Source organism: Methyloglobulus morosus KoM1 (genome assembly GCF_000496735.2).
Classification (GTDB): Bacteria; Pseudomonadota; Gammaproteobacteria; order Methylococcales; family Methylomonadaceae; genus Methyloglobulus; species Methyloglobulus morosus.
This window is the reverse complement of the sequence record NZ_AYLO01000074.1, coordinates 1-56,794: the sequence shown is the minus strand read 5'-3', so window position 1 is coordinate 56,794 and position 56,794 is coordinate 1. Positions and strand designations below refer to the sequence as shown.

Annotated in this window: 52 protein-coding genes and 1 pseudogene; 20 read left to right on the top strand and 33 right to left on the bottom strand. The window is 47.0% G+C overall.

Annotation, left to right across the window (positions count from 1 at the left end):
* From MGMO_RS20585 to MGMO_RS10170, 3 genes are all read left to right on the top strand, one after another.
* Positions 1 to 198 (top strand): hypothetical protein (locus tag MGMO_RS20585; protein WP_036307426.1); only part of this gene is annotated, 198 nt, incomplete at its 5' end.
* Positions 199 to 301: 103 nt separating this feature from the next.
* The gene (locus tag MGMO_RS19015) at positions 302 to 520 is read left to right on the top strand and encodes a hypothetical protein (RefSeq protein WP_082458342.1); all 219 of its coding nucleotides are present in this window, start codon (positions 302 to 304) and stop codon (positions 518 to 520) included.
* Positions 521 to 800: 280 nt separating this feature from the next.
* Positions 801 to 1,334 (top strand): copper resistance protein NlpE, encoded by a 534-nt coding sequence (locus tag MGMO_RS10170; protein WP_023494968.1) that lies wholly within the window; start codon positions 801 to 803, stop codon positions 1,332 to 1,334.
* Between the two features lie 28 nt (positions 1,335 to 1,362).
* Here MGMO_RS10170 and MGMO_RS10165 read toward each other — a convergent pair whose 3' ends face one another.
* The 3 genes from MGMO_RS10165 to MGMO_RS10155 form a co-directional block, all read right to left on the bottom strand.
* A complete protein-coding gene (locus tag MGMO_RS10165; RefSeq protein ID WP_023494967.1) occupies positions 1,363 to 2,490 on the bottom strand; it encodes a sodium ion-translocating decarboxylase subunit beta in 1,128 nt (375 codons plus the stop codon).
* 6 nt (positions 2,491 to 2,496) lie between these two features.
* The gene (oadA, locus tag MGMO_RS10160) at positions 2,497 to 4,284 is read right to left on the bottom strand and encodes a sodium-extruding oxaloacetate decarboxylase subunit alpha (RefSeq protein ID WP_023494966.1); all 1,788 of its coding nucleotides are present in this window, start codon (positions 4,282 to 4,284) and stop codon (positions 2,497 to 2,499) included.
* 96 nt (positions 4,285 to 4,380) lie between these two features.
* Positions 4,381 to 4,608 carry an OadG family protein gene (locus MGMO_RS10155; protein ID WP_023494965.1) on the bottom strand — a complete coding sequence of 76 codons (228 nt, stop codon included), beginning with the start codon at positions 4,606 to 4,608 and terminating at the stop codon, positions 4,381 to 4,383.
* A gap of 226 nt (positions 4,609 to 4,834) precedes the next feature.
* Between MGMO_RS10155 and MGMO_RS10150 the strand changes: the two genes are divergently transcribed.
* Positions 4,835 to 5,719, top strand: coding sequence for a carbon-nitrogen hydrolase (locus MGMO_RS10150; RefSeq protein WP_023494964.1), 885 nt, complete (start codon positions 4,835 to 4,837; stop codon positions 5,717 to 5,719).
* A 142-nt stretch (positions 5,720 to 5,861) separates the two neighbouring features.
* Here the strand turns inward: MGMO_RS10150 and MGMO_RS10145 are convergent, their stop codons facing one another.
* Complete coding sequence (locus MGMO_RS10145) at positions 5,862 to 6,176, bottom strand: H-NS histone family protein (protein ID WP_023494963.1); 315 nt, start codon at positions 6,174 to 6,176, stop codon at positions 5,862 to 5,864.
* A 74-nt stretch (positions 6,177 to 6,250) separates the two neighbouring features.
* Positions 6,251 to 6,880 carry a DUF2914 domain-containing protein gene (locus MGMO_RS10140; protein WP_023494962.1) on the bottom strand — a complete coding sequence of 210 codons (630 nt, stop codon included), beginning with the start codon at positions 6,878 to 6,880 and terminating at the stop codon, positions 6,251 to 6,253.
* A 284-nt stretch (positions 6,881 to 7,164) separates the two neighbouring features.
* On the opposite strand from MGMO_RS10140, the gene MGMO_RS10135 reads away from it, so the two are divergent.
* The 3 genes from MGMO_RS10135 to MGMO_RS10125 are packed head-to-tail and all read left to right on the top strand — an operon-like array spanning position 7,165 to position 12,652.
* Positions 7,165 to 9,993 (top strand): 2-oxoglutarate dehydrogenase E1 component, encoded by a 2,829-nt coding sequence (locus MGMO_RS10135; protein ID WP_036307445.1) that lies wholly within the window; start codon positions 7,165 to 7,167, stop codon positions 9,991 to 9,993.
* Between the two features lies 1 nt (position 9,994).
* The gene (odhB, locus tag MGMO_RS10130) at positions 9,995 to 11,224 is read left to right on the top strand and encodes a 2-oxoglutarate dehydrogenase complex dihydrolipoyllysine-residue succinyltransferase (RefSeq protein ID WP_023494960.1); all 1,230 of its coding nucleotides are present in this window, start codon (positions 9,995 to 9,997) and stop codon (positions 11,222 to 11,224) included.
* A gap of 3 nt (positions 11,225 to 11,227) precedes the next feature.
* Positions 11,228 to 12,652, top strand: coding sequence for an FAD-dependent oxidoreductase (locus MGMO_RS10125; RefSeq protein WP_023494959.1), 1,425 nt, complete (start codon positions 11,228 to 11,230; stop codon positions 12,650 to 12,652).
* 164 nt (positions 12,653 to 12,816) lie between these two features.
* On the opposite strand, the gene amoB is transcribed toward MGMO_RS10125, so the two are convergent.
* The 3 genes from amoB to amoC all read right to left on the bottom strand — a co-directional run bounded on the left by amoB (position 12,817) and on the right by amoC (position 15,789).
* A complete protein-coding gene (amoB, locus tag MGMO_RS10120; RefSeq protein WP_023494958.1) occupies positions 12,817 to 14,061 on the bottom strand; it encodes a bacterial ammonia monooxygenase, subunit AmoB in 1,245 nt (414 codons plus the stop codon).
* 108 nt (positions 14,062 to 14,169) lie between these two features.
* Complete coding sequence (gene amoA / locus MGMO_RS10115) at positions 14,170 to 14,913, bottom strand: bacterial ammonia monooxygenase, subunit AmoA (RefSeq protein ID WP_023494957.1); 744 nt, start codon at positions 14,911 to 14,913, stop codon at positions 14,170 to 14,172.
* Positions 14,914 to 15,036: 123 nt separating this feature from the next.
* Entirely contained in the window at positions 15,037 to 15,789 is a 753-nt protein-coding gene (amoC, locus tag MGMO_RS10110) for a bacterial ammonia monooxygenase, subunit AmoC (protein ID WP_023494956.1), read from the bottom strand.
* 314 nt (positions 15,790 to 16,103) lie between these two features.
* Here amoC and MGMO_RS10105 point away from each other — a divergent pair, with 314 nt between their 5' ends.
* Positions 16,104 to 16,538 carry a hypothetical protein gene (locus MGMO_RS10105; RefSeq protein ID WP_023494955.1) on the top strand — a complete coding sequence of 145 codons (435 nt, stop codon included), beginning with the start codon at positions 16,104 to 16,106 and terminating at the stop codon, positions 16,536 to 16,538.
* Between the two features lie 620 nt (positions 16,539 to 17,158).
* Here MGMO_RS10105 and secA read toward each other — a convergent pair.
* Positions 17,159 to 19,876: a preprotein translocase subunit SecA gene (secA, locus tag MGMO_RS10100; protein ID WP_023494954.1), complete on the bottom strand. Its 2,718-nt coding sequence runs from the start codon at positions 19,874 to 19,876 to the stop codon at positions 17,159 to 17,161.
* Positions 19,877 to 20,005: 129 nt separating this feature from the next.
* Between secA and MGMO_RS10095 the strand changes: the two genes are divergently transcribed.
* Positions 20,006 to 20,527 (top strand): DUF3465 domain-containing protein, encoded by a 522-nt coding sequence (locus MGMO_RS10095; RefSeq protein WP_023494953.1) that lies wholly within the window; start codon positions 20,006 to 20,008, stop codon positions 20,525 to 20,527.
* 81 nt (positions 20,528 to 20,608) lie between these two features.
* On the opposite strand, the gene MGMO_RS10090 is transcribed toward MGMO_RS10095, so the two are convergent.
* Complete coding sequence (locus MGMO_RS10090) at positions 20,609 to 20,809, bottom strand: cold-shock protein (protein WP_023494952.1); 201 nt, start codon at positions 20,807 to 20,809, stop codon at positions 20,609 to 20,611.
* Positions 20,810 to 21,126: 317 nt separating this feature from the next.
* Between MGMO_RS10090 and MGMO_RS10085 the strand changes: the two genes are divergently transcribed.
* On the top strand, positions 21,127 to 21,600 hold the full coding sequence (locus MGMO_RS10085) for a DciA family protein (protein ID WP_023494951.1): 474 nt from the start codon (positions 21,127 to 21,129) through the stop codon (positions 21,598 to 21,600).
* 12 nt (positions 21,601 to 21,612) lie between these two features.
* Here the strand turns inward: MGMO_RS10085 and lpxC are convergent, their stop codons facing one another.
* The 18 genes from lpxC to MGMO_RS09995 form a co-directional block, all read right to left on the bottom strand.
* Positions 21,613 to 22,536, bottom strand: a complete 924-nt coding sequence (gene lpxC, locus MGMO_RS10080; protein ID WP_036307424.1) for a UDP-3-O-acyl-N-acetylglucosamine deacetylase — start codon at positions 22,534 to 22,536, stop codon at positions 21,613 to 21,615.
* An 83-nt stretch (positions 22,537 to 22,619) separates the two neighbouring features.
* Positions 22,620 to 23,780: a cell division protein FtsZ gene (ftsZ, locus tag MGMO_RS10075; protein ID WP_023494949.1), complete on the bottom strand. Its 1,161-nt coding sequence runs from the start codon at positions 23,778 to 23,780 to the stop codon at positions 22,620 to 22,622.
* A 33-nt stretch (positions 23,781 to 23,813) separates the two neighbouring features.
* A complete protein-coding gene (ftsA, locus tag MGMO_RS10070) occupies positions 23,814 to 25,040 on the bottom strand; it encodes a cell division protein FtsA (protein ID WP_023494948.1) in 1,227 nt (408 codons plus the stop codon).
* 34 nt (positions 25,041 to 25,074) lie between these two features.
* The gene (locus MGMO_RS10065; RefSeq protein ID WP_023494947.1) at positions 25,075 to 25,815 is read right to left on the bottom strand and encodes a cell division protein FtsQ/DivIB; all 741 of its coding nucleotides are present in this window, start codon (positions 25,813 to 25,815) and stop codon (positions 25,075 to 25,077) included.
* Positions 25,816 to 25,821: 6 nt separating this feature from the next.
* On the bottom strand, positions 25,822 to 26,742 hold the full coding sequence (locus MGMO_RS10060) for a D-alanine--D-alanine ligase (RefSeq protein WP_023494946.1): 921 nt from the start codon (positions 26,740 to 26,742) through the stop codon (positions 25,822 to 25,824).
* A complete protein-coding gene (gene murB / locus MGMO_RS10055) occupies positions 26,739 to 27,629 on the bottom strand; it encodes a UDP-N-acetylmuramate dehydrogenase (protein WP_152976337.1) in 891 nt (296 codons plus the stop codon). The genes MGMO_RS10060 and murB overlap by 4 nt, the downstream gene beginning before the upstream one ends.
* On the bottom strand, positions 27,616 to 29,073 hold the full coding sequence (gene murC, locus MGMO_RS10050; RefSeq protein WP_023494944.1) for a UDP-N-acetylmuramate--L-alanine ligase: 1,458 nt from the start codon (positions 29,071 to 29,073) through the stop codon (positions 27,616 to 27,618). Before murC ends, murB begins: the two co-directional genes overlap by 14 nt.
* Positions 29,070 to 30,125 carry an undecaprenyldiphospho-muramoylpentapeptide beta-N-acetylglucosaminyltransferase gene (gene murG, locus MGMO_RS10045; protein ID WP_023494943.1) on the bottom strand — a complete coding sequence of 352 codons (1,056 nt, stop codon included), beginning with the start codon at positions 30,123 to 30,125 and terminating at the stop codon, positions 29,070 to 29,072. Before murG ends, murC begins: the two co-directional genes overlap by 4 nt.
* On the bottom strand, positions 30,110 to 31,285 hold the full coding sequence (ftsW, locus tag MGMO_RS10040) for a putative lipid II flippase FtsW (RefSeq protein ID WP_023494942.1): 1,176 nt from the start codon (positions 31,283 to 31,285) through the stop codon (positions 30,110 to 30,112). Before ftsW ends, murG begins: the two co-directional genes overlap by 16 nt.
* Positions 31,282 to 32,709, bottom strand: coding sequence for a UDP-N-acetylmuramoyl-L-alanine--D-glutamate ligase (gene murD / locus MGMO_RS10035; protein ID WP_023494941.1), 1,428 nt, complete (start codon positions 32,707 to 32,709; stop codon positions 31,282 to 31,284). The genes ftsW and murD overlap by 4 nt, the downstream gene beginning before the upstream one ends.
* Complete coding sequence (mraY, locus tag MGMO_RS10030; RefSeq protein ID WP_023494940.1) at positions 32,706 to 33,788, bottom strand: phospho-N-acetylmuramoyl-pentapeptide-transferase; 1,083 nt, start codon at positions 33,786 to 33,788, stop codon at positions 32,706 to 32,708. Before mraY ends, murD begins: the two co-directional genes overlap by 4 nt.
* A 3-nt stretch (positions 33,789 to 33,791) precedes the next feature.
* Entirely contained in the window at positions 33,792 to 35,153 is a 1,362-nt protein-coding gene (locus tag MGMO_RS10025) for a UDP-N-acetylmuramoyl-tripeptide--D-alanyl-D-alanine ligase (protein WP_023494939.1), read from the bottom strand.
* Entirely contained in the window at positions 35,153 to 36,643 is a 1,491-nt protein-coding gene (locus MGMO_RS10020; protein ID WP_321163122.1) for a UDP-N-acetylmuramoyl-L-alanyl-D-glutamate--2,6-diaminopimelate ligase, read from the bottom strand. The genes MGMO_RS10025 and MGMO_RS10020 overlap by 1 nt, the downstream gene beginning before the upstream one ends.
* A 13-nt stretch (positions 36,644 to 36,656) precedes the next feature.
* Positions 36,657 to 38,402 carry a peptidoglycan D,D-transpeptidase FtsI family protein gene (locus MGMO_RS10015; protein ID WP_235557263.1) on the bottom strand — a complete coding sequence of 582 codons (1,746 nt, stop codon included), beginning with the start codon at positions 38,400 to 38,402 and terminating at the stop codon, positions 36,657 to 36,659.
* An 81-nt stretch (positions 38,403 to 38,483) separates the two neighbouring features.
* Positions 38,484 to 38,756, bottom strand: a complete 273-nt coding sequence (gene ftsL, locus MGMO_RS10010) for a cell division protein FtsL (protein WP_268768306.1) — start codon at positions 38,754 to 38,756, stop codon at positions 38,484 to 38,486.
* 20 nt (positions 38,757 to 38,776) lie between these two features.
* Positions 38,777 to 39,703, bottom strand: a complete 927-nt coding sequence (gene rsmH / locus MGMO_RS10005; RefSeq protein WP_082458343.1) for a 16S rRNA (cytosine(1402)-N(4))-methyltransferase RsmH — start codon at positions 39,701 to 39,703, stop codon at positions 38,777 to 38,779.
* 16 nt (positions 39,704 to 39,719) lie between these two features.
* Positions 39,720 to 40,253: a division/cell wall cluster transcriptional repressor MraZ gene (gene mraZ, locus MGMO_RS10000; RefSeq protein WP_023494934.1), complete on the bottom strand. Its 534-nt coding sequence runs from the start codon at positions 40,251 to 40,253 to the stop codon at positions 39,720 to 39,722.
* 354 nt (positions 40,254 to 40,607) lie between these two features.
* Positions 40,608 to 41,399 (bottom strand): sulfite exporter TauE/SafE family protein, encoded by a 792-nt coding sequence (locus MGMO_RS09995; protein ID WP_235557262.1) that lies wholly within the window; start codon positions 41,397 to 41,399, stop codon positions 40,608 to 40,610.
* 110 nt (positions 41,400 to 41,509) lie between these two features.
* Here MGMO_RS09995 and MGMO_RS09990 point away from each other — a divergent pair, with 110 nt between their 5' ends.
* The 5 genes from MGMO_RS09990 (at position 41,510) to MGMO_RS09970 (ending at position 46,415) form a co-directional block, all read left to right on the top strand.
* Positions 41,510 to 42,745: a multifunctional CCA addition/repair protein gene (locus MGMO_RS09990; RefSeq protein ID WP_023494931.1), complete on the top strand. Its 1,236-nt coding sequence runs from the start codon at positions 41,510 to 41,512 to the stop codon at positions 42,743 to 42,745.
* 159 nt (positions 42,746 to 42,904) lie between these two features.
* Complete coding sequence (locus MGMO_RS09985; protein ID WP_023494930.1) at positions 42,905 to 43,387, top strand: YajQ family cyclic di-GMP-binding protein; 483 nt, start codon at positions 42,905 to 42,907, stop codon at positions 43,385 to 43,387.
* Between the two features lie 55 nt (positions 43,388 to 43,442).
* Positions 43,443 to 45,566 carry a molybdopterin-containing oxidoreductase family protein gene (locus MGMO_RS09980; RefSeq protein ID WP_023494929.1) on the top strand — a complete coding sequence of 708 codons (2,124 nt, stop codon included), beginning with the start codon at positions 43,443 to 43,445 and terminating at the stop codon, positions 45,564 to 45,566.
* A gap of 220 nt (positions 45,567 to 45,786) precedes the next feature.
* Positions 45,787 to 46,032 carry a hypothetical protein gene (locus MGMO_RS20325; protein ID WP_023494928.1) on the top strand — a complete coding sequence of 82 codons (246 nt, stop codon included), beginning with the start codon at positions 45,787 to 45,789 and terminating at the stop codon, positions 46,030 to 46,032.
* Complete coding sequence (locus MGMO_RS09970) at positions 46,032 to 46,415, top strand: type II toxin-antitoxin system VapC family toxin (RefSeq protein ID WP_023494927.1); 384 nt, start codon at positions 46,032 to 46,034, stop codon at positions 46,413 to 46,415. The genes MGMO_RS20325 and MGMO_RS09970 overlap by 1 nt, the downstream gene beginning before the upstream one ends.
* 44 nt (positions 46,416 to 46,459) lie before the next feature.
* Here the strand turns inward: MGMO_RS09970 and MGMO_RS09965 are convergent, their stop codons facing one another.
* The 5 genes and pseudogenes from MGMO_RS09965 to rpsT form a co-directional block, all read right to left on the bottom strand.
* Positions 46,460 to 47,080, bottom strand: a complete 621-nt coding sequence (locus tag MGMO_RS09965; RefSeq protein ID WP_023494926.1) for an SPOR domain-containing protein — start codon at positions 47,078 to 47,080, stop codon at positions 46,460 to 46,462.
* Positions 47,080 to 48,840, bottom strand: coding sequence for an arginine--tRNA ligase (gene argS, locus MGMO_RS09960; RefSeq protein ID WP_023494925.1), 1,761 nt, complete (start codon positions 48,838 to 48,840; stop codon positions 47,080 to 47,082). The genes MGMO_RS09965 and argS overlap by 1 nt, the downstream gene beginning before the upstream one ends.
* Before the next feature lie 96 nt (positions 48,841 to 48,936).
* Positions 48,937 to 49,077: pseudogene (locus MGMO_RS19590) on the bottom strand (IS1595 family transposase); the annotation flags it as partial.
* Positions 49,013 to 49,159, bottom strand: coding sequence for a hypothetical protein (locus MGMO_RS20320; RefSeq protein ID WP_200922722.1), 147 nt, complete (start codon positions 49,157 to 49,159; stop codon positions 49,013 to 49,015). The gene MGMO_RS20320 and the pseudogene MGMO_RS19590, both read right to left, overlap by 65 nt.
* Before the next feature lie 387 nt (positions 49,160 to 49,546).
* A complete protein-coding gene (gene rpsT, locus MGMO_RS09955; protein WP_023494924.1) occupies positions 49,547 to 49,810 on the bottom strand; it encodes a 30S ribosomal protein S20 in 264 nt (87 codons plus the stop codon).
* A gap of 99 nt (positions 49,811 to 49,909) precedes the next feature.
* On the opposite strand from rpsT, the gene murJ reads away from it, so the two are divergent.
* From murJ to MGMO_RS09930, 5 genes are all read left to right on the top strand, one after another.
* Positions 49,910 to 51,454 carry a murein biosynthesis integral membrane protein MurJ gene (gene murJ, locus MGMO_RS09950; protein WP_023494923.1) on the top strand — a complete coding sequence of 515 codons (1,545 nt, stop codon included), beginning with the start codon at positions 49,910 to 49,912 and terminating at the stop codon, positions 51,452 to 51,454.
* Between the two features lie 12 nt (positions 51,455 to 51,466).
* Positions 51,467 to 52,420 carry a bifunctional riboflavin kinase/FAD synthetase gene (gene ribF, locus MGMO_RS09945; RefSeq protein ID WP_023494922.1) on the top strand — a complete coding sequence of 318 codons (954 nt, stop codon included), beginning with the start codon at positions 51,467 to 51,469 and terminating at the stop codon, positions 52,418 to 52,420.
* Complete coding sequence (gene ileS / locus MGMO_RS09940; RefSeq protein ID WP_023494921.1) at positions 52,417 to 55,248, top strand: isoleucine--tRNA ligase; 2,832 nt, start codon at positions 52,417 to 52,419, stop codon at positions 55,246 to 55,248. Before ribF ends, ileS begins: the two co-directional genes overlap by 4 nt.
* Positions 55,249 to 55,255: 7 nt before the next feature.
* Positions 55,256 to 55,738: a signal peptidase II gene (gene lspA / locus MGMO_RS09935; protein ID WP_152976338.1), complete on the top strand. Its 483-nt coding sequence runs from the start codon at positions 55,256 to 55,258 to the stop codon at positions 55,736 to 55,738.
* A gap of 70 nt (positions 55,739 to 55,808) precedes the next feature.
* Positions 55,809 to 56,794, top strand: a 986-nt coding sequence (locus MGMO_RS09930; RefSeq protein ID WP_051384017.1) for a DUF4238 domain-containing protein, incomplete at its 3' end; no start/stop codon positions are given.

Genomic DNA, 56,794 nt, shown 5'->3' with positions numbered 1-56,794 from the left:
GGTATAGAACCCGATATTGGAAAAGCTGATACAATCAAAGATGTGGTTGTTACAGAAAAGATAAAAGCCCTTAAATATTTACCATTAGTTCCAGAAACTTATTATACGTACTCAAAATACACGGCACTTATCGGAAAAATACTGGTAGGATTAGGGACTATAATCTGGGCTTTCGGGGATTGCTTTGTGAAATCTTAAGCACGGTTGGGGTGAGGTACGAACCCCAACATGACAATGTTCCATCTATTTGTTGGGGTTCACAAGTTCACCCGCAACCTACGATTTCCACCCATAATCCCTTATGCCGCGCCGAGCACTGGCGGTTTTATCGGGAATAGCCCGTAGGGGCACGGCAGGGATGCCGTGCTTTGCTGGAGGGATAGGAAATCCCTTCCAGCAAACCCCGATAAAACCGTCAGAGCGCAGGAAGCAAGCGGCATCGGGCGGTTTTCTTTTGGATACTTTTCTTTGCCCGCACAAAGAAAAGTATCTCGTCCGTGGGTACGAGAACCCACATTAAAATAACCGTCGCGGTAGCGACACCTTATACACCCCTCACCCTAACCCTCTCCCACAAGGGGAGAGGGAATGTTGCTTCCGTTCATGGTTCGACAGGCTCACCACGAACGGGTTTTATAAGTCGTCCAGTCATGTAGTCATGTAGGGTGCATTCCATGCACCTAACAATAAAACGGATTTTATAATGGTGCGTGAAACGCACCCTACCATTATTACCCTTTCGGGAATACAATTAACACCCGCATCCTATCGCTCGCCAACCCATTAACAGAAGTGTTTATATGCCATCATTAAAACAACAAATAACACCTAGTCTGACTTTGGTCTTTGTCAGTATGCTGCTTTCCGCCGTTAACCCTGCCGTGGCTGAGTCAGACAAGCAAATGCAAGATAAATTGCTCAGGCAGCGCGAGGTTTTACAGCATGGCGAACATGCAGGCCACGCCAATATGCCGGATAAGGGCCCGGATTTTCGGGGCATTTATTACGGCTACTTCCCCTGCAAGGAAGAGGATTGCAGTGGCATCAAAATCACTTTGTCCTTAAAGCGTAACAATAATTACCTGTTGGTGACCCAACCCGCAAAACCATCGTCACGGGAGTTTTTTGAAAAAGGCAAATTCACCTGGAATGACGATACACGTACTGTCGTGTTAACGCCCAAAGACAAACCCGCAGTTGGGCAATACCGTATTGTCGATGAGGGTACGCTTATCCAGCTTAACGCGGATGGAACGGAGATGTCTGGCGACCAGGAAGACTATACCTTACGCCGAGGCGATACGGTAAAGTCGCGTGAGGTTCATATCCACTAACTACGTAAGGTACGCAATGCGTACCTTACTATTTTACAAGGCTCAACAAAACCCCCGCCGCCACCGCAGAGCCTATCACGCCGGCGACATTGGGGCCCATGGCGTGCATGAGCAAGAAGTTATGCGGATTGCTTTCCAGGCCGAGCTTATTGGCAACCCGCGCTGCCATGGGGACGGCGGAAACGCCTGCTGCGCCAATTAACGGGTTAATCAAGGTGCTGCTGAATCGGTTCATGATTTTCGCCATGACGACACCCGCTGCCGTGCCGATGGCAAAGGCACATGCGCCTAATGCCAATATGCCCAACGTCTTCAGTTGTAAAAATGCCTCTGCACTGAGCTTTGACCCTACCGAAAGGCCTAAAAAGATAGTGACGATATTGATAAGTTCGTTTTGTGCGGTGTTACTTAAGCGTTCCACCACACCGCTTTCCCTCATCAAATTTCCTAAAGCAAACATACCGATCAAGGGTGTGGCAGACGGCAATAGCAAAACGGACAGCAATAACAGCATTAAAGGAAACACGATCTTTTCAGCCTTGCTGACATCACGCAGTTGCTGCATCTCAATCTTGCGTTCGTCTTCAGTCGTTAACGCCCGCATGATCGGCGGTTGGATTAACGGCACCAAAGCCATGTAGGAATAAGCGGCGACTGCAATCGCACCCAATAAATCCGGTGCTAGTTTTGAGGCGACATAAATTGCGGTTGGCCCGTCTGCGCCACCGATAATGCCGATGGCGGCGGCATCTTTCAGGCTGAACTCCAATCCAGGGATGATGTTGAGCGCCAACGCGCCCAGCAAAGACGCAAAAATGCCGAATTGTGCCGCCGCGCCCAACAGCAGCGTTTTAGGGTTGGCTATCATGGGGCCGAAATCGGTCATCGCGCCTACCCCCATAAAGATCAGCAAAGGGAAAATCCCCATTTTGATGCCGTAATACAGGTAATACAGCAATCCGCCCTCGTGCGCTATTTCCGCTACGGGAATATTGCTGAGGATTGCGCCAAATCCAATCGGCAGCAACAACAACGGCTCAAAGCCCTTGCTGATGGCAAGAAACAGTAACACAAAACCAACCAGCATCATGAATGCCTGACCGCCGGTAAAGTTATAAAGCCCGGTGCTGTGCCACAATGAAAGTAGGTTTTCCATATTTACTTATAAAGAAACCAGCACATCACCACTGGCGACCGTACCGCCTTCTTTTACGTTAATCGCGCTAACAATCCCCGCAACTTTTGTACGTATTTCGGTTTCCATTTTCATGGCTTCCATGATGACGACCACTTCGCCTTTGGCGACGCTGGCACCCACTTCAACCAGTATCTTCAAAATTGTTCCCGCCATCGGTGCAACGACCACCTCGCCACTACTGGATGCAGGCGTTGCATAAGCCGCACTGACTTCTGGCTTGATACTTAAGTCAGAACCACTTGGGCCTACGGCGACCTTAAAACTTCGCCCATCAACATTAACCGAATAGGTTTCAACAGCCGAACTCGATTTGTTAGCCTGCGCTGTCGATAGGGAAGCAAATGCCTTGGGATCAGGTACGGCCTCAAATGCAGCCGGATTACCCCGATTGACCAGGAATTTCCAGCCCACTTGGCTGAACATGCCATTGATTAAGGCATCTTCTTCAACGCATTCAGCCAGCCTAATGCCTTCTTTCTCCGCTTTTTCCAACACATCGGCAACAAGCTTGTTCATTTCCGATTCGAGCAAATCGGCCGGACGGCAGGTAATAGCCGTGGCCCCATCCAGCACCCGTTTTTGCAATGCCTTATTAACGGGAGCGGGAGTCGCGCCGTATTCGCCCTTTAATACCCCTGCTGTTTCCTTGGTGATAGTTTTGTACCGCTCGCCGTTCATGACATTAATCACGGCCTGGGTGCCAACTATTTGCGAAGTCGGCGTAACCAATGGAATAAATCCCAAATCCTCGCGCACACGCGGGATTTCCTTGATGACTTCATCAAACTTGTCCGCCGCGCCCTGCTCCTTCAACTGGCTTTCCATATTGGTCAACATGCCGCCCGGAACTTGGGCGATCAAGATACGGCTATCGACCCCTTTCAGGCTGCCTTCAAACTGGGCGTACTTTTTGCGGACTTCCCTAAAATAAGCCGCGATTTCTTCCAACTTGACCAAATCCAAACCCGTATCGCGGTCTGTGCCTTCAAAACTGGCAACTATCGTTTCGGTAGGGCTATGCCCGTAAGTCATGCTTAACGACGAAATAGCGGTATCAACATTGTCTATGCCTGCTTCCGCCGCCTTGATAATACTGGGTACGCTTAAGCCCGTGGTCGCATGACATTGCATGTGGATGGGGATAGCCGTACTTTTTTTCAGGCGGCTCACCAACTCAAATGCATCATAGGGCTTGAGCAAACCCGCCATGTCCTTGATACAAATGGAATGTGCACCCATGTCTTCAATCTGCTTGCCTAGTGTTATCCAGGCATCCAGGTTATGGACAGGGCTGGTGGTATAAGAAATAGTGCCTTGAGCATGGGCATTGGTGTTCAGCACCGCTTTGATGGCACGTTCGATGTTACGCATATCATTCATGGCATCAAAGACGCGGAACACATCAATGCCGTTTATCGCCGCTCGTTCAACGAACTTATCAACGACATCATCGGCATAGTGGCGATAGCCCAGCAGATTTTGGCCGCGTAACAGCATCTGCTGTCGCGTTTTGGGCATGGCTTTTTTAAGCAAGCGCAAGCGTTCCCATGGGTCTTCGCCCAGATAGCGAATACATGCATCAAACGTCGCGCCGCCCCAGGATTCCATCGACCAATACCCGATTTCATCGAGCTTGCCGCAAATTGGCAGCATATCTTCGATCCGCAAACGGGTTGCTAAGATGGATTGGTGTGCATCACGCAGCACAACTTCGGTAATAGCCAGGGGCTTTTTTTTGCTTCTTGTTACCATTCTTGATATTTTCTCTTAAAGCTGGCGTTCTTTATGCGTTACCAATCATCTCGATTTACATCCCAAAACGCCGGATAATAAACAAGGTATATCAAATCAGTAATGCTTGCTTCGATATTGATGAACCGCCGCGGTGATCGCGGCAACTGTACTCTTATCAATGCTGCTGGACACAAAAAGCAATTTTGACGACCTATCAGGGAAATAACGCTGCAACACGGCAGACATTAGATTGATCGCAACAACAAGCATAGCAAGAAAAATAAACACGATGCCCATGCCTGCAAACATCAACTCAATACCGCTTCTGATCTCTTCTGTCATTCTTCAACCGTATTCAATAGGGCTAATATGGGTATCATTATCGCTAAAACCTTTTAGCTAAACAAACTAAAGATGCTAAACCAACATTCTATTTTATCTGGCTATATTTAATTTGCCCCCAGTTCCCTGCTTTTTACGAATACTTTCAAGCAGAAGCATTGAATTTCCTGTCATCCCTGCTTGTAAATCGCTAGAATAAAGCCGTTAAATTACCTATCCTTTTATTATGAAAACCACACTCACCGTATGCGCTGTCCAACAACCTTGCAACCAAGACAGGCAGGCAAATTTCGATTATTCGGTCGCAAAAATTTATGAGGCTTCTGCCAACAATGCCGATTTGGTCGTATTGCCCGAACTGCATCTTGACCCTTATTTTTGCCAAAATGAGGATTACCGCCATTTTGACCTCGCCCAATCCATACCGGGACCTACCACCGAGTTTTTAATGGGATTGGCAAAAAAACTGGGGATTGTGATTGTTTCGACAATATTCGAGAAACGGGCAGCAGGGCTTTACCATAACACGGCGGTAGTCTTTGATAAGGACGGCAGCTTGGCGGGAAAATACCGGAAAATGCACATCCCGGACGACCCAGGGTTTTACGAAAAATACTATTTCACCCCGGGGGACATCGGCTTCAAGCCTATTGAGACCTCCATAGGAAAGCTAGGGGTCTTGATCTGCTGGGACCAATGGTTTCCTGAAGCGGCGCGGCTAATGTCTTTGGCAGGCACAGAAATGCTTATTTATCCGACCGCTATCGGTTGGGACCCTGAAGATAATGACGACGAACGCCAACGCCAGTTAAACGCGTGGATCACTATCCAGCGTTCTCATGCTATTGCCAACGGCCTTCCGGTGATCGCCTGTAACCGCATCGGTTTCGAGAAAGCACCGGACTCAGATAAGGGTATACAATTTTGGGGTAATAGCTTTATCGCCGGACCGCAAGGTGAAATATTAACTACCGCAAATGAAAACGATGCGCAGCTTTTGACATGCACTCTCGACAAGACACGAACCGAGCGGGTTCGGCAAATTTGGCCTTATCTACGAGACCGGAGAATTGATGAGTATGGTAATTTAATCAAACGGTATATTGATTAAATCAAACCCAAAAATAACTTGAATATAAAAGATGGCAATTGGATTATGCAGGCAAGAAGAGACATTCAAGCTTTCATTAAAGAAAACTGACAACTTTTAAATTTGCCAGTTATTGCCTTTAACAAGCTAATTTTAAATGAAACTAAACTTTAAACTCAGAACGATCATGGCCTTTATCGAGTAACGCCTGCATCCATTTAGGGGTCATTCCTCGTCCAGTCCATGTTTTTTCTGGATTATTAGGGTGGCGGTACTTAATAGGCACTTTTGGAACAGGACGTGAAGATTTTTTACCTGCTTCGTGTATTTCGACACTGGCATCGATGGAAGCCGCCAATTCTTTAATCTTGGCAATCACTTCTTTTCGTTTATTGGCTTGTTTGTTTTTTAATGCGGTTTCCGCATTTTCAATCACAGCCTTCAATTCAGATTCGGAAAGGTTTTGATAATCACTCATTATTGCGCCTAAAGTAAATGGGGAATTTTATCATTTTAGTTTTTGTTGCAATAAATTTTTTACTGTTGAATAGCTCATTTCAATTTGAGGCCAAAGCTTTTCTCGGCTAATTTATTCCTTGATTCATCGACGACCCTGACTATCCAGTCATTATTACTTGTATAAGTGATCAATTGTTTACTGGCCGTGCGCCAAGGGTCGTCCGAGATATTCACTTTTTTCCTTGAAACCAAATTGCCATTTAACCACCATTCGTGGTAAACAGTTTTGCCTTCCATACCCTTTAATTCAACAAAATAATAGATCCATAAGGTTTCTTTTTTGCTTATTTTTAATGGTATCTTTAGGTTATCTACCGGTTCATTCTTTTTAATATCGCTGGTTAATTGCGCCCTAACAATCGCTTTATCAATTTCCAATTTGGGCTGTTCTGGGGCATTAATAACAGCCTTGTCGGGCAAGAGTTTTATTTCAGGTTTTTGTTCAGGCAATACCAATTGGACACTACTGGTCTTATTTTGCTGATCGTCGTCCCCCATAAAATAAAATACCGAAATCAGTATCAACAATAAACCACCGAGTGCTAAGCCTATACGCTTAAAGTTCCATTCTGCTATCACACCTGAGCCAGGGCCAATTTTGGCCGATGTTTTTCCAGGTGTGGGAAACTTTACCTTGATGACTATATTTTTCTGCTCTGACATAAAAGAATTAACCTTGTCCAGGTGAACCAATACGATTGCTATACAAGATCAACTATAGCATATATTTTGTCGAATAAAGTGCTATATCTTGTTAATATACGTATAGTTATTGCTATGAAAAACCTGTTGGTAATATTTTTTGCCTATCTCAAGCCAAATTGGGTTTTGAAGGCTATAGTATCTTAGAATTGCAACAAGTTAAGGGATTTGCCAGAGAACTTTTTGGTTTTTTGATACTCTCCTTAAAGATAGCTATCGCAGAACAATACGGGTATCCCTCTAAAATGAAAACACTGCTTGAATTTTTTAAAGACTCTTCTTCCTTAAACGGAAACAACGCCACTTTTGTCGAAAATCTTTATGAACAGTTCTTGGAAGACCCAGAATCGGTCGAACCCGGCTGGCGGCAACGATTCGGCGAAATACATAATGGTGTGGCTTATGAAATCCCTCATGGCCCTATCGTAGAGCGTTTTGGACAACTGGCGCAAAAACCCCAAACCCGCATCGCCCAGCTACAGGGCTTTACCGAGGAAAGCGTCAAAAAACAATCCGCAGTGGCTCGGTTAATTAACCATTACCGTGTCCGTGGACATCAGATTGCCAGCAACAACCCACTAGGCGGCGACATTCCGGCGCTTACGGATATGGATCCGGCTTATTATGGGTTATCCGAATTGGATATGGATACCTTGTTTGACACGGGCGCTCTCTATGGGGCGGACAAATTGCCCTTGCGGGAAATTATCAAGCGTCTAAAAGAAATTTATTGCGGCAGTATTGGCTCTGAATATATGTATATTGTCGATACCCATATTCGGCGATGGTTAATTACCCGCATAGAAAGTTACACAGCTAATCTAAAATTTGAATCCGAAAAAAAAATCTGGCTATTAAAATTATTGACGGCTGCAGAAGGTATCGAGCAGTATCTTCAAAATAAATTCGTTGGCCAAAAACGATTCTCTCTTGAAGGCGCAGAATCGCTGATCCCTGTTTTAGATGAATTGATCCAACTTTCCGGTGCCAAGGGAGTAAAAGAAGTCGTCATTGGCATGGCACACCGTGGCCGGCTGAATGTTTTGATTAATGTGTTGGGGAAAAGCCCATCCAGCCTGTTTAGTGAATTTTCGGGAGCGTCGACCTCTCACCCTCCCGGCATGAACTCCGGTGATGTCAAATACCACATGGGGTTTTCGTCTAATGTCGAAACGCCAGGCGGCCCAGTGCATTTGACCATGGCATTCAACCCCTCCCATTTGGAAATCATTAATCCAGTCGTTGAAGGCTCAGTAAAAGCTCGCCAGGATCGAGCGGGAGACAATGGCAAAAATGCCGTTATTCCCGTGCTAATTCACGGCGATGCCGCTTTTTCTGGACAGGGGATTGTGATGGAGACATTGAATATGTCCCAAACCCGCGCTTTTAATACGGGAGGGACAGTCCATATCGTTATCAACAACCAAATCGGCTTTACCACCAGCAACCCCCTTGACGCACGCTCCACCCTGTACTGCACGGATGTTGCAGGCATGGTTCAGGCACCCGTGTTCCATGTCAACGGCGACGATCCTGAAGCCGTTATTTTTGTGACAAAACTGGCACTCGATTTCCGAATGACTTTTAATAAGGATGTCGTGATAGATATCATCTGCTACCGTCGATTAGGCCATAACGAAGCAGACGAGCCGTCTACCACCCAACCGTTGATGTACAAAAAAATCCGCAGCCTTAAGACCTCACGTAGAGTCTATGCCGAAAAACTTATACAGGAAAATGTGATCTCTAGAGAAGAGACAACCGCTATGGAACTTTCTTACCAGCAACAGCTTGAAGCTGGGGTTATCGTGTCTAGGCCCGTTTTGGACAGCAACATCTATTCCTATAGTGCCCAATGGAATCAATTCCTGAACCAAAATTGGGACTCGCCTTGTCGCACTGCAGTGTCATTAGATCATATTCGATATTGCAATGACCGGATGTTGCGCTTGCCGGCTGGTTTTGAATTACATCCAAGGGTTGCCAAAGTGATGGAAAACAGACGTAAAATGGCGGCAGGCGGAATGCCTTTGGACTGGGGATTCGCAGAAAACATGGCTTATGCAACTTTGCTGATAGAAAAATTTCATGTCCGCTTGACTGGGCAAGATGTGGGGCGAGGGACTTTCGTTCATCGTCATGCCGTGTTACACAACCAAATTGACAATGAAACTTACACGCCCCTGAAACATCTCGACAAGGATCAAGGCCGTGTCCAAATTTATGACTCTTTGCTTTCTGAAGCCGGTGTATTGGGGTTTGAGTACGGCTATAGCACGACAATGCCCAATACCCTGGTTATCTGGGAAGCCCAATTTGGTGATTTTGCGAATGGCGCCCAAGTCGTAATCGACCAGTTTATCAGCTCTGGCGAGACCAAATGGGGGCGCTTATGCGGGCTTGTCATGCTACTTCCTCATGGATTTGAAGGGCAAGGGCCCGAACATTCTTCCGCCCGCTTAGAGCGGTATTTGCAGCTTTGCGCCGAACATAATATACAAGTATGTTGCCCGACCACCCCCGCACAAATTTTTCACTTATTGCGTCGCCAACTTATCCGTGAATTCAGAAAGCCGCTGATAGTGATGAGCCCTAAAAGTTTATTAAGGCATAAACTGGCAATCTCAACACTCGAAGAATTGACAGATGGCGAGTTTATGCCGGTAATTGGTGAACACGATAATATTGATCCCAAAAAAATTAGTCGGTTAATATTTTGTGCCGGTAAGGTATATTACGACTTGCTTGAGGCACGTCAGCTTGATGGCCTAAAAAATGTTGCTATTGCCCGTCTTGAGCAGCTTTATCCTTTTCCTGCCGAACTTTTTAAGGCGGAAATTGCAAAATACCCAAACTTGAAAGAATTTGTCTGGTGCCAGGAAGAACCCCAGAATCAGGGAGCTTGGTATCAGTCCAAACATCACTTTTCTGACAATTTGAAATCTAACATTATAGTGAGTTATGTGGGTCGTGAAGCGTCGGCCTCACCGGCTGTGGGACACTTCCACGTCCACATAGAACAACAAAAAGCTGTCGTGCAATCTGCCTTGTACGGCAGCCCTTCAGGAAAATAATATGAGCATAGAAGTTTTAACACCTAATCTACCCGAATCAGTTTCTGATGCAACTGTCGTCAACTGGCATAAACAACCGGGTGATAGCGTCCTGAAAAATGAAAACCTTGTGGACCTGGAAACGGATAAGGTAGTTTTGGAAGTCCCGGCACCTGAATCTGGTGTGCTTTCAGCCATTCTTAAAGATAGCGGCGCTATTGTCACGGGCGGCCAACCGTTAGCCACAATTGACATCGCCACTAAACAAAATCCTGTCACAATTGACACAACGGCTCTTACCCCTAAAACCAAACATGCGGAAATCCCTTTAAGCCCTTCAGTACGTCGACTTGTTCATGAAAATGCGCTAGATCCTTCCACAATCACAGGAACTGGAAAAGATGGCCGTCTCACTAAAATGGATGTTTTGGATCATCTCAACAAGGATCATCCGAAAGAGACAAAAGTTTCAACTGATACTAGTATGCTAACAGAAGTTAAACAAACATCCATGGAACCTGCAGAATCCAACCTGACTATCTCCTCAATGCACCGTCCCGAACAACGTGTTGCCATGACGCGGCTACGGGCAAAAATCGCCGAACGTCTGTTGCAGGCCCAACAAAACGCGGCAATGTTGACGACATTTAATGAAGTCGACATGCAAAACATAATCGAACTTCGTAACCAATACAAAGCGCGGTTTGAACAAAAACATAATACAAAACTGGGCTTTATGTCTTTCTTTGTTAAAGCGTCCATAGAAGCCCTCAAACGCTTCCCTGCTATTAACGCTTCAATTGATAACACGGACATTATTTATCACGGTTATTACGATATTGGTATTGCTATCAGCACACCTCGCGGCTTGATCGTACCTGTGTTGCGTGACGCCGATCAACTTGATTTTGCTGGCATAGAAAAAGGCATTGTTGATTTCGGCGAAAAAGCCCGCTCAGGCACATTAAGCTTTGATGATCTAAAGGGCGGTACATTTACAATAACAAATGGCGGAGTTTTTGGATCTATGCTGTCCACTCCAATTCTCAACCCACCACAGTGCGCGATTTTAGGGATGCATGCCATCAAAGACCGTCCTGTCGTCGAAAACGGTCAAGTCGTTGTTAGGCCAATCATGTACTTGGCACTATCTTATGATCATCGGCTAGTTGACGGTCGTGATGCCGTTCAATTTTTAGTAACTATCAAAGAATGTCTTGAAGCACCTGCGCATTTACTTCTAAATATATAATTCATGATAAAACTCAAGAATAAATATGATGTTATCGTAATTGGTTCCGGCCCATCTGGATGTGCTTGCGCTATCAGAAGTGCACAGTTAGGTTTAAAAACTTTATGCATAGATAATTTATCACTTGGGAATAGCAAAAAAGCAGCTTCTGGTATTTTTACGAATGCAGGTTGTTTAGCCACAGTAACTTTATTGGAATCCGCAAAACTTTATGAATCTGTTGTAAACAATATTAATTCTCACGGTATTAATGTTGAAAATGTATCGTTTGATGCGCGCAAAATGGTACAAAGAAAAGAAACCATTCTTAATTTGATAAATCTACAAACTGCAAAACAATTTAATGATTACAAAATAGATTTCATAAATGCTAGTGCCAAGCTGCTAAAACCCCACGTTGTAGAAATAATTTCCCCTACACCTAAAACAATAACCTCTGAAGCCATTGTTTTAGCCACAGAATCTAACCCCATTTCAATTCCTTGTGCTGTAGTCGACAATGAATTCATCCTTGATGCAACGGCGGCTTTAAATCTTATAGAAGTACCTAAACGTCTCGCGATATTGGGAGCGGGTGTCGCTGGCCTTGAATTGGCCGGAATTTGGAACAGATTAGGTGCCGAAACTATCTTATTGGATGCCCAAGAAACATTTCTTAGCTTAGCGGATCATCAAATTTCTCGAGAAGCTTATAAAATTTTCACCGAACAAGGTTTGGAATTAAGGCTTGGAACACGTGTTATATCGACTAAAATCATAAATAAAAAAGTTTTGGTCGAATACCAAGATTCAGAAGGTAGCCATGCAATTCGGGTTGATAAACTTATTGTCGCCTCTGGTCGAAAACCTAATTCCGACAATATTGCTGCACCCGAAGCAAACTTACTTCTCGATGAAAATGGTTATGTGCATGTCAATGAAAAATATCGGACTAATTTGCCCAATGTATACGCTATAGGTGATTTAACACTTCTGGGGCCGATGCTTGCCCATAAGGGATTGGCCGAAGGATATTTTGTTGCAGAACAAATCGCAGGCATTAAAAGCTTACCTATTAATTATGGGGCAATGCCTAATATTATCTATACAGAACCAGAAATAGCATGGGTCGGGCAAACTGAACAAAGCATTAAGTCCATTGGTGACCCCGTTAAAATTGGGCTTTTTCCTCTAACCATGAATCCAAAGGCTGTTTCAAGAAACAAGTCAAAAGGTATCATCAAAATTATTAGCTGTGTAGAAACTGATGTAATTCTTGGCGTCCATATAATAGCAAGCGATGCATCTGAGCTGATTGCAGAAGCCACCCTTGCGATGGAGTTTTCCGCTAACAATGAAGACATTATTAGAACTATACATTCTTATCCAAGTTTTATTGAAGCCATCCGCGACGCTTGCAGATCAATTGAAAAATTGAAAACTGTATAGTAGGATACAATTTTATATTCGCTTACTTTCACCGCCAACTACGAGGTCTATATATAGACTCGTCTTTTGAAAAAGTTTAAACAATAAAAAACCCCCACCACCTTTCGGTGATGAGGGTTTATCCCATTATGTAGCAGGTTTGAATCTGCTACTTAATTTATTTATTAGATAAAAGATGGGATTAATGGAGCATCGATAGTAACCATTTGACGGTTTCCAGCTTCATCAGTGAAGAACAGTAAGCCAGCAAAACGGCTATCTGGATCATAGATTAAGTCGGCTAAACGGTATACTTCCCATGCCGCATCAGAAGCAGTTACTTCAACTGTTCTTGTTTGGCCTGGAGCAAGCGGGCTGTTATCGCTAACAGTCAAACCTTCTTCAGCCAACAAGTCATCTGGGTAACCTGTATCATCTTCATGCACTGCTGGATCCAAGAAACGAACAGAAGCCGTCATGAATTCACCCAAACGCACTGAAGAATCACCATTGTTAGTGATAGTCAGTGTCATTTGCATAGCGCGACCTGGTACACGGTAAGTAGCGCTGTCTACTTTAACAGCAACTGTTCTTGCTGGCATTTCAATAGGCTTCATACCACGCAACAAACCTGCTTGCAGTGGAGTTGTGATTGGATATTGTTCGTTTGTGCTTTGCATTGTTGCAGCAACAATTAACATAGTAGCCAAAGCAAATCCCATACCGACTTTTTTGTCAGTTGCTGAGATCAGTGAGTCTGCTTTGCCTGCTTCACAAGCAATCAAACGTGGAACAAACACTGGGTTTCTTGCCCAATATGCAATATAAGCAATACCAAAAGCATACCAAAAAGCATGCCAGAAATAGATATTACCGATATTCCATGTTTCGAGGTCGATAGTTTGACCTGTCAACGTGGTTATTGGGTTTGTAAATTGACTCATAGAACCAGTAATGGTTACCCATTTTCCTGGGCCGATGATTGGACCACCGTCTTTTACGTTCATCATAGAGTGAACGTGCCAATCACCAGGACGACGAGCTTTCAACAATACTTTAAATTCGTAAGTTTCGCCCAGTTCCAGAGAGACAGACCGTGGAACCAATTGACCACCAATCCAAGAGCCTGCACGGATAAATACAGGACCTGGGATACCGATGTTCAAGAATGATACTTCTGGTTTGGCAACAGTTTCTGGCCAGCCAGCAAACACGTGGAATTTACCAGTAACAGTCATTGTGTCATTTACAGGCACAATGTCTTTTGACCAGTTAAGGTCATACCAGTGAATAGTACGCATACGCATAAATGCAGCCTGAGACTTTTCACCATGTGCAGACGCAGTTGGTGTGTAAAACATCGCTGCTGTTACTGTGATCAGCAGTGCGACAAAGGACAATTTTACTATCCTGTCTTTTATTAATTTCATATATCCTCCTCTATTATAGAGAATCTATAGTTTTCTGAGTATCTTGCAATCGGTAAGCAACTAAGGCTATCGACTACAAACTTTTTATTATTAGCAAACAAATTCTTCTTAAGAACCTTTTGTGAAAGCGGTGCTTCCAAACCATCTACCGAAGAAATGCCACAAGAAATAAACGATGATACTCACGAAACCAGAGAAGAACGCTGATACTGGAGCAACGTCTTTACCGAAAGTTCTCAATGTTCCTTTTTCAACCATACGGATGTACTCAGGCATACCAGTTCTAACGTAATGGTAACCTGACAAGTCAGCCAAAGTCATCATCATACCGTTGTATTCAACTGGCAAATGCAAAGGAGCCATCATTGGCCAGTTGCCTGGATAGAACAACAAACCAAAGCCCAAGCCACCAACAACAGCTGTCAACTGCATACTGCCAGAAACCAGCAGAATAACGTCGAGAACAATAGCACCAGGAATTAATTGTGATGGGAATACGAAATTTATAGGGAAGTATGTCCAACCCCAGAAATTGAAGTATCTGTTTACCCATTCACCAAAAATAAGACCCAATACTGAAAGGGTCGCACCAAATGCGATGCGATAACGCCACCACAAAACCGCTTGTACAGCTGCTGGGAAAGTAATAGCCATAATAGGCAATACAGTTACCCAAAGACGTCTGTCTTTCCAATCTGACCAGAAATCCCAGTCACCTGCTACAAGCATAAAGTGAACGTGATAACCGCCCAAGATAACGAAAAACAATGTGAACATAATCATCCAATCGAACGTACGGGAAACTTTTACCGCTTCCGCACGTGATCGTACTGCTGATTGAGATGCGCTCATTAGCTTACCTCCTAAAGGATTTAAATTATTTTTATATTTAACTACTATATTCCCTTAGTTGCCGCCCACCAAATTAACGACGAGAGGCAACCGGGGAGATAGTAATTACAACCAAACTTTAGCTTACGCCAAGTCTTTTTTCAGCAACTTAGCAAGTGCTGAGATTTCGATGTTTAGCACACCCAATACACCCAAAGCTGACCATCCGAAGAATACGAAGCCGTAGTGTAAAGGAGCAACAAACAATTCTTCCATAAACCAGAATGTGTGACCCCATTCATTCAAGCCAACATTAGGCAGAATCATGAATGGACCAACTGTAACAACCATGTATTGAATTGAGTTGCCTTGTTGATATGTAGGTAATCTGGTTTTAGCATACAAGAAAGCAGCACCGCCAGTGATAATGTACACTGGGTAGCTCAAATAGAACTCGATAACATGACTTGGTGTAAAGTCGGTATCGCGAACGATTGTTTGATGCCATGTGCCGTCTTGCTCTGTGAAGTAGCTAGCGCCGAAATAGATCGCCGTGCCGTAGCATACCAACCATGTCCAATGCGTGAAGTGTCTTCTCAACTCTTCTCTTGGTGTGATTGACATAACTTTACGGTCACGAGATTTCCAGAGGTAACCCCACAAGATACTTGCAGTAGATACTTCTAAAACGAACTCGATGTACAAGAAGTTCATCCAATATGTTTCGAATTCAGGTGCGAATGAGTCCATACCGGCTGACCAGCCATAGACACCTTCATACCAACGAACCCACGCGTAAAATACGCAATACAGAGCAACACCGAGAAACAGATTTCTTTTGTTTAACAGTGGTGCTTCCGCAGCATCAGCTTTTACTGATTCAGTTGTAGCTGCCATTTCTACCTCCTAAAAATTATCAAATCCCCAACTATTAAGGTTGGGAGTCAATTATATTTCTCCCTTTATCCATAGCTTATTTAGCTTGCAGCCAAAGTCAACTATGCCACTTGATCCATTTAGTGAGTTCTAAGTCTACCAGTTCGACCGAACGTGTCAAGTCAAAATTATCTTCATTTGTATTCTCTGTCATTGACAGGCTTTCAATAAGTAATCGCCTTTTCTAAAAGCTTTGAAAATACTGGTTTTCTGATAAAATGCCGCCAGCAAATATGTAATCCTACATACTTTAAAAAACCGCTTCTCGTTCACTTATGAAAAACTATTCACTTCTGTTTTTGATTATTGGCATCGGAATTCTGGTATTAATCACCCAGAAACTAATTTTGCCACTAGTCTATGATGTCGTAAAATCTGATGCATTCCTTATTGACAGCAAAGATCAAGGCAGCCAACTACCCATATCGAACTCCATGACAGACCTTGCTTTTTTGCATTGCAATAATTACATAAAAACTGAACTGGGTTCCGATTACTCTGTAGCTTTCCCAGAAAAGCCGCTCAATGCATGGAGCCTAGGCAATTATGAGTATGTCATTAATGCAGAACTTACACTTACCAGTTCAACCAATACAAGCACAAAAAAATATGCCTGCCGGATAGCCTATGCAAATGGAGACAACCTTGATGGAGCTCTCGATATGGCTAATTGGTCAGTGGAAGGTATAGACGGGATAGATGAGTTATAAGCTTGCCCATATTGTCGCCAAGTGAACTTTGGCGACAACTTAAATATCGTGCAAATTGTAATACTTGAATGCACAGCAACCTGAATCAGACCCAAACAATTGAAAAGGAAAATGCGGACGCGAGCCTAATTTCAAAAGGATGCCCAATAAAATGCTTTACGGCAACGAAATATGCTATGAATAAATTGGCACCTGTCGCGATGAAGCCCCTACTTAAAATTGCTCAAAACAATACGAATTAACTCCCAACTTTAAATGGCCGGTTAGGACCAGCGAACTGGTTTTTCCAATATCTTAAGGTTTAGGCATATAGCATAGCCGTATAAATTAGGGTTAAACCATACCTCACTGAACACATTTTTTGACTGGATTAAACCCAAATACAGCCATTTAGTTTTCCGATGGCAGCCAGGATTAGTTTCTTTTTCAGCGCCTTGATTAGGCCGACAACGAAAGACATCTTACCTGCGCGTATACGAAAATCCGAATAAAACAGAGGCCGTTGCGCTATCGACAAACATTAACCCTATCATTAATCCTGATTTCGGGCGATCACCGATAATGAAGGGCGATCGAAAGAAGTGAATATCCTCGCGCCGCCAATTCATTCGGTATGTGCGCTAGCTCAGCTTCCCGTGGCACTGCTTAAACTTCTTCCCTGATCCACAAGGACACGGATCGTTACGACCCACTTTATCGCCTTCCCTAATAAAAGGTTGCGCTGGCTGCACTGGCTTTTCTTCAAGGGCTGCTTCTGGGTCATATTCACCCAAGGCTGACACCTCAGCATGTTCAAAGTGCAATTTCTTGGGAGCTTGCATTTGCTCGTCCATCGCCTGAACATCTTCCTCTTGCCGGACTTGTACACGGAAAAGAATTCGAGTGACCTCATACTTGATATGGTCGAGCAGGTTGGTAAACATCTCGAAAGCTTCACGCTTGTATTCCTGCTTTGGATCTTTTTGCGCATAGCCTCTAAGGTGTATACCTTTGCGCAAATAATCCATTGCGGTTAGGTGTTCCTTCCAGCTGTTGTCCAGCACTTGGAGCATGACGGATTTTTCAAAATGGCGCATGACTTCTGAAGTCATTTGCTGTTCTTTTTGACCGTACAACTGCCCCAGGATTTCCAGGATACGAAGACGCAATGCCGATTCTTGCAGGTTTTTGTCCTGGTCGAGCATTCTTTGGATCGGGACTTCGGTATTGAATTCCTGATAAAGATGGTCTTCAAGCCCCTTGATATCCCATTGCTCTTCCATCGTTTTGGGCGGGATGTATTGAGTAATCAGGATATTCACCACATCTTTACGAATTTCAACAATAATGTCGGAAATATCTTTGGCTTCCATTAGCTCGTTGCGCTGCGCATAAACTACTTTGCGTTGGTCGTTGGCGACATCGTCATACGCCAGTATTTCTTTACGAATATCGAAATTGCGATTTTCGACCTTGCGTTGAGCGTTTTCGATGGATCGCGTAACCCAAGGATGCTCAATCGCCTCACCATTGCCCATGCCTAGCTTTTGCATCAACCCTGCAACGCGGTCAGAGGCAAAAATTCGCATCAGATCATCTTCCAATGCCAAGTAAAAGCGCGATGAACCCGGGTCACCCTGACGGCCCGAACGACCCCGCAACTGGTTGTCGATACGACGGGATTCGTGGCGTTCGGAACCAATCACATGCAGGCCACCAGAAGCCACTACTTGGTTATGGCGTTCCAGCCATACTCCTTTTACCTTATCTTTGTCGGCATCACTGGCATCTGAGCCCAATCTTTCCAATTCGGCATCCAAATTGCCGCCCAAAACGATGTCGGTACCCCGACCTGCCATATTAGTGGCGATAGTTACCGCGCCCGGCATACCGGCTTGTTGCACGATGTGCGCCTCCCGCTCGTGCTGCTTGGCGTTGAGGACTTCATGTTTAACGCCAAGCTTATTCAGCAAAACGGACACTCGTTCGGAGTTCTCGATGGAAGTTGTGCCAACGAGCACAGGTTGCCCACGTTGCACACAGCCCTTAATGTCTTCTGCAACCGCGTTATATTTTTCCTCTGCAGTCAGGTAAACCATGTCGCCCATATCCTTGCGGATCATTTTCCGGTGAGTGGGGATAACAACCACTTCAAGCCCGTAAATTTTGTTAAGCTCGAACGCTTCGGTATCTGCCGTACCGGTCATGCCGGATAATTTGGTATACAAGCGGAAATAGTTTTGAAAGGTGATCGAGGCCATCGTCTGGTTTTCATTCTGGATGGCGACCCGCTCTTTTGCCTCAACGGCCTGGTGCAGGCCTTCAGACCATCGTCGACCTGGCATGATACGTCCGGTAAATTCGTCGACAATAATAACTTGGTCATTTTGGACGATATAATCAACATCTCGCTTAAATAAGGTATGAGCGCGCAAAGATGCGCTTAAATAATGCATCAAGCGAATATTGGAAGCATCATATAGACTTGTGCCTTCGGTCATCAACCCATGTTCCACCATAAGGTGTTCGACATGCTCATGGCCTTTCTCGGTCAGATGGGCTTGGCGCTCTTTCTCGTCGACCCAGTAATCGCCATTGCCTTCCTCTTTTTCTTGTCGGACCAGGAAAGGAATGATGGCATTCGCCTTAACGTAAATATCGGTATTTTCTTCGGTAGGGCCAGAAATAATCAGCGGCGTCCGCGCTTCGTCGATCAATATGGAATCGACTTCATCGACAATGGCAAAATTCAATCCGCGCTGGACTTTTTGCTCCAGGTTGAAGGCCATATTGTCACGCAGGTAATCGAAGCCGAATTCGTTGTTGGTGCCGTAAGTGATGTCGGCGGCGTAGGATTTTTTGCGTTCTTCGTGTTCCATCTGGCTGATGATGACACCCGTGGTTAATCCTAAGAAACCATACACCCTGCCCATCCACTCGGAATCGCGTTTGGCAAGGTAGTCATTGACGGTGACAACATGAACGCCCTGCTCAGGCAAGGCATTGAGATAGGCCGCCAACGTCGCCATCAGCGTTTTACCTTCGCCCGTCTTCATTTCGGCGATTTTGCCGTCGTTAAGGATCATCCCGCCGATTAATTGCACATCAAAATGGCGCATACCAAAAACGCGTGAAGACGCTTCCCTAACGGCTGCAAAGGCTTCGGGAATTAAGTTATTGAGCTTCTCGCCCTTATTTAACCTGTCGCGAAACTCTTGTGTTAGTGCTTTTAATGCGTCATCAGAGAGTTTTTCGTATTCCGCACTTAGGGCATTGATCCTTTTGACCAGCTTTCTCTTTTTCTTAACAAGCCTGTCGTTGCGGCTTCCAAAAATTAATCTAACCAGCTTGTTCAGCATATTTGTTTCCGACGTGAGTGTAATTGAATCAAACTGTTGATTATATACTGTATGGCATATCAGGTACACTAAACAGCCTTTGCGCCCAACAGGAAAAGAATAAGTAGTCCATTGGCCTTGTTGACGGATATGTGGGCTTTTATCATGGAAATCAACCTTTGCCGATTCAATACACCCATGCAAAAATCACCTGTAACAAGATTGGCCCTAAGATTTATTGTTTTAATTTTGCTTGGGATTTGTTCTTTTTATATAAAGACGCATCAAAATACGTTTAAATCCAACCCGTCCTCGGTTATTGCAAAGTCAGGCGAAACCGAACTATCTTATATAAAGGAAGCGTATGAAAACCAACAAAGTAATTTCCAGGTTAAACAAACGGGACGGATAGCAAAGATGCTGAGGGATGACGAACACAAGCCAAGGCATCAGCGTTTTGTTGTGCAACTGAACTCCGGCCAGGAACTGCTGATTGCCCACAATATCGACCTAGCACCCAAGGTTGAGGGCTTAACGGAAGGATCTGAAATTACTTTTTACGGGGAATATGAATGGAACAATAAGGGCGGCGTTGTCCATTGGACGCACCGAGACCCCAAAGGAAGGCATCTTGACGGGTGGCTGTTATATAACCACCATAAATACGATTGATCGCGGATGTAATTATGCCGCGATGGGGGCTAAAACAGCCCAGTCACAATACTGCAACTGGACTGTAATTTACTGATCTTATTAAGCGAGGGTAACTTCTTCAGCCTGTGGGCCTTTTTGGCCCTGGGTGATGGTGAATTTAACCTTTTGGCCTTCATCTAGGGATTTAAAGCCATTACCGCTGATATTGCGGTAGTGGACGAAAACGTCTGGGCCGCTTTCTTGTTGAATAAAACCAAAACCTTTCTCTGCGTTAAACCATTTAACAGTACCGATAGTCATATGTAATCCTATGTGTATAAAATGAAATGCCCGTGTGGGCGGATGGAGCGGGAAATATGAAAATTACTTAATGATAAACAGGACGAGTGATACTGATAATTCGTAGAGATAAGCATAGCGGTAAATCATTTTCTAGCTGAAAATATAATATAGAAGTAAAGGCATGATGTCAATGTAAACTATTGCCATTATTCAAAAACTCATTTTAGGTATAGAAATTTCTTATTAATTTAGTTGCAACTAGGTAGGATTTTGTCATCCCTAATCAAATCTGCTGATGGTTTTGACCCATTTGCCTATGATTCCTAACATAATTTATGATTCGCACCAATACCATACCTCAAAGACCGCAACCACTTAAGCCTATTTTGTCTTTCCCAAACAGGACAATTGCACAGCTTTGCCTACAAATCAATCAGCAATTAGCCGTATTGGGACGGATTAGGGCGGCTTTACCGAAAGAGCTGGCCATTCATGCGTTACATTGTGTATGCAACAATAAGAAACTGATTATCTACACGGATTCTGCCAACTGGGCTTCCCAGTTACGCTTTTATGGCGAAACCATACTTGCTGCATTTGAATCTACCGCCGCGAAACCTGTAACCCTGTTACAGATTAAAATTATTGATGGGCTAGTTCCTGAAAAAACCAGCCCCAAAAATAAGGCGCTTATCCCTAACGAAAATGTAGCTTATGAAATCCGTAGACTAAGCCTCAGAACCACAGATACTGAGCTAAGCCAAGCACTTGACAAGCTCAGTAAGACTTTGATTCGAATACAACCCTGAAAAAGCCAGTCTTTAGGCAGCCGTCCTGGGTGATTCCGCAGACTGCATAAAAGAAATGGGAGCCTGCCCTTCATCATCAAACGTGATCTTTTCCCAAGCATCGGTATCGGCCAATAAAGTCCTAAGCAACTTGTTATTCAAGCCGTGACCCGACTTGTAGCCGGTGAACTGCCCTATCAGACTGTGCCCCAACAAGTAAAGGTCGCCAATGGCATCAAGTATCTTGTGCTTAACGAATTCATCCGCATAGCGCAAGCCGTCTTCATTAAGGACCTTGGCATCATCCACTACGATGGCATTGTCAAGACTGCCGCCTAGGGCAAGGTTATTTTTCCTTAACATCTCAATATCCCGCATAAAACCAAAAGTCCTTGCTCGACTGACTTCTTTTACGAAGGTCGTTGAGGAAAAATCCATCGTAGCGGTTTTGACATTCTCCTGAAAAGCAGGATGTTCAAAATCAATGGTGAAGGTCACCTTAAAGCCATCGAATGGTTCAAATGCCGCCCATTTGTCACCATCCTCGACCATCACCTTATGCTTAATGCGGATGTATTGCTTGGGGCAATCTTGCTCTTCGACCCCTGCTGACTGGAGTAAAAATACAAAAGGTCCGGCACTGCCATCCATAATAGGGACTTCGGCGGCACTGACATCAATTATCGCGTTGTCAATGCCCAGCCCCGCAAAAGCAGAAAGCAAATGCTCGATAGTAGAAATTTTTGTGGAACCGGAAACCAAAGTCGTCGATAACACGGTTTCGCCCACATTTCCTGGCGTTGCCTGGATCGTGACCGGAAATTCCAAATCCACTCGACGAAACCGGATACCCGTATTCGGCTCAGCCGGACGCAAGGTCAAATAGACCTTATCGCCCGTATGTAGCCCGACACCTGTTGCCCTGATCGTATTTTTTAAAGTTCGCTGTTTAATCATATTGTTAGCCATGTCCTAGTGAAGGCGATGAAGCCATTTTAGCACAAACTGACCTTAATTATGGGTTAAGGTCGCCATATAATTCAATCAGCCTGTCTTCTCAGAAAAGCTGGAATGTCAAGATAATCCAAATCCATTTCTTTTTTGGGTTGCGCCCCAAAACGGGTTTCCCGAATTTCTGGACGATTCTGCCGCATGACGGTTGGCTTATCCAGCACGCCATAGTTTATTTCTCCGGCTGCAGCTTTTTGCATCAGCCTGTCGGCTGGCCTTATGACTTGAGCTCGAGGCAAACCCATTCCCGTAGCAACGACCGTAACCTTGATTTCATCACCCAAGGATGAATCAATGGCGGTACCAATTTTAATGACGGCATCCTCTGAGGAGAATTGGTGGACGATATTACCGACTTCATCAAATTCGGCGATACCCATGTCAGCCGCAGAAATATTGACCAAAATACCCCGCGCGCCTTGCAAGTTAATGTCTTCGAGTAACGGACAGGCGATGGCCTTTTCCGCCGCTTGCCGTGCGCGATTTTCGCCCTTGGCTACGCCTGTACCCATAATGGCCGCGCCCATCCCCGCCATGACGGTACGCACGTCGGCAAAATCGACGTTGATTAAGCCGGGATGGACAATCAGGTCGGTAATACCTTGGACGGCATCCAACAACACGTCATTTGCCGCTTTAAACGCATTCAGCAAGGAAGCGTTTTTGCCCAATACCGGCAATAATTTTTCGTTAGGGATCGTGATGACCGAATCCACGTATTTTTCAAGCTCGGCAATACCTTGTTCGGCAACTGCCATTTTCTTTTTACCCTCAAAAGAGAACGGTTTGGTGACCACAGCAACCGTCAAAATACCCATTTCCCTGGCGATTTCAGCAATCACCGGAATAGCGCCAGTGCCTGTACCGCCGCCCATACCTGCGGTTAGGAAAACCATATCGGCACCTGCAATAACTTCCTTGATACGTTCCTTATTCTCCACAGCGGCCTGCTTGCCTACATCGGGATTTGTTCCCGCACCCAAGCCTTTAGTCAGTTCAACACCCAGTTGGATAATGGTGCTGGTGTTCAATTTTCTAAGCGCTTGTGCATCGGTATTGGCACAAATGAATTCCACGCCTTCAATATGGCAATCGACCATGTGATTGACCGCATTGCCGCCACCGCCGCCCACACCGATAACCTTGATTACTGCATTTTCGCTACAACTGTCTATTAATTCATATTTCATGATTACACCCTCATAGTAAGACTTGACTAATGATTAAAAATTACCCTGAAACCAACTTTTCACTTTCGCAAAAAAACCCATATCCTCTGATTCAACACCCCTATTACCGCCTTGATGTTCCTTGCCGTACATCAATAACCCAACCCCAGTCGAATGGACTGGATTCTTCACCACTTCCGTCAATCCGCTGACATTTTGCGGCACTCCCATACGCACTGGCATGTGGAAAATTTCTTCCGCTAATTCGATCAATCCCGTCACCTTCGAGCTACCGCCAGTCAACACGATCCCTGCGGCAATCAATTCCTCGTAGCCACTGCGCCTTAGCTCCGATTGCACGAGCAACATCAACTCTTCGTACCGAGGCTCAATTATCTCGGCTAAATTTTGTGTGGAAATCTTTCGAGGCGGACGGTCACCAATACTGGGAACCTCAATTACCCCATCGACGCTAGCGAGTTGCGTTAGCGCACAAGCGTATTTACGCTTGATTTCCTCGGCACTGACGGTAGGTGTACGCAACGCCACGGCAATGTCATTAGTTACCTGGTCGCCAGCAATGGGAATAACGGCAGTGTGTTTAATCGCACCCTCCACAAAAATGGCTATATCGGTAGTGCCACCGCCAATATCTATTAAACAGACCCCTAAGTCTTTCTCGTCTTCGGTCAACACCGAATTGCAGGACGCCAATTGCTCCAGCACGATGTCTTCAACCTCCAGGCCACAACGCCGAATGCATTTGATGATGTTTTGCGATGCACTGACGCTGCCCGTCACCATGTGAACCCTGGCTTCCAGCCTTATGCCCGACATGCCGATAGGCTCCTTAATGCCGTCCTGAAGGTCGATGATGAATTCTTGTGGCAAGATGTGCAGGATTTTCTGGTCTGCGGGGACAGCAACGGCACGAGCGGAATCTATCACCCTATCAATATCGTACTGGGTGACTTCCTTGTCCTTGATAGCGACCACGCCATGCGAGTTTAGGCTGCGGATATGGCTACCCGCAATGCCTGCAAACACGGATTTAATCTGGCATCCTGCCATTAATTCGGCTTCTTCTATTGCGCGCTGGATGGATTGGACTGTCGATTCTAAATTGACGACGACGCCTTTCTTCAAGCCACGGGAGGCCGTTGAGCCTATACCGATAACTTCTATATGCCCTTCGCTAGATAATTCACCGACGATTGCAGCAACCTTGGAAGTACCTATGTCCAGCCCTACAATTAAATTTCGCTCTGTTTTTTTCGCCATATTATTTGCTCTGTGTCATCTTGATATTGACTATCTAATTGGTGTCCTGGGGATTTGATTTAACCCACTCTATCGGCTCACTATCTGGCTTCCATGACACGGCATAACCATTGGGATAACGCAAATCAACCACTTGCATTGCTGCGATTTTCTCTTGCCCCAAAACGGGGAAAGTCTGCAAGAACCGCTGTAATTTTTCTAATTGCCCGGTTCGCCCCAACAATATTTCCAACCCTGTCTTTAATTTAATTTTCCATGCTTCCCTGTCATTAACAGCAAACTCCGCCAGTTCCAAGGCTTGGTCGCTTAATGCCGTTTTTACGCCTTTCATAATCTCTAAGGTCTTGGCTTCTTGTTGCTTTGGGCCTTCGACCAAGAGCAATGACTTAAATTGATCCGCATTATTAGGCATAAACAGCTCGCCGTATTCAGTCAACAGGCCATTTTCTCCCCAACGTACATAAGCCTTGCGTTCATGCACCTTAATGTCGATGGTATCCGGCCAAACTCGCTCAACAGATACGCTTTTTACCCATGCCAACTTTGCAACGGTTGCATGTATGAGCTGCATATCCGCATCGAAAATACTGGCCGTCACCAACGGCAACAACGATGCTTTTAATTCATCCTTGCTAAGGTACTGAAAAACACCTTCCGTCCTCACATATCTTATAGGCAATGATTCAGTCACTTTGTCGCTTACAACCTGCTGCCGCAGCCCCCAAACCGCCAACACCAATAGCACCAATACCAAGAGTGTTTTTACAACTTGCATAACCCTCTACCGACAACTGGTTTCCAGGATTCTCCAAACCAAGTCATCAAATCCGATTCCCGCTTGTTTAGCTGCCATAGGAACCAGACTGTGGTCGGTCATGCCCGGCACGGTGTTGATTTCAATGAGTTGAGGTTGACCAGATTCATCAATGAACACATCAATCCTGCCCCACCCTTTAACGCCCACCACCTCGCTTGCCTGTACTGCCAACTGCTGTAGCGCTTGCTCTTGTCCATCACTTAATCCACTAGGGCAATGGTACTTAGTCGTGGTGGCGTTATATTTGGCTTCATAATCATAGAAGGCATTAGGCGTTTCCAATCGAATAACAGGCAATGCTTTGCCGTCGAGCACAGCCACCGTGTATTCCTTACCCACTACCCAAGATTCTGCATACACATCACAGTTAAATTCAGCAGCCACTTCTAAAGCCTTTGCCAATTCATCCCGGTTATTGGCTTTACTCATCCCTATGCTTGAGCCTTCCTGGGCGGGTTTGACGATGACAGGAAAGCCCAGCCTTTCAATGCAAGCATCAAGATCATCGGCACTTTTCAGCAAATACCATTTAGGCGTGGGCAGGCCATATCCTAGCCAGCATAATTTAGTCCGCATCTTGTCCATACTGAGCGCCGAAGCCAGCACACCACAACCGGTATAGGGAATCTTCATGACTTCAAGAACGGACTGCAATACGCCATCCTCGCCGCCTCGTCCATGAATGATGTTGAACACCCGGTCAACTTGATGTCCCGCCAATGCTGTAATCGGACTATCTGTTATATCTATAGCAATGGCATCCACACCTTTACGAATCAAGGCTTCAAACACTGCCGCCCCACTTCTCAGCGACACCTTTCTCTCAGCAGCCCAGCCGCCCATCAATACTGCAACACGGCCAAAATCTTCTGGTTTTGTTATCACGCTTTTTCCTCACCCACCATACAAACCTCGGTTTGCAATTCCACGCCATGCATGTATTGCACTTTTCTTTTCACATACTTAATAAGATTTTCAATATCGCTTGCCGTCGCATTGCCTGTGTTGACTATAAAATTCGCGTGCTTTTCAGACACGCATGCGCCACCGATACGGTATCCTTTAAGTTTTGTCACTTCGATTAACCTAGCGGCAAAATCGCCTTCTGGATTTTTGAAAACAGAACCGCAACTGGGTTGGTTGGTGGGCTGCGTTTTTGACCTAGCGTCCAATAGGCTTTTGATTTTTTGGATACTGGTTGCAGAATCACCGGGAGTAAGCGATAAATTTACCGACAAAAACCATTCATTGTTTACACTCTTTACTGAACGGTAATTGACCTCGAATTGCTTCGGGTCTCGTTGGGTAACGTCGCCCTTCGCATTCAACATTTCCACACTTTTTACGATGCGCCAGGTTTCGCCACCAAATGCACCGGCATTCATCCGTAAAGCACCGCCCATCGTCCCTGGGATACCCGCCAAAAACTCGGCATCCACCAAACCATTGTCCGCACAAAACCTCGCCACATGAGCGCAGGGGACACCCGCTTCCACATAAACCGACCCATCCTCCGCTAACTGCATTTCTTTTAAGCGGCCTTTGGTATTAATCACGGTGCCTCGAATACCGCCATCCCTCACCAATAAATTACTGCCCAACCCCATCCAGAATACCGGTTCGTTTTCTGGCAGGGTTTTTATGAATTCACATAAATCGTCCTTATCAAACGGCAAGTAAAGTCGGTCTGCTGAGCCGCCTACACGCCAACTCGTGTATTTGATAAGCGGTTCATTCGACAACAAGCGACCTTTTAATTCAGCCATTACCATGCCCATCTACAACAGCCAATTCTTTTGCCAAAAGTTCCGGCAACTGCATAGCAATCTGGCCGACATTACCGGCCCCCACAGTTAAAATGACATCATCCTCTTTAACTATCCCAGCCAAGATGGGAGCCAGCTCCTCTCGATCTTCCACAAAGACAGGATCAACCTTGCCCCGTACGCGTATCGCACGACTTAACGCCCTACCGTCCGCACCCGGAATAATGCTTTCCCCTGCGGAATACACATCCATCAATATCAAGACATCGACAGTGGAAAGGACATGCACAAAATCTTCAAATAAATCGCGGGTGCGTGAATATCGATGCGGCTGGAACACAATAACCGATCGCCGGTCAGGCCATGCTTGGCGCAAGGCCTCCAAGGTTGCGGCAATCTCGCGGGGATGATGCCCGTAGTCATCGACAAATGTCAGCTTGCCGTTACTGAACGGCAAGTCACCGTTGATTTGAAAACGCCTGCCGACCCCCCTGAATGAGGCCAAACTTTTAATGATGGCCTCATCGGCGACTTCCAACTCGGTTGCCACCGCAATAGCCGCAAGCGCATTGAGCATGTTATGCCAACCCGGCATATTCAAAGTAACTTGCAATGGATTCGGCTTGCCTTTGCGGCTCACGGTGAATGATGTGTGCATTCCTGATTGCTTTACATTTTCCGCCCGGACATCGGCATCCTGATGCACACCATAAGTCGTCACGGGTTTGGATATTTCCGGCAGCACTTCCCGCACACCTTCATCGTCGATACACAAAACGGCAAGTCCGTAGAAAGGCAAATGATGCAGGAACTCGATGAAAGTATCTTTCAGGCGCTGGTAATTGTTTTGGTAGGTCGCCATGTGGTCTTGGTCGATATTGGTGACTATCGCCATCATTGGCTGCAAATATAAGAACGAGGCATCACTCTCGTCCGCTTCTGCGACGAGATAATTTCCCAAGCCCAACTTGGCATTAACGCCCGCACTATTTAAACGCCCGCCAATCACGTAAGTGGGATCCAAGCCGCCTTCGGCAAGCATGGAAACCGTCAAGCTGGTCGTTGTGGTTTTTCCATGGGTACCGGCAACTGCAATACCAAAGCGGAAGCGCATCAATTCTGCCAACATCTCGGCACGAGGGATGACGGGAATCCGATTAAGGTAAGCTTCATCGACTTCATCATTGGTACGGTCTATTGCGCTGGAAACGACCACGACATCGGCTTGTTTAATATTGTCACGTTGATGGCCTATCGCGACTTTTACACCTAGTTGAACCAGCCGTTGGGTAACGGTGCTTTCTTTGATATCCGATCCCGATACGGTGTAACCCAGGTTATGCAAAACTTCCGCGATACCGCACATACCGGTCCCGCCAATTCCGACAAAATGTATCCATTTGATATTGCCGAATTCGCGGTTCGGTTCTGGTGTGATAGATGCAATCATCTGCCAACCTCATCCATACAAAACCTTGCAACCGACTCGGTAGCATCCAACCGTGCACACTGTTTTGCAGCCTTGGCCATGCCTTCAAGTTGTTGTTGGGCTAAGGTTATCTGTTCGATCAGGTTCTTTGCGTTCAATTCTTTTTGTGGCAATATCAATCCTGCCCCTGCATCAGCCAAATAACGCGCATTCGCCATTTGGTGGTCGTCTATCGCATGGGGTAATGGGATTAAAATCGCTGGCAAACGCATTGCAGCAACCTCACTTACGGTCATTGCGCCAGCGCGGCAAACAATGATGTCTGCCCACCGATAAGCCGATACCATATCCTTTATAAATGCCGTCGCTTCTGCCTTAATGCCCAGTTCTTGATAGCGCTTAGCGACTTGCTCTTGCATGGCAACGCCGGTTTGGTGTTTTACTTCCAATCCTTTTAAGTTTGCCAGCGCATCGGGAATGACTTCATTCAACACTTGCGCGCCTTGGCTACCACCTAAAATTAATAGCCGTAGGTGGCTTCCTCGTTCGGTTTTTGTTTCGTGCGCAATCGCTTCAAACTCCTTACGTAATGGGTTACCCGTACACTTGGCGTTGGTTGCTTTTTTGAAACTATTCGGAAAGGCTTCCAGAACTTGATTCGCGATCTTTGCCAATAGCCGATTGGTTGTACCCGGTATACGATTCTGTTCGTGGATAACTAAAGGTAGGCCCAAAACTTTTGCCATCAACCCTCCCGGCCCAGCCACAAAACCACCCATGCCCAACACGACATCGGGCCGACGGCGACGTAAGATAACGAGCGCTTGCCCACACGCTTTGACGAGTTTGAAGCCTGATAAAAGCTTGCACAGTAGGCCTTTCCCCCTTACCCCCGCGACTGACAGCCAGTCTATTTCAATACCGTTTTCGGGTACGACTTTACTTTCCAATCCCTTGTGCGTACCCAGCCAACTGACATCCCAACCATGGTCAATAAACCATAACGCAACCGCCAACGCGGGGAACACATGCCCACCTGTGCCGCCTGCCATGATAACTATGCGCTTGCCCATGTCGGCCTCGCTTGCGTAGCTTGGGCATCGAGTGCGGCGGTTTCGCTATGCACCCTAAACAATAGCGAAACGGCGCAGCACATAACCATCATACTGCTACCGCCATAACTCATTAAAGGCAAAGTCAAGCCCTTGGTAGGCAAAATGCCCATGTTGACACCCATATTGACGAACGACTGAAAGCCCAACCAAATACCCAGCCCATAAGCAACGAAAGCCGAAAACCGTTGCCCTGCCTGTTCTGCCGCTTTTGCCACGGCGAATGTCCGCCATATCAATAAGGCGAACAATGCGATTACTGTTGTCACACCGAGCAAACCCAACTCTTCCCCGATAACCGAAAACAAAAAGTCTGTGTGTGCTTCCGGTAAATAAAACAATTTTTGAATTCCGCTACCAAGCCCGACACCCAGCGTTTCGCCGCGTCCAAAAGAGATGAGCGCTTGGGAAAGTTGGTATCCTGACTTTAAATAATCATCAAAAGGTTTAAGGAAGCTAAGCACCCTTGCCATCCGATACGGCGCAACAATAACCAAGGATGCCGCCAACCCGAAAAGCAATGACAGCAAGATAATGAACTGTTTCAATCGAGCCCCGCCCAGAAACATCATGCCCATGGCGATCATAAGAATGACGACGGCCGAGCCAAAATCGGGCTCCAGCAGTAACAGGACGCAAGCGACAGCGAACAACAACAAGGGCTTGATAATCCCAAAAGCCGAGCCTTGCAGATGATCCTGATGCCGTGTTACGTAACTCGCCATATAAATCACCGAAAAAAACTTCACCACCTCGGACACTTGTATACGGAGCCCAGCCACCGACAACCAACGGATACTGCCGTTGACCTTTACCCCAAGGCCCGGAATTAGCACGATTACCAGCAGGAACAACCCGCCAATGAATAACCCAGGCGCTATTTTTTCCCAACTTTCCAAGGGAGTTTTAGCAACACCTACGGCTAAAACAAGCCCTAAAACAATATGTACCAATTGTCTGATTGGATAATAAAAACTATCTTGTTTCTGTTCCACGCCCAAATGCAAAGACGAGGATACCACCATGATAAAGCCGATGAATAACAAGCTAACTGTTATCGCAACCAATAAAGGGTCCAAGTAAAATTTTTGTTTCCGTGACGTGATAGATTGCCTGTTCATGCGTTCAACCTGGACGATGGGAATGCCGTCATCCTGCAAGCACGGTTTAAGCTAACCAAATCCAGTACCGCTTTAGTAAACTGGTCGCCTCGGTCCTGGTAATTTTTGTACTGGTCGAGACTGGCGCAGGCGGGGGAAAGCAATACACTATCGCCCGCCTGCGCTAAGCTTGCAGCAATACTTACGGCTTGCTGCATGTTTAAGACCGTATGCACGGGCACGCAGCCGTTGATGGCTTTTTCAATTTGTCCCGCATCTTTTCCCATTAACACAACAGCTTTCGCTTTTTCCTTGACCGCAGGAATCAAATCAGCCATGTCCGCACCTTTCGAGTCGCCGCCAGCGATTAGGATGACTTTCTCTTCATAGCCTTGCAATGCCGCAACACAAGCACCGATGTTGGTTGCTTTGGAATCATTCACCCACACAACACCACAGATTTCAGCTACGCGTTGCATCCTGTGCGCCAACCCTTTGAACCCTTTAAGGGCTTTGCACATAGCTTGTTCGTCCAAACCAACTGTCGTCCCTAATGCTAACGCGGCCAGGGCGTTTGCGGCATTGTGTCGACCTTCAAGAGGCAATTCCGATAAGGGCATTAAGGGGTTATTTCCATGCATTAAGCACTCGATGCCGTTCTCTTTCCCGATCCAAAAATCAGCGATAGCCTGTATTGAAAAAGTAAGCGTATTTCTACCCGTTTCCTGCATTGCGACGACTATCGGGTCATCGGCGTTAATAACCATAAACCCATCGCCCATAAAGACCCGTTGCTTTTGTTCCGCGTAATCAGCTAGGTCTACGTGCCTGTCCAAATGGTCGGCGGTGACATTCAATACCGTTGCGGCAGTGGCGTTTAATTGGCTGGTCCGTTCCAACTGAAAGCTGGAAAGCTCCAGTACATACAATTCTGCTTGTTGTTCCAACAAATCTAATGCGGGCACCCCTAAGTTTCCGCCCACACCTACTTTCTTTCCTGCCGCACTCGCCATTTCACCGAGCATGGTGGTCACTGTGCTTTTGCCGTTGGAGCCGGTTATTGCAACAACGGGCTCGTCCATAGAACAGGCAAACAAGTCAATATCACCGATAATTTGAACATCTTTACTAATGGCCTCCGTTATAGCTTTTTCAGTTAAGGGGACACCAGGGCTCACGACTAGATGGCTCGCATTATTGAATAGCTCACTGTCAAACGCGCCGGAAACCACCGTTATATTTCCCAATTCTTTTTGTAATTGACCTTTACCGGACGGTTGCTCTCGGCTATCAGCAATAACAAAATCAAACCCTAATCCCGACAAGAAACGCGCCACTGAAAGTCCTGTGACCCCAAGGCCCACGACCACGATTTTTGACGTAACCGTATCCAGACCTAAATTAGCCTTTAAACGAACTTTAACGGTTTCTTGATCCAATTTCATCTCAGCTTTAACGTCGCCAAACCGACCAATACCAGGATGAAAGTAATAATCCAGAAGCGGACGATCACCCGTGGCTCGGGCCAGCCTTTCAGTTCAAAATGATGATGGATGGGTGCCATCTTAAATACTCGCTTGCCGGTCATTTTGTAGGATGCCACCTGGATCATGACAGATAAGGTTTCCATGACGAATACTCCACCCATGATAATCAAGACAATCTCCTGCCTGACCAATACCGCCAAAACACCTAATGCGCCACCCAAGGCCAATGCACCGACATCACCCATGAATACCATTGCAGGATAAGTGTTAAACCATAAGAAGCCCAATCCTGCCCCTATCAATGCCGCACAAAAAACGATCAATTCACCCGCGTTGGGCAGGTAAGGGATAGCTAAATATTCCGAGAAACCGACGTGGCCTGAAAGGTAAGCAAAAATACCCAGCCCCGCTGCCACCATGACGGTCGGCATGATCGCCAGACCATCCAGCCCATCGGTCAAATTGACGGCATTGCTGGTGCCGACGATGACAAAGTAACTGAGGATGACGTACATGAAGCCCATATCAAGCATGACATCCTTAAAGAACGGCACAAAGAATTGGGTTTCTGCCGGAACAACAGCCGTTTGGTAAAGGAATACGACGGCCAAAAATCCGATGATGGATTGCCATAAATACTTGGCTTTTGCCGACAAGCCATCGCTATTTCGCTTGACGACCTTACGGTAATCATCGATAAATCCGATAATGCCGTAACCCAATGTCACCAGCAAAATCACCCAGATATAACGGTTGCCCAGATCCGCCCACATCAAGGTGCTAAAGGCGATGGCGATCAATATCAAGGTGCCGCCCATCGTGGGCGTTCCGGCTTTTTCGTAATGCGATTGCGGACCAAGTTCCCGTATGCTTTGACCGATTTTTTTGCGGGTCAATTTCCTTATCATGAAAGGGCCGATAAGAAACGATATGACCAGGGATGTCAGTGCGCCCAAAATGGCGCGGAAAGTCAGGTAATGAAATACCCTGAAACCGCCTTCGAAAGTCATTAAATAATCGGCAAGATAAAGTAGCATGGCTTAGACCCTAAAATTTTCTACCAAAGCGGCAACAATATTTTCCATGCGCTGTGTCCTGGATCCTTTGACCAAAATAGTCTCGTCGCCTTTTAGCTCCTCTTTCAAAGTGCCAATCATTTCCTCCTGGCTATCAAAAAAAGTGGCCCCTTTGCCAAAAACCCTGACGGTGTTTTTGGCATCGGAGCCCAGAGCCAACAGGCGCACAACACCCTTGGAGCTTAGTAATTGACCTATTTCTTCATGTATCTTTACGCTTTCCGAACCCAACTCGCCGAACGCACCCAGCACGACCCAATGTTTGCCTTTGCACAAAACTAAAACATCTAGCCCCGCTTTGAGGGAGGCCGAATTGGCATTGTAGGTATCGTCGATAACGATGCTGCCTAATCGACCGACCAAAGGCTGCATCCTACCTGTTACGGGCTTCACGCTTTCAAGCCCCGCCTTGATCTGCTCCAGGTCGAGGCCTAAGGCCAAACCCGCCGCCGTAGCTGCCAGTGCATTCAGCACATTGTGTTGCCCAGCCAATTTTAATTGCACTTTCATCATGGCTTTGGAAGTGACCAGATAGAAAGCCGTATGAAAGACATTGTCGATGATTTCTGTCTGGATATTTCGCGCGGAAATGTCGGCGCTTTCATTCAATCCAAACGACACTACCTTTCGGTCGCCCGCAATGGACAACCAATAATCAAAGTATTTGTCATCCTTATTGAGTACTGCCACACCATCAGGTTTCAAGGTTTCTATGATTTCGCCTTTACCTTTGGCAATCCCATCCAGGCTGCCGAAACCCTCAATATGCGCCGCTCCCGCGTTGTTCAGGATGACGACATCCGATTTTGCAATGGCACTGACATAAGCGATTTCTCCCAGATGGTTTGCGCCCATTTCAATCACGGCAAAACGGTGTCCTTCATTAAGGCGCAACAAGGTTAAAGGTACGCCAATGTCATTATTTAAATTGCCTTTGGTAAACAGCGTAGGGCCCGCCATAGCCAACACTGCCGCCGTCATTTCCTTCACGGTTGTCTTGCCGTTGCTGCCGGTAATACCGACCACTTTAGCTGTCGCCTTGTCACGCCAAGCACTCGCCAACTGCCCCAGAGCCAAACGTGTGTCATCCACTAAGATATGTGGTAAGTTTGAGGCAAATCCCTTATTCAAGATTGCCGCTGCCGCACCTGCCTGTTCTGCCTTATCGACAAATTCATTGCCGTCAAATTGATGTCCTTTGATAGCCATATAGAGATCGCCAGGCTGTATGGCTCGAGTGTCAATACTGACCGATGCAATTGCTACGTCGCTCCCGACGTGCGTTCCTTTTGTGATTTTTGCTATCTCACTGAGCATCATTTTCATTATGCCGCCAACCTTCTAAGTAGCGCTTGTTCTGCAACTTGTTTGTCGTTGAACGGATGTTGGATGCCGTTTATTTCCTGGTAGGCCTCATGCCCTTTACCTGCTATCACGATGCAGTCACGTTCGGCTGCATTGGCGATGGCGTATTCTATGGCTTGCTTTCTGTCTTGGATCAAAACCACTTTATTTGAACTGCAACCCGCCAGTATTTCTTTGGCAATCTCTATATTGTTTTCAAACCGTGGATTATCATCGGTGACAATCACGCGATCTGCCCATTGCTCTGCAATACTGCCCATTTGAGGACGCTTACCTGTATCGCGATTACCACCGCAACCAAACACTACCCACAATGCTTGGTTACAATGCTTACGCAAACTTGCCAATACGCGGTAAAGCGCATCGGGCGTATGGGCATAATCGACGAAGACATTCAACAAACCTGCTTGCGTGCCGCAACGCTCCAAACGGCCTGTCACTGGCACTATCGTTTGCAATTTTTTTGTTGTATCGGCTAATGGTTTACCCAACGCAAGCATCACACCCAAAACGCACAATAAATTTTCCACATTAAAATCACCAAAAAGCGGGGTCTTTACCTGCTGGACAAGCCCTTGCCAATACACAGTAAATTCAGTCCCTGTTTGTGTGTGCCGTATTGCATCAGCAATCACAGATTCACCCTGATTGATTCTTTTCCCCTTGGCGCTCACTCCCCAAATTGTTGCTGAATCCGGCACGGCGGCGATTATTTCGTCACTGCTCGCATCATCAAGGTTAACGACCGCAAATTGAATTCCAGGCATTTGGAGCAACTTCATCTTCGCATCAAGATAAGCCTTCATTGAGCCGTGATAATCCAAATGATCCCGGCTGACATTGGTATACACGGCACCTTTAAATTGCACGCCATTGACACGACCCTGTTCGAGCCCATGTGACGAGACCTCCATTGCCACAGTCTTCAAATTTAACCCGACGAACTCTGCCAATACCTGTTGCACTGTCAGGGCATCCGGAGTCGTATTAACGGTCTTGTTAAACTGACCCCATTTCCCCCAGCCCAATGTCCCGATAATGCCGCACCCATCCAACAACTGCCCTAAGAATTGGCTACAGGATGTTTTGCCATTTGTACCCGTTATACCTATGACATCTAAATCTTGGGAAGGATAGCCATAAAACCGTGCCGCCAACTCGCCCAAAACCAGCCCAAGTTTTTCAACCGCTATAAGCGGAATATCCGTTACCTTTTCCGCAAGTCGATAACCTTCACCAGAAGGATCAAACAATACTGAATTGGCACCTTTATTTTTGACTTGGCGTATATGCTCCAAGCCATGCTGTTTGGCTCCTGCCATCGCAATAAATAGGTTGCCCTTTTCAATAACCCTGCTGTCTAAGGCCAGGCCGCTTATCTCCAACACACCCGCTATGTTCGAATGTTCTTCTGACACCGAAACCAATCCTTTAAGTAATTCCGCAAGCATCATCTCAATCGGCCTAGGGTGTTTTTTTAGCCAACAATATTGGCATGGTGTTTTCTTGGTCTGGCGTCACGCCCAGCAACCTCAAAGCACCGCCCATTACCTTGGAAAATACAGGCGCAGACACCAGTCCACCGTAGTATTGACCCGCCGAAGGCTCATCTATCATGACCACGACAACCAAACGAGGGTTGCTGGCAGGTGCCAATCCTGCGAATAACGCAAAATAACTGTTTGCAGAATAACCATGCGCCCCCGCTTTTTTAGCCGTCCCGGTTTTACCTGCCACCCGATAACCATCAACCCTGGCTTCATACGCCGTGCCTTCTTTGGTTATGACGCTCTCCATCATCGTCCTGACAGTTTTGGCCGTTTTCTGTGACAGCACCCGCTGTGCATCTACATCTTCATCCCGTTTCAACAGGCTCACTGAATGCAACACCCCATCATCAGCCAAGGCGGTATAAGCCCTTGCCAACTGCAAGACAGAGACGTTGAGCCCGTAACCAAAAGACAAAACCGCCTTGTCAAAATCGCGCATCCGCTTCATTACCGGCATACGTCCATCCGTTTCGCCAGGGAAGCCCGTAGCGGGTGACGCGCCGAACCCTACCTTATTGAACATCCCCCAAAAATATTCGGTCGGCATCTTCAAGGCCATTTTGGCAACGCCTATGTTGCTGGATTTTTTGATGACCCCTTCCACATCCAATGTCCCATAATGATGGGTATCCCTGACCGTATGATTGCCCACAGGAAAAACACCATCGGTCGCAAAAAGATCCGTAGGGCGGATATACTTGCCTTCTAAGGCGGCAGCAACGGTAAAGGGTTTAACGGTTGAACCTGGCTCGAAAACTTCCGTAAACGCACGGTTTCTATACAGGCCTTCCTTGAGTTCATCTTTTGCATTGGGATTAAATGACGGTTGATTGACAGCCGCCAATATTTCTCCCGTCTTTGCATCTAAAACTACTAGGGCACCTGATTTGGCCTTGTTGACCGTAACTGCATTTTGCAATTCCCGATAAGCCAAGTATTGAATGCGCTGGTCGATGCTCAATTCCAAATTTTTCCCTGGAATCGGCGACGCTATATTTTCAACATCTGCAATGACTTGGTGCAACCCGTCTTTAATAACCCGCTTTTTGCCGTCCGTGCCTTTCAATAAGGCTTCGTAGCTTTTTTCCAACGCAACCTGCCCAACATCTTCGGCATTGGTAAAGCCCAATAAATGAGCAGTTACCTCACCCGACGGGTAAAAGCGCTTGAATTCCCGAAGAATACCCACTCCAGCTAACTTCAACGCCTTTACTTGTTCGGCGAGGTCAGGGTTGATTTTTTTTGCCAGATAGGCAAATCCTTTGTCTTTTTTCTCGACGAGGATGTTATTGACTTTACCTGTAGGCAGATCCAGCAGCTTTTCCAATTGCCTGATCTTTGCCACCTTCTGCTCCCTGTACAAACCGATGACTTCTTGTTTTTGGCTATCAGAAAGCTTTTCACCGCCATGCTCTTTTCTGAATTGCTTTTCCATTTGGCTAACGGCACCTTCATCGTCCTGACCCAATTCCTTTGGATTGACTGTTATCGACGGAGCGGGGGAACTGATTGCCAATGCCTCGCCATTCCTGTCTTCGATAATGCCTCGGTAAGACGAAATGGACACTGTATCCACATAACGACTACGATCCTGCAAGAAATCCTTTTTGAACACCTGCAAATGGATTGCCCGAACGACAAGCACAGCCATGCAACTCATGACAAAAGCGAGTAAAAACTTCCTCCTTCCTGAAAAATCACTTGCCTGGTTCCGTGGCCTGTTACCATTGGCTATCTGCATTTAAGGTTTTATGTAAATAATGCTTTCACGTGGTGGAATAACCAGCTTCAACCGTTGTTTGGCAATCGCTTCAACACGGTTTTGTTCTGCCAAGGTCGATAACTCCAATTGCATTTGCCCCCACTCCACTTCATATTGGTCTAACGCCCGCTCATGACGCTCTATCTCGATAAAAATAGAACGCGAATAGTTTTTACTGTAGATGACCGCCAACGCCGACATCATCAACACGGCTAATAATGCGGCCAAGACTACCATTCCACTCTTGCTAATAACCCGCCCTATCGCCACATCTAAACCCGCTCGGCAACCCGCATAATCGCACTACGCGCCCTTGGGTTTTGGTCAATCTCAAGCTTGCTGGCCTTAAGCGGCTTGCCTCGTTTCACTAAAATGCCTTTAGCTATATCCGCTTCCTTAACGGGTAATTTGCCAGGATCGTATTTGGCACCGGACTCATCCCGTATAAATTGCTTCACTATCCTGTCTTCGAGCGAGTGAAAGGAAATCACCACCAGCCGTCCGCCTTGCTTTAATACCTTAATGGATTGCTGCAACACGGCTTTCAATTCAGCTAGCTCTTTGTTGACTTCCATCCGTATCGCCTGAAAGCTGCGCGTTGCCGGATGTTTGTGTTTTTCTCTTTTAGGGATGGCGCCCTCAATCAGCGCCACCAGTTCCCTTGTTGTTGTCAACGGCTTTTGCGCCCTAACCTCAACTATCGCTTGGGCAATTCGCCTAGCAAACCGTTCTTCACCGTACTCAAACAGCACCCTGACCAATTCCTTTTCATCAACTTGGGCCAACCAAAGCGCCGCAGTCATCGCTATCGTATTGTCCATCCGCATATCTAAAGGACCGTCCTGCATAAAACTGAACCCTCGTTTAGGATCATCTAACTGCGGGGACGATACCCCCAAGTCCAGCAAAATCCCGCTTATCTGACCAACTAAGCCTTCATCTGCCACAATACTTTCCAGTGCCGAAAAGCGGCTATGCTTTAAGCTAAAACGCCTATCCTTAAGCATCTCCTGCGCCGTCGTTGAAGCGACCGCATCAACATCACGATCCAAGGCGACCAATCGCCCTGTTGTTCCCAGCAGCGCCAAAATGCTTTGGCTGTGCCCGCCCCGCCCAAAGGTACAATCCAGGTAAATCCCATCTTCCTTAATGGCCAACTGCTCTAGAACCTCAGATAGCATGACAGGCTTGTGCGGCACCACCGATCACGTCCGATTAAAATGAAATATCACCCAATGCCTCTAAGCCTTCAATATCGTCATTGTCCTTAAAGTCTTCCAACGCCTTATAGAAAGCATCTTCATTCCACAACTCAAAGCGATTAAGCTGGCCTACCAAAATCATTTTTTTGTCTAACTTGGCAAATTTTCTTAACATTTCCGGCAATAACAAGCGGCCTTGCGCATCCATTTCACATTCAGTAGCATAGCCAATGAGAAAGCGTTTCAGCTTGACTGCCTTTCTGTTGAGGTCAGAAAATTTTTTGATCGTATCTTGGAATTCAAGCCATGCTGGCAGGGGGTAAATCCATAGGCAGCCTTCAATACCGGCACCACGCTCATTGATAGCAACCGTAACGACCAATTTGCAGTCGCATTTGTCCTGCACGCCCTCACGATAGCGGGTAGGGATGGCAAAACGGCCTTTTTCGTCGAGATTGACTGTGGCATTGCCTATAAACAAAAGATTACCCCATAAACTGTGCGAGTAACCCGAAAAAATATCCGCTGAGCTACCCAAATCCGCCACTATTTTCCACTTGGACTAAGAATAGCACATGCAAAGGTGAAATAAAAATAAAAAAATATCTTTTTTGACAACGACTTAGAAGCACCCAAGAGAAGATATTACAGGCGTTAATCCTTAAAAATAAACCTTATTTTTATCAGTCTGTTAAATAATTTAGTTGATAAACTACCTTAGATTTTAGGGCTAACAAATCGTTTATTTTTAAACTGGATTCAAGATATGGAAGCGAATTTTTTTAGATTTATGGTCGGTCGCCAGTTAATAACCGACACGTTGCCCGAGAATGCCAACCACTGGGGGGCAAAGGCTCAATAGTCAACTAGGGAGGGGGCAGAACTACCTTGGCAACCGCCTTCAATACCACATCAACTTCGCTGCCAATATAAAGATTAACAAAGAAAAATAACGCTTTAATTGGTGTGCAGGTAGTTTGTGGGCGAGCCTTGCACCATACGGCGCGGTCATAACACCCCCTAAACTAACGCCAAAGAAGGAGGGCAAATACACATATCCAATGCTCCAAGCCGGCAAATTAGAGGCGTGCATACCCAAAACCATATAGCTCAGCGTGCTAGCAATCGCGATTGGCAAGCCGCAAGCACTCGCAATGGCGACTGCATTGCGCATAGAGTATTGGCAATGCATCAAAAAAGGCACTGTTAGCGTTCCTCCGCCTATCCCAACCAAGGAAGACATTAATCCGATTACGCTGGCGACAACAAAATCAATCGGCATGGAATAATTTGCCGCACCCACTTTAGGCTTCATTTCCAGTGCCATTTGCGTTCCAACGTAAAGCAAAAAGACGATAAAAATAAGCCGTAAAAGATCCGTTTGAATTGAGTGCGCGACTGTTGCGCCAATCACTGAACCCACGACAATGCCCGGCGCCAACCTAAAGACCTTGCCCCAAATCACAGAGCCCAAGCGATGATGGGCAAGCACTGACGAAGTGGCGGTCAAAATGATAGTCGCCAGCGATGTTGCGATTGCCATTATCATGACTAAATCTGCGGGAAGTTCCTGTGCAGTAAACAAAAAAACAAGCGCAGGAACGATAACAATCCCTCCGCCGATCCCAAACAGCCCGGCCAATACGCCAGAAACCATGCCTAATAGCAGGCTGAAAAAGATAATGCCTATCAAACGACCCTCCATTAGTGAGTTTGAACTGCAAGTTCGCAACAGGTTGCCATTATGCGTTTTTGAAGTGGTTTATGCTATCCTAACCCCCTTCAAAATTGCTTTCTAGTTCAATGGAAAAATACCTTGTCGGCGGGGCTGTCCGCGACCAACTCCTGGGCTATCCGGTAAAGGAGCGCGATTGGGTGGTCGTTGGGGAAACGCCAGAATCCATGATCAGGCAGGGCTTTCGTGCGGTCGGCAAAGACTTTCCGGTGTTCTTGCACCCTCAAAGCCATGAAGAATATGCCCTTGCGCGGACTGAGCGAAAAACTTCGCCCGGATACAAAGGCTTTAGGGTCCATGCGGATATTGATGTTACTCTGGAACAGGATTTAAAACGCCGGGATTTAACAATCAATGCGCTTGCCATGACACCGGAGGGCGAGGTCATCGACCCTTACGGCGGTCGTGACGACCTGGATAAGCGGCTTTTTCGCCACGTCTCGCCAGCCTTTGCAGAAGATCCCGTACGCATACTTCGTGTAGCCCGATTTGCGGCACGTTATCGCCATTTGGGATTTAAACTGGCATCCGACACAAGAGAAATGATGGAAGGGATGGTCAGCGTTGGAGAAGTCGATCATTTAGTGCCCGAACGGGTTTGGGCAGAGTTGTTAAAGGCCCTAAACGAAACGTCACCTTCCGCATTTTTTTATACCTTGCTGGATTGCGGCGCACTGGCGCTTATATTTCCCGAAATTTATAGCCTATTTGGTGTTCCGCAACCTGAGAAATACCATCCAGAAATAGATACTGGCGTACATGCCTTGATGTGCTTGGAACAAGCGGCATTATTATCTCCTAAACCCGAAGTCAGGTTTGCCGCCCTGGTGCATGACCTTGGCAAGGCATTGTCACCCAAAGACAACCTACCCCACCATTACGGGCACGAAACCAAAGGCCTGCCCGTGCTGGAAGCCTTATGCAATCGACTGCGCGTACCTAATGCCTTCAAGTCATTGGCGCTGCATGTTATGCAATACCATACCCATTGCCATAAGGTGACGGAATTGAAGCCATCAACCTTGGTTGACCTGTTGAATAATTTAGGCGCGTTTAAACAACGTAACCAATTTCCTGAATTTTTGCTGGCGTGCGAGGCGGATGCCAAAGGCCGTACCGGACTAGAAAATAATCCGTATCCACAAGCGGCTTATTTGCAAGCGGCGGCAAAAACAGCCGGCTCGGTCGATACCTCAGATTTGACGGATGGTCGTTTGCAAGGCGCAGAAATCGGCGAAGCGATCCGTCAGTTACGTATTAAGGCAATTACTGATATGACTAAAACAGAAGCCCAATGCCGTTAAGTTAACAAAACAAACCCCCTCTCCTGATGGAGAGGGTTGGGGTGAGGAGATTAAAATAAGCTGGTTTAATYCCCTCATCCTAACCTTCTCCCTCAAGGGAGAAGGGACTAAACCACTTATTGGGCAGCCCCATTTTTAACTAACCCAAGAATAATAGCTATGCCATCTTTTGACATTATTTCCGAATTCGATCCCCATGAACTTAGAAACGCCGTCGACCAAGCCAGCAAGGAAGTCGGTACCCGTTTTGATTTTAAAGGCACTGATTCCAGCTTCGAATTGACCGACAACAAAATTGTCATGATTTCCGAATCTACCTTCCAACTCCAGCAAATGTTCAGCATCGTCTGCGCCAAACTAAGCCGACGCGGCATCGATATTGCCTGCATGGAAACCGGCGAAGCCAAAGGCAGCGGCAAACTCATGCGCCAGGAAATCACAATGAAACAAGGCCTGGATAGCGCATTCGCCAAAAAGATCGTTAAGCTGATTAAGGATAAAAAACTCAAAGTACAGGCCGCCATCCAAGGCGACCAAGTCCGGGTCACCGGAAAAAAGCGCGATGACCTGCAGGAAGTCATCCAGATGCTAAGGGAAGAAAAACTGGAAATGCCGTTGCAGTTTGAGAATTTTAGGGATTGATAAGGCAGTGGCCACCTACAAACGTGGCAATTAATAATCATGGGAAAATTTTATTATGGTTGAAACAATAAAAACTATGCACCACGGTGGTTGCCCCCATGATTGTCCCGACACCTGTTCAATGGTGTTTGAAGTCAAAGACGGCAAATTGGCAGGCGTAAAAGGCAACCCTGACCATCCCATGACCCGTGGCGGGCTGTGCGTTAAGCTTAAAGATTATGAAAAGCGGCATTATCACCCTGACCGTTTGCTATACCCCATGCGTCGTACCGGCCCAAAAGGCAGTAAACAATTTGAGCGAATAAGCTGGGACGAGGCATTGGACGAGATCACTACGCGTTGGAAGACGATTATTGCAGGACACGGCCCACAAGCGATTTTGCCGTACAGTTATTTAGGCAATCAAGGTCTCGTTCATGGCCTGAATGGCGGCGATGCTTTTTTTAACCGGATGGGCGCAACCGTTACGGAGCGCACTTTTTGCGGCGAAGGCTCCAGCACGGCTTGGCTGTTGACCGTGGGACCAACAGCGGGTGTCGATCCTGAAAGTTTTATCCATTCCAAATACATTATCATTTGGGCGTGCAATTCCGTCAGCACCAATTTGCACCACTGGCATATCGTTAAAGAAGCGCAGAAAAAAGGCGCAAAAGTCGTCGTGATTGATACGTATGCGTCCAAAACCGCGAAAGAAGCCGATTGGCATATTGCACCTAAACCCGGAACAGATGGCGCATTGGCGATGGCAATGATCCATACGATTATCGAAGAAGGCTTGCTCGATCAGGATTATGTCGATCACTACACGATCGGGTTTGCTGAACTGAAAGACCGTGCCTCATTACGTACGCCCGAGTGGGCAGAGGCGGTTACGGGKATTCCTGCTGTCGTTATCCGTACCTTGGCGCGAGAATACGCGATGACCCAACCCGCCGCGATTAGGATGGGCGTTGCTTTAGAGCGACATAAAGGCGGCGGGCAAACCATCCGCGCCGTCTCTTGCCTACCCGCATTGACCGGTGCATGGCGGCATGTTGGCGGCGGTGCATTACAGTTTCCGGTCTGGGAACATCCGTACAGATTTGACGTCATTTGTCGGCCAGACCTGATTCCAGAAGGCACCCGAGTCGTCAATGCCTTGCAAATAGGCCGCGCCCTTACTGATGAACCTCCCGCTGGGCCACCTATTAAATCCATGATGTGCTGGAACGCCAATCCGGTAACGCAAGCACCGGAAACCGACAAAATTGTCAACGGTTTAATGAACGAACACTTGTTCCTGGTATCTGCGGAACATTTTATTTCCGATACCGCTTTATATGCCGACATTCTGTTACCTGCCTCCATGGGGGCCGAAATGGAAGACATGATCTTGTCCTGGGGGCACCTGTACCTCACTTATAATGCCAAGTGCGTAAATTCGCCTGGGGAAGCCATCCCGAACAACGAAATCTTCCGTCGGCTTGCTCAGCGCATGGGTTATGAGGAAGATAACTTCAAGTGGTCGGATTCAGAATGTTTAGAACAGTACGTCGATTGGAATTCACCGGCTTGTGAAGGCATTGATCTGGATTATCTTCGCAAACATGGTTTTGCGCGGCTCAATGTAGGCACAAAAGACAATCGCGCCCCGCATAAAAATGGCAATTTTCCGACCCCGTCCGGCAAATGTCAGTTTAAGGCGAAAGGTGCGGTAAATTTTGTACCCGGCCCTTTCCGGCAGATGTACGATGGCTTCCAACCGGGCGAAGTGCTTGATCCTTTGCCGGATTACGTGCCTTCGAGAGAGTCGGCTTCCACTAACCCGGATCTTGCCCTGAAATATCCATTAAGCATCGTCTCGCCCAAAAGCCACGGCTTCCTCAATTCCTGCTACGCCAATATGGATAATAAAATACAGGGACAAGGTGAGCAATTTGTCCTGATTAATGCAATTGACGCCAACAATCGTGGCATTAAAAATGGTGACAAAGTTCGCGTCTATAACGATAGGGGCTGCTTTGAAGGCAATGCCAAAATTACCGACGATGTCAATCCTGGCTTAATCATCGCAACGCTCGGTTACTGGAGGCAATTAAACAAAGGTACTGTCAATAGCATCAGTTCGGCTGAATTGGTCAATATGGGTAATGCACCATCATTCTCAGACAATTTGGTGCAGTTGGAGTCAGCGTGTTAAACCGCAATTCGAAATAGTGCGTATTATTCGGGTTATTGGTCCAGTTCGGTGATCACCGGTTTCATGCCGTTTTTTTGCAACCTGGACATAATCGTGTTGACGCTGCCCATTTGGCTGTAGGGTCTGATTTTTGCAATCCGGTTTAAGTGTATTTGTGCAAAGTTGTTCGTCTAAGGTACACTTTGCTTGAAAAGCAACAATTAACCAGCAAGGCAACAAAATGAACGCAGTCGAGTTCCAAGCCACCGTCCAAAACGGCGTAATCACTTTACCCAGTGACCAGCAATCATGGAACGGCAAAAAAATTAAAGTTATCCTGTTGGATGAGGCCAGTCCCGATATAACGGACGTGGTAACCAAAGAATCCGCATCAGAAGCAGATTTTTTCGATTGTGCGGGCATTTGGGAAAATCGTGAGATCAGCCAGGATTCCATCCGTGCCAAGGCGTGGCGGACAAAAATGTAATGATCCTTTGCGACACCAATATCCTGATTGAATTCTATAAGGCCAATCCCGCCGTCATCCAAACCTTAAAGCAAATAGGCCGGGCAAATATTGCTGTCAGTGTTATCACGAAAGCGGAGTTATTCTACGGGGCAAGGGACAAGCTGGAACTCGCTAAAATTGAAGGGCATTTATCCTCTTGCCACTGCTTTGGACTTAACGACACCGTTTCATCACTTTTTTTGGAATTGATGGGCAATTATTCACTCAGCCACAAAGTCACTATTCCCGACATGCTGATTGCCGCCACCGCGATTAGCCATGGACTCGATCTCTATACCCTAAACACTAAGGATTTTAAGTTTATCCCTGGGCTAAAGTTATACCCTTTAGAAAACCTTTAACGCTAAGCTTACGCGGTAATTTGTTCTGCATGCAGCCAAAGCACTTACTCATCCACCTCAGTAATCACCGGCTTCATCCCATTCTTTTGCAACCTGGACATGATCGTGTTGACGCTGCCCATTTGGCTGTAGGGCCCGATTTTGACGCGGTACCAAATAGCGCTTTCGACTTTGGCTTTCTGGATTTTGGATTCTATGCCCATCAGCGCCAATTTGGCCCGTAGTTGGTCGGCGTCTTTGGGGTCGCGGGATGATCCTGCCTGGATCACGTAACTGGCTTTCTTGTTTTTGCCGACTTGCTCTTCGCGGGTACGGGTCTTGATCTCGTGATCCGGCACGATCATTTCTTTTTTCGGCAAGATGGTATAAAAGTCAAATTGCGGCGGTTGCGGTTTTTGTTCCTTGGCTTTTGGGTCGATGTTTGGCTTATTGCTTGCTTCAGTTTTGCCCGACTTTGCGGCTACCGTTGTTTCCTGGATTTGAGCTAGTGGAGCTGATTTTTGCAATCCGGGACTTTTTAAATACACCAAAAACACCACAAAGCCGATAATCAACGCCGTCACTAACATCCATTTGAATACGCCCACGCCGGTGGATTCTTGGGCTTTGCGCCTACGGTTGTTGGTGTCTCGGCTGTGTGCGCGGTGTTTGTAATCTCTCGCCATTACATTGACTCGGGCGTGTTGATGTTAAGCAGTTTCAATCCGTTTGCCAGCACTTGCCTGACGGCGCAGATCAGGTTCAGTCTGGCATCACGGAGTTTATCATCATCCACCAGAAATTGATGGGCATTATAGTAGGTATGGAAATCATTCGCCAATTCGCGTAAATATAGGATCAACTGATGCGGCTCATGCGTCAATGCGGCGCGTTCCAACATTTCGGGATAGCGTTCCAATGTGCTTAGCAGGCTAAGTTCATGTTCTTCAGCCAATTGAGTCAGCCCATTCATGCCGGAAACGATATCACGCGGCAGTCCTTTTTCAACTAACTGACGTAATACGCTGCATACCCGTGCATGGGCGTATTGGACATAATACACCGGATTTTCACTGGTCTTTGAGGTTGCCAGTTGCAGGTCGAAATCCATATGTTGTTCGGAACGACGCATGACATAAAAAAACCGCGCCGCATCCTTGCCGACTTCATCGCGCAATTGCCGTAAGGTGACAAAATCACCGGAGCGGGTAGACATCTGCACTTTTTCTTCGCCGCGATACAGCGTGGCAAATTGCACCAGCAACACTTTGAGCTTGTTGGCATCGGCACCCAAGGCCTGGATTGCCGCTTTCACACGGGGGATGTAACCGTGATGGTCTGCGCCCCAAATGTCGATAATCAGGTCGAATCCTCGATCCAGCTTGTTCATGTGGTAGGCAATATCAGAGGCAAAATAAGTGTATTGCCCGTTTTCCCTGCGTACCACGCGATCCTTTTCATCGCCCAATTGGCTGGAGGCAAACCAGGTGGCGCCGTCTTTTTCGTACAAATGGCCGGATGCTTGTAAGCGGTTTAAGGCCAAGTCGACCGAACCATCATCCATCAGGTGTTGTTCGGAAAACCATTCTTGGTATTCAACCCCGAATTCCTGCAAATCATTCTTGATGTCATCAAGGATGTTGGTCAACCCCGCTTGAAAAATATCCCGATAATGCATAGTGCCCAACAAGGATTTGGCCCTGGCTATCAGCGCGTCGATATGGGCTTCCTTGTCGCCGCCATGCGCCTCGTCTTTGGGGATGTCCTCCAGGACTAGACCAATGGGGCAACGGTACTCGTCTTTGGCGTTCTTATAGATGTCTCGCGCTATATCGCCGACATAACCACCGCGATAACCATTATCGGGAAAACGTACCGGTTCGCCACATTCTTCCAGATACCTAAGCCAAATACTGGTGGCAAGGATGTCCATTTGCCGTCCGGCATCGTTGACGTAATATTCCCGGTGCACCGTAAAACCAACGGCTTCGAGTAAACCAGCCACCGCCGAACCATAGGCTGCGCCGCGACCGTGGCCAACATGCAAAGGGCCAGTTGGATTGGCAGAGACAAACTCAACTTGGACTTTCTTGCCAACGCCAATTTGGCTGAGACCAAAATCCGAACCCAGCTCGTGGACTTTTTTGACGATATCGTATTGCGAACGTGAATCTATGAAAAAATTGATAAACCCAGGCCCTGCAACTTCCACCTTTGTCACTGCGCTGTCTTTGGGTAAAGCGGCAACCAGTTTTTCTGCCAACTGGCGTGGATTCATTTTTGCTGGCTTTGCCAGCATCATCGCCAGATTAGTCGCAAAATCGCCGTGTTGCGCATCGCGGGTGCGTTCCAGGGTTATGGCAGCGCCAATGTCATCGGCAATAACCCCCTCTTTTTTAAGGCTTATAACAGCTTGCTGAATAAGGGCTTCTAACTTTTTCTTCATTACTCTGTAGGGTGTGGATTAACTCAAATAATAGCCGCGCATTATCCACGATAACCGCTTGATAAGCTATCCAAACAAAATTGCCAAACATGGGTATCAACAACCCGCAGGTTGCAGAAAAATCGGTTGGTGAGTGGTGCACAGCTTCAGTAAGCGGTTCGGTATTGGATTCTCACAGAAACGTCGGCTCAGACGGCAACAAAACTCGTCCAGGTATTCCTGCAGATAGCGTCCTGAACGCAGGGTAAGCACCGATCAGGGCTTGAAAGCTGCGCTTGTGTTGTGCAGCGAGCAATAGGATTGCGAAAATCTTCGCCAAAAAATTTGCGTAACCATAAAAATAATCTTCGGTGATTATTGGACATTACCACCAGGCAGCCGATAGACAATCCGTGAGATTACCTAGAAAAATGACGTACAGGTTTTGCGCTACCTTTATTTGCTGCAAGCTAATATCACGGTTTCAGAATCTGATTTGCGCAAGGCAAAATGGGCTTGCATCCGCTTATGTCCGAAGTCAAAACGAGCGATAAAACCAGGTATTTAAAGACCAGGAAAACTAAGAATAACCATTTGAATTGACAAGAAATGATTAACAGGTTTTTACACTGCGCCAACCGATCAACGAAGGGTAACTATAAATTTTTGGCAATAAAAAAGCCGCTACTAACTATTAAGTAGCGGCTTTTTACGAAGCTAAAAATCGTTAAGCCATGGCTTTAACTTTCGCATTCAAGCGGCTTTTACCGCGTGCCGCCTTGTTTTTGTGGATAAGTCCTTTGTTGACGGCTGAATCGATAATGGGTTGGGCGGTCTTAAAAGCGGCTTGGGCTTTTTCTTTGTCGCCTGTTTTAACGGCGAGTATGACTTTCTTGATGAATGTGCGGAGGTTGCTGCGCTGTCCTGCATTGCGAATACGGCTCTTTTCGGCTTGTTTCGCGCGTTTTTTTGCTTGTGCTGTATTAGCCATGTGTCTATTTCTTTACAAAGTGAGTTATCAGACCGCGCATTATCTTTATAAATGTTATCATTGTCAACATTTAACGTGCCACGCAAACAGGATTAGCCAGTGGGCAAGCGGCTTTTCAAAGCAACCGTTGTCGTCAGCAGTATGACATTGATGTCCCGCCTTTTGGGTTTTGTAAGGGATACGTTGATCGCACGGCTTTTTGGGGTAGATGTAGCAACCGACGCTTTTTTTGTGGCGTTCAAAATTCCGAATCTTTTGCGTAGGCTATTCACCGAAGGGGCGTTTGCACATGCCCTTGTGCCGGTCATGGCTAACCACCAAGGGGACAAGTTCGCCTTAAGGCAGTTTATCGGCAAGACGGCAGGGACATTGACGGCCTGGTCGCTGCTGGTTACATTGATAGCGATGGTTTTGGCTCCCGTACTTGTGCTGATATTAGCGCCGGGTTTTGCTTGGCAAGGGCCACAATATGACCTGGCTGTCAGCTTATTGCGGATCACGTTGCCCTTTGGATTATGTATTGTGTTGGTGGCGTTTGCCGGTGCCATACTCAACGCCCATGAGCACTATGCCCTACCCGCGTTAACCCCTATTATCCTTAACATCAGCATGATAGTGGCGGCGTTATGGGTTGCGCCGTCAATGAACGTGCCGATTACGGCGTTGGCATGGGGCGTGTTTGTTGCGGGAATTTTGCAGCTACTGTTTCAAGTTCCCAGCCTTGTGCAATTGGGTTTGCTGCCTAAGTTAACGATTAAATTTCGGGATCCCGACGTTAGCCTCGTTATAAATAGGCTGCTGCCAGCCATCTTCAGCGCCTCGGTCACACAAGTCAATTTGCTTTTGGATGCCTTGGTCGCTTCCTTCCTGGTGAGCGGCAGCGTATCGTGGCTGTATTATTCAGACCGCTTGGTGGAATTTCCCTTGGGCATTCTGGGCATGGGCTTGGCGACGGTAATCCTGCCCAATCTTGCCAACCATTATGTTGCAGACGACACGACCGCGTTTTCGGCGACGCTGGATTGGGGGTTGCGCTTGGTATTGCTGGTCGGAATGCCTGCCACGATTGGCTTGTTCGTCCTTGCCGAACCGATGTTGTCCACTTTGTTCCAATATGACGAATTCACCCTCAATGATGTGCATAAAGCGGGACAGAGCCTAAAGGCTTATTCCGTCGGTTTATTGGGTTATTTGTTCATCAAGATTTTGGTGTCCGGCTTCACTTCGCGTCATGACCTGAAATCGCCCGTCCGCTATGGGTTGATTGCCATGATAACCAGCCTGGCCTTAAACGTGTTGGCCATTCCCCTGGCCCATGCCGGGCTTGCATTGGCGACATCATTGGGCGCATTGCTTAATGCGGCATTGCTGCTGGGAAGGCTGTTGCAGGACAAGGCCTATCAACCCGGATTGGGATGGCTGCTGTTTTTGGCCCGTGTCGCCTTGGCAAGCGTCGCGATGGCGGTTTGCCTATGTTATTTTGTTGACGATAGTTGGTGGCAACAATGGTCATCTGGAGACAGGATTAGCAACCTGCTGAAGTGGATAAGTATCGGTTTCGCCGTCTATGCGCTGACATTGGTAACCTTCGGCCTGAGATTGAGGCATTTGACGGGCACAAGTGATAAAATTCGCAGTTTTTGATTGTCGGCTTTCATGCGCTTAATTAAAGGGATACCTCGCACACCCGCTTACAGGAACGGTTGCGTCCTGACCATTGGAAATTTCGACGGTGTGCATTTGGGCCACCATGCCGTCATTGAGAAATTGGCAAGATGCGGTAAGGCATTGGGCTTACCCGTGGTCATCCTGATGTTTGAGCCGCAGCCGCTGGAATACTTTATGGGGAACGACGCTCCGCCGCGCTTGACGCGCTTACGGGAGAAAGTTGCCCGCCTTGCAAAACTGCCCGTTGATGATTTGGTCATAGTGCGATTTAATAAACAACTTGCCGATTACGATGCCGGGCAGTTTGTTGATGAGGTGTTGGTCAACCGCCTGAAAGTCAGGCATCTGGTCATCGGCGATGATTTTCGTTTTGGCAAAGGTCGACTAGGTGATTTTTCCATGCTTAAGGAAAAGGGCCGCATCCACGGGTTTGCCGTGGAAGACACCGGTTCCTTGCAAGTCGATGGCTTGCGGGTCAGCAGCACCTTGATTAGAAACGCCTTGGCTGTCGGCGACCTGGAACAGGCAGAGGCCATGCTGGGTTACCGTTATTCTATATGCGGACGCGTTGTCCACGGCGACAAGCGCGGTAGGACGATAGGCTACCCTACCGCCAATATTAGGATGTCAAGAAAGAATATCCCGGTCAGCGGAGTTTTTGCAATCACGCTAACTGGCATTGATGACAGGGAAATTCCAGGGGTAGCCAATATCGGCATCCGCCCAACCGTTGACGGCAGCAATAAGGTTGTCCTGGAGGCTCACTTGTTCGGATTTAACCAAGACATCTACGGTTATCAGGTGACCGTACATTTTAAAAAGAAGATCAGGGCTGAACGACGATTTCTGACAGTGGACGAACTGAAAGAACAGATAGTAGACGACGTGGCTGAAGCCAAGAGCATTTTTGCCACACCAACAATAGAAGACAATGGATTATGACAGTAGATTATAAGGGCACACTCAATTTGCCCAACACGGCGTTCCCCATGAAGGGCAACCTGGCGCAACGCGAGCCGGAACGGTTAAAACGTTGGCAGGAAACCAATCTGTATGAAGCGATAAGGAACGTAACTCAAGGTCGTCCCAAATTTATCCTGCATGACGGCCCGCCCTACGCTAATGGCGAAATCCATATCGGCCACGCGGTCAATAAAGTCCTGAAAGATTTCATCATCAAATCCAAAACCTTAAGCGGTTTCGATGCGCCTTATGTGCCGGGTTGGGATTGCCACGGCTTGCCTATCGAATTGCAAGTGGAAAAGAAAGTCGGCAAAGCGGGTGCGAAAGTTGCACCGGACGTGTTCCGTAAGGCTTGCCGTGAGTATGCAGGAAAGCAGGTCGCCATCCAAAAAGAAGCATTCATCCGGCTGGGTATTCTGGGCGATTGGGACAAACCTTACCTCACCATGGACTTTGCTTTTGAAGCCGACATCGTCCGTGCCTTGGGCAGCATCGCCCAGAAAGGCCATATCGCCAAAGGCGCAAAGCCGGTGCATTGGTGTACCGATTGCGGCTCTGCCCTTGCGGAAGCGGAGGTTGAATACGAAGACAAGCATTCGCCCGCGATTGACGTACGCTTTCAGGTCGTTGATGAAGCCAGTTTTATGGCAGCTTGCCACCATGTGCCTGAACATGAAGGTGAGGGTGCGTTATCGGTAGTAATCTGGACGACCACACCATGGACATTGCCGGCAAACCAAGCGGTTGCCTTGAATGCCGACCTTGAATATGCCGTGGTGCAGTGCGAAAAAGACGGCCGTAAGGAACGCCTGGTATTGGCCGAGGCCTTACTTAAAGATGCCATGTCACGCTATGAAATCACTGATTACCGCGTTATCGCTTATTGCAAAGGCGCCGCACTGGAACACCAGTTATTGCAACATCCCTTTTACGACAGGCAAGTGCCGATCATACTCGGCGACCATGTGACCACCGAGGCGGGTACCGGCGCGGTGCATACTGCGCCGGGGCATGGCCAGGATGACTATGCGGTCGGCCTGAAGTACGACCTGCCGGTTGACAACCCTGTCGGTGGTGATGGCGTGTTCTTGCCCAGCACCGAGTTGTTTGCCGGCGAGCATGTGTTCAGCGCCAATACCCATGTTTTGGAAGTGTTGGAATCCAAAGAGAAGCTGCTGCACAACAAGGCAATACTGCACAGTTATCCCCATTGCTGGCGACATAAAACCCCGATTATCTTCAGGGCAACGCCGCAATGGTTTATATCGATGGAGAAAAACGGCCTGCGCGAGCAGGCACTAAGCGAAATCAAGCGCGTCGAATGGATTCCTGATTGGGGTCAGGCGCGGATTGAAAGTATGTTGGAAGGCCGCCCGGATTGGTGCATTTCCAGGCAACGCACTTGGGGCGTCCCCATAACGTTTTTTGTGGATAAGGAAACCGGTGAATTGCATCCACGCACCGGTGAACTGATCGAGCAAGTTGCCAAACGCATCGAGCAGAAAGGCATCGATGCCTGGTTTGAGTTGGATGCCGCTGACTTGTTGGGTGCGGAAGCCGAACGCTACCAGAAAATGACCGATACCCTGGATGTCTGGTTTGATTCCGGCGTTACCCACGCTTGCGTCCTCGATAAACACGACCAACTGGATTTCCCTGCGGATTTATACCTGGAAGGTTCGGACCAGCACCGGGGCTGGTTTCAATCGTCGCTGCTGGCTTCGGTCGCCAAGAATAATGTCGCCCCGTATAAGGCCGTGCTGACCCACGGCTTTACCGTGGATGCCGAAGGCAAAAAAATGTCCAAGTCCAAGGGCAATGTCGTTGCACCCCAATCGGTCATGAAGGATTTGGGGGCGGATGTGTTGCGCTTATGGGTGGCTTCCACGGATTATCGCGGGGAGATGTCAGTTTCCAACGAAATCCTTACCCGAACCTCGGACGGTTATCGACGGTTGAGAAACACCGCACGCTTTTTATTGGCTAACCTGAATGATTTTGATCCAGCCCAGGATTTAATCGCTACCAAAGACTTATTGGCGTTGGATCGTTGGGTCATGGACAGGGCTTACCTGTTGCAGGAAGAAGTCATCGCCCATTACGGAGCCTACCAGTTCCAGCAAATTTACCAGAAGGTACACAACTTTTGCGCCATCGACTTGAGCAGCTTCTACCTCGATGTCACCAAAGACCGCCAGTACACCGCCTTAACCGGAGGCTTGGCGCGGCGTTCCACGCAAACAGCCCTGTATCATGTCTTGGAAGCCTTGGTGCGCTGGCTTGCGCCGATCATCAGCTATACCGCCGATGAAATCTGGTCGTATCTGCCGGGCAAACGGAGCGAATCCGTATTCCTGGAAACGTGGTATCAAGGCTTGGTCAACCTGGATGACCAGTCGGCAATGAACCGCGAGTTTTGGCAACAAGTGATGACGGTCAGGTCCGCAGTCAGCAAGGAACTGGAAAAAAGCCGCGCGAAAGGCGATATCGGCTCATCGTTGAATGCGGAAGTCGAATTGTATTGCAACGGCGAGTTTTTTGAGCTTTTAAATAAGTTGGGCAACGAGCTGCATTTCATTTTCATCACCTCCAATGCGTCGGTCATGGCCGACCAGTTCAGCCCGGATGATGCCATCCAGACGGAAATCGACGGCGTTAAATTAAAAATCATTGTTTCGGGGCATCCCAAATGCGTGCGCTGTTGGCATCAACATTATGATGTGGGTGAACATAAGGAACATCCCGAATTATGCGGCAGGTGCATAGAAAATGTTGACGGTGCAGGCGAACACCGCCGCTATGCGTGAGGTGGGCATGTTGAAATGGCTATGGCTTTCCCTGCTGGCAATCGTCCTCGACCAAGCCAGCAAGCTGACCGTTGACAGCACCTTACAGCTTTACGAATCCATCCCGCTGATGCCGTACTTTAACCTGACCTATGTGCATAACACCGGCGCGGCATTCAGTTTCCTGAGCGAAGCGGGCGGTTGGCAGCGCTGGTTTTTTGCGGCTTTGGCATTCATCATCAGTGCGGTCCTATCCGTCTGGTTGGCACGCTTACAACAACACGAAACCTTGCTCGCCGTGGCATTGGCCTTAGTATTGGGCGGGGCAATCGGCAACCTGATCGACCGCCTGGCCTACGGCTATGTTATCGACTTCCTGGATGTCTACTACAACACTTGGCACTGGCCCGCGTTTAATATTGCGGATTCGGCGATTACTTTGGGTGTGGCGTTGATGCTGGCGGAGTCGTTTGGGTTGGGCAAAGCTAAAGAAGCCAACTTGCCTGAATAAAAGCCATAAGATTAGGGTTCGCAAATTCACCCTAACCACACCGCCTCGTTGATAGGGATGAGCGAAAAATATGAGCGCGACAAAAGGTGTATTATTGAAGCGATTTCCTTCTGCGGAGCCTCGTGATATTGACAGTATCTCAGACATTTGGGATGAGATCGTACGCGCCATAATCGTTAAAATGCTTGAATTCAGTGATACGCATATAAGCGATATTCATATAAATCTATCTGGAGAAATGACTTCTGAATTGGCAATGTTAGAGAATTTTATTGCTGAAAAAGTAGTAAATGACAGGCTAAGTGATCGTACACTCGAACAAATAGACGAAAAATTAGAACGAGAATCTTGCTTTAATGAAGTCGGTTTGTCGAAGATAACCAATACCGCAAAAAACTTAGCCGAGCATGTATGGATAAAAAAATATAACAATCGTTGGAAACCTAAAACTGTAGCAGCAATTAAAAAAGAAGCGTCTCCAAAAGCAACCAAGCTCGCACCAAAGAAGGTAGAGAACAATCACTTTATTCCCAAATCATTTATAAAGCGTTACTGGTCAGAAAATAATTCCATTTTTCCATTTACCAAAAATGCGAATGGCATCTTCACACGAGATGAAGGAAAATCGTTTGGACAATGGGGTTTTGCTAAAAACTTATACTCTGACAAATTAGAAGCCTATTTTGGATTGTTGGAAGGCGATGCTGTACGTCCACTAGAAATGCTTTTAAGTGTTGAGCCTTTAAACAGGCCTCAGCGAGAGGCTTTGGTAGGATTTATAGTCATTCAGAGATTGCGAAACCCTCATTTCATGGCATCACTACATCACCAGATGAAGCCAATAGTTGCCGATAAGGTAGGTAGTGGTCGTGAAAGTGATCCCGACTATATGCGCTTAGTCTATGAAACGTTGTATACAAATAATGATTTCTATAACAAATTAGCTGAGCCTATATATCGTAACCAATGGGTCATGGTCAGATCGAATAATTCCGAATTCGTACTGCCAGATATGTGTAATATTTTTGGAGTATACAACGGAAATCAGTATGTTGT

Excerpts from the sequence above, each read along its gene's own strand:
- MGMO_RS10105 (WP_023494955.1), top strand. The coding sequence starts at position 16,104 with ATGAAAAACTATTCACTTCTGTTTTTGATTATTGGCATCGGAATTCTG.
- MGMO_RS10085 (WP_023494951.1), top strand. The coding sequence starts at position 21,127 with ATGATTCGCACCAATACCATACCTCAAAGACCGCAACCACTTAAGCCT.
- ftsA (WP_023494948.1), bottom strand. The coding sequence starts at position 25,040 with ATGGCGAAAAAAACAGAGCGAAATTTAATTGTAGGGCTGGACATAGGT.
- lpxC (WP_036307424.1), bottom strand. The coding sequence starts at position 22,536 with ATGATTAAACAGCGAACTTTAAAAAATACGATCAGGGCAACAGGTGTC.
- MGMO_RS10090 (WP_023494952.1), bottom strand. The coding sequence starts at position 20,809 with ATGACTATCGGTACTGTTAAATGGTTTAACGCAGAGAAAGGTTTTGGT.
- murC (WP_023494944.1), bottom strand. The coding sequence starts at position 29,073 with ATGATTGCATCTATCACACCAGAACCGAACCGCGAATTCGGCAATATC.
- MGMO_RS10095 (WP_023494953.1), top strand. The coding sequence starts at position 20,006 with ATGTGGGCTTTTATCATGGAAATCAACCTTTGCCGATTCAATACACCC.
- secA (WP_023494954.1), bottom strand. The coding sequence starts at position 19,876 with ATGCTGAACAAGCTGGTTAGATTAATTTTTGGAAGCCGCAACGACAGG.
- murB (WP_152976337.1), bottom strand. The coding sequence starts at position 27,629 with ATGGTAATGGCTGAATTAAAAGGTCGCTTGTTGTCGAATGAACCGCTT.
- MGMO_RS10015 (WP_235557263.1), bottom strand. The coding sequence starts at position 38,402 with ATGAGTTGCATGGCTGTGCTTGTCGTTCGGGCAATCCATTTGCAGGTG.
- odhB (WP_023494960.1), top strand. The coding sequence starts at position 9,995 with ATGAGCATAGAAGTTTTAACACCTAATCTACCCGAATCAGTTTCTGAT.
- MGMO_RS10025 (WP_023494939.1), bottom strand. The coding sequence starts at position 35,153 with ATGAAAATGATGCTCAGTGAGATAGCAAAAATCACAAAAGGAACGCAC.
- oadA (WP_023494966.1), bottom strand. The coding sequence starts at position 4,284 with ATGGTAACAAGAAGCAAAAAAAAGCCCCTGGCTATTACCGAAGTTGTG.
- mraY (WP_023494940.1), bottom strand. The coding sequence starts at position 33,788 with ATGCTACTTTATCTTGCCGATTATTTAATGACTTTCGAAGGCGGTTTC.
- MGMO_RS10165 (WP_023494967.1), bottom strand. The coding sequence starts at position 2,490 with ATGGAAAACCTACTTTCATTGTGGCACAGCACCGGGCTTTATAACTTT.
- amoB (WP_023494958.1), bottom strand. The coding sequence starts at position 14,061 with ATGAAATTAATAAAAGACAGGATAGTAAAATTGTCCTTTGTCGCACTG.
- MGMO_RS09970 (WP_023494927.1), top strand. The coding sequence starts at position 46,032 with ATGATCCTTTGCGACACCAATATCCTGATTGAATTCTATAAGGCCAAT.
- ftsW (WP_023494942.1), bottom strand. The coding sequence starts at position 31,285 with ATGAACAGGCAATCTATCACGTCACGGAAACAAAAATTTTACTTGGAC.
- amoC (WP_023494956.1), bottom strand. The coding sequence starts at position 15,789 with ATGGCAGCTACAACTGAATCAGTAAAAGCTGATGCTGCGGAAGCACCA.
- MGMO_RS20325 (WP_023494928.1), top strand. The coding sequence starts at position 45,787 with ATGAACGCAGTCGAGTTCCAAGCCACCGTCCAAAACGGCGTAATCACT.
- MGMO_RS10140 (WP_023494962.1), bottom strand. The coding sequence starts at position 6,880 with ATGTCAGAGCAGAAAAATATAGTCATCAAGGTAAAGTTTCCCACACCT.
- argS (WP_023494925.1), bottom strand. The coding sequence starts at position 48,840 with ATGAAGAAAAAGTTAGAAGCCCTTATTCAGCAAGCTGTTATAAGCCTT.
- amoA (WP_023494957.1), bottom strand. The coding sequence starts at position 14,913 with ATGAGCGCATCTCAATCAGCAGTACGATCACGTGCGGAAGCGGTAAAA.
- ileS (WP_023494921.1), top strand. The coding sequence starts at position 52,417 with ATGACAGTAGATTATAAGGGCACACTCAATTTGCCCAACACGGCGTTC.
- MGMO_RS10065 (WP_023494947.1), bottom strand. The coding sequence starts at position 25,815 with ATGCAAGTTGTAAAAACACTCTTGGTATTGGTGCTATTGGTGTTGGCG.
- rpsT (WP_023494924.1), bottom strand. The coding sequence starts at position 49,810 with ATGGCTAATACAGCACAAGCAAAAAAACGCGCGAAACAAGCCGAAAAG.
- murG (WP_023494943.1), bottom strand. The coding sequence starts at position 30,125 with ATGGGCAAGCGCATAGTTATCATGGCAGGCGGCACAGGTGGGCATGTG.
- MGMO_RS09985 (WP_023494930.1), top strand. The coding sequence starts at position 42,905 with ATGCCATCTTTTGACATTATTTCCGAATTCGATCCCCATGAACTTAGA.
- lspA (WP_152976338.1), top strand. The coding sequence starts at position 55,256 with ATGTTGAAATGGCTATGGCTTTCCCTGCTGGCAATCGTCCTCGACCAA.
- MGMO_RS10150 (WP_023494964.1), top strand. The coding sequence starts at position 4,835 with ATGAAAACCACACTCACCGTATGCGCTGTCCAACAACCTTGCAACCAA.
- MGMO_RS09990 (WP_023494931.1), top strand. The coding sequence starts at position 41,510 with ATGGAAAAATACCTTGTCGGCGGGGCTGTCCGCGACCAACTCCTGGGC.
- MGMO_RS10020 (WP_321163122.1), bottom strand. The coding sequence starts at position 36,643 with ATGCTTGCGGAATTACTTAAAGGATTGGTTTCGGTGTCAGAAGAACAT.
- MGMO_RS19015 (WP_082458342.1), top strand. The coding sequence starts at position 302 with ATGCCGCGCCGAGCACTGGCGGTTTTATCGGGAATAGCCCGTAGGGGC.
- MGMO_RS10170 (WP_023494968.1), top strand. The coding sequence starts at position 801 with ATGCCATCATTAAAACAACAAATAACACCTAGTCTGACTTTGGTCTTT.
- MGMO_RS10155 (WP_023494965.1), bottom strand. The coding sequence starts at position 4,608 with ATGACAGAAGAGATCAGAAGCGGTATTGAGTTGATGTTTGCAGGCATG.
- murD (WP_023494941.1), bottom strand. The coding sequence starts at position 32,709 with ATGAAATTGGATCAAGAAACCGTTAAAGTTCGTTTAAAGGCTAATTTA.
- ftsZ (WP_023494949.1), bottom strand. The coding sequence starts at position 23,780 with ATGAAATATGAATTAATAGACAGTTGTAGCGAAAATGCAGTAATCAAG.
- MGMO_RS10145 (WP_023494963.1), bottom strand. The coding sequence starts at position 6,176 with ATGAGTGATTATCAAAACCTTTCCGAATCTGAATTGAAGGCTGTGATT.
- MGMO_RS10135 (WP_036307445.1), top strand. The coding sequence starts at position 7,165 with ATGAAAACACTGCTTGAATTTTTTAAAGACTCTTCTTCCTTAAACGGA.
- MGMO_RS10125 (WP_023494959.1), top strand. The coding sequence starts at position 11,228 with ATGATAAAACTCAAGAATAAATATGATGTTATCGTAATTGGTTCCGGC.
- ribF (WP_023494922.1), top strand. The coding sequence starts at position 51,467 with ATGCGCTTAATTAAAGGGATACCTCGCACACCCGCTTACAGGAACGGT.
- MGMO_RS09965 (WP_023494926.1), bottom strand. The coding sequence starts at position 47,080 with ATGGCGAGAGATTACAAACACCGCGCACACAGCCGAGACACCAACAAC.